This window comes from Natrialba sp. PRR66 (genome assembly GCF_034808065.1).
In the GTDB taxonomy this organism is placed as follows: Archaea; Halobacteriota; Halobacteria; order Halobacteriales; family Natrialbaceae; genus Natrialba; species Natrialba aegyptia.
In genome coordinates this window covers 115,343-173,013 of sequence record NZ_JAXHGN010000004.1, presented here as the reverse complement: position 1 = coordinate 173,013, position 57,671 = coordinate 115,343, and the positions used below count along the sequence as shown (strand labels likewise).

The window sequence follows — 57,671 nt, the reverse complement described above, 5'->3', positions numbered from 1 at the left end:
TCTCCCCGTGTGGCCCCTCGGATCGCGGGAAGGTGTCGACGAACTCGATATCCTCGGGAACCTTGTAGTCAGCCACGTGGTCCGCAAGGAACGTCCGAAGTTCGGCGATGTCGATATCGGGATCAGCGCGCTGGACGAACGCAACCGGTACTTGTCCGTGTCTGGGGTGGGGTGCGCCGACGACTTGGGACAGTTCGACGGCGGGGTGGTCGTCGATAACCGTCTCGATATCCCGTGGTGTGACGAGGAATCCGCGAACGCGGAGGGCATCGTCGATCCGGGATTGGTAATAGAAGTAGCCGTCTTCGTCTCGGGTCCCAAAATCGCCGGTGTGAAACCAGCCGTCCTCGTCGACGACCTCGGCGGTTTTCTCGGGCTTCTCGTGGTACTCGTTCATCACGTTGTATCCGCGGAGGCAAATCTCTCCTTCCACACCCGGTGGTAGCGTCTCCTTGGTTTCGGGGTCGGCGATACGGAGTTCGAGATCCGAATGAATGGGCGGCCCACCGACCTTTTTTCGCTGTTCGATCGGGTCCGACGGATCGCCGACGAAGATCTGACTGTTACCCTCCGAGAGTCCGTAGGGCTGGACCAGGGGGAAGCCGAACGCGTCTTCTAGGTCCTCGAAAACGGTTTCGTCGTATCCCATGGTGATGAACCCGGTCGCGCCACACTCCAGCGACGCGACCCGTTTCGGCTCGAAGTTATCGTGGCGCATCATCCGCAGAAGCATCGTCGCCAGCGCCGACATGTACGTCACCTCGTAGGCTTCGACGAGTTCGATGGTGCGTTCGGCGTCGAAGTGGGTCTGGACGACCAGCGGGATGCCGTGGACCAGCGCGCTCAGGAACATATTGTACCCCCAGATACCGCAGAACGGAAGGACACCCAGCGCAATATCGTCTGCAGAGAGTTCGAAGAACTCACCGACGTTATAGGAGTGATTCAGTAGCGACCGGTTGGACTGGAGACAGCCCTTCGGATCGCTGGTCGTCCCGCTAGTGTAGAATACGGTCGCGGGCGCGTTCGGCACCTCAGCAGGTGAAATATCGTCTCCATTCCGTCCACGGTCTATGACATCCCCGTAGCTCCGGGCTGCCGGGTAGTCCGAGTGATCCTCGAGGGCGATGACGTGGTTCAGCCCACCGGTACTCTCGGTGGCGAAGGACTCGGGAGGGGTCTCACAGATTTCTGGAACGATCTCCGAGAGCATCTTCAGATAGTTGTTGCCGAGGAATGATTCTTCGGTAAGCAATAGCTTGCAGTCGGCGTCGTCCAACATGTACTCCAGTTCGTGCGTGCGGTATCGAGTATTGACGGCGACAACTGCTGCGCCGAGGGACGACGCGGCCAGTTGTGCCGTTATCCACTCCGGTCGGTTACCCAACCAGACGGCGATCCGATCGCTAACCCCCACGCCGAGTTCCGACAGCGCATCTGCGAGCGCTTCACTCTCGGCGATCAATTCAGCGTAACTCGTTTGCTTGTCCTCGAAGATGAGTGCCGTTCGGTTGGGATACCGGTCGGCGACGGCCGAGACTCCCTGATATACAGTGTCATCATTCCGCTTGAGCATAGCACCCGTTTTCGGTTCATCGACCAAAAGTCCTCGCGTCGAGGGTGTTCGCGCATTCGATCGGCTGTTGGGTGTGAATCGATGAATACGTGGACATTGTGAGTTCGTTCTGAACGAGGACGCGGTCCCGAGGAGACCCAGTGTCGATTGCGATCCTCGATCTGCAACCAGTTACTGGCCCACACTTCTAGTCCCAAACGAATCGGATGTAGCGATGCTGTCCTGCGTGAGAACTCTACGCAAGATTGATGGCGTCGCGGTCGCTCCCCGGCTAGTTGTGTCCGAGACCTCGACGTCCCGGCTAGCCGATAATCTCCGCTTCGTGCAACACTTCGATTTCGGCGTCGTCGTAGCCGAGTTCGCGGAGGGCATGATACGTATCTGCACCGAGCGGCCGCGGGTCGGTGTGGACCGGCGCGTCGAACTCGTCGAAATCGACGGGATAGCGGATCACCGGAACCGAGTCGTCACCGTCCGCGGTGGTGAGTTCCTGTACTAATCCCTGCTGCTCGGTGTACTCGTCCTCAAGCGCCTCGAGGGTGCTCCGGACGGGGCCCGATGGGACGCCGTGCTCCTGCAGAATGTCGAACCACTTTTCGGTCGGTTTCCGCCGCATGATCTCATCCGTGATCTCGTACAATTCGTCCATGTTCGCCGTTCGATCGGCGCCCGTCTCGAATCGCGGATCGGTGATGAGATCCTCTCGACCGATCGCACGGCAAAACTTCGGCCAGAGGCCGTCGCTCGCGACGGCGACCACGATGTACGAGTCGGCTGTCTCGTACACTTTGTACGGTGCGACGGTCGAGTGTCTGTTCCCGACGCGGGGGTACGGTTCGTTTTCCACACCACTCGCAGTCGCACGGATCCCCAACCAGGACATGATGCAGTTGAGCATCGAAACCTCGATGTATTCCCCACCGGCGTCGTTAACGTCTCGATCGTACAGTGCGCCGGTGATCGCCTGGACGGCGTACATCGACGCCGCGATATCTGCTATCGGGATGGAGGTGTTCGTCGGCGGTCCGTCGGGCCACCCGTTGATACTCATCGAACCGCTCATCGCCTGTGCCACCATGTCGTACGCGGGGTTGTCCTCGTAGATCGAATCCGATGCGAATCCCTTGATCGAACAGTAGACGATCTCCGAATTCCTCGACGATACGGCGTCGTAGCCGAGTCCGAACCCCTCGGCGGTGCCGGCCTTGTAGTTCTCGACGAAGACATCCGCCTCCTCGAGGAGTTCCATCACGAGGCGTTGTCCTCGCTCCGACCGGAGGTTGACCTCGATCGAGCGCTTGTTTCGATTGAGCGCGACGAACTGGGAGCTCACGCCGTCGACGAACGGCGCTAGATTCCGGGAGATATCCCCTGACTCCGGTCGTTCGACCTTTACCACGTCTGCACCCATGTCGCCGAGGTGCATCGTCGCCACCGGTCCGGATACCATCTGGGATAGGTCGACCACTGTAATCCCGTTCAGAAAGGCCATATACAGAAGATTATCCCGGACCCAATTACGTGTTTGGGCGTCGGCTTTCATTCGATGTCCGCACCGATTCGATGCGAACACAGTTGATAACGTACAGAAAGAGGTCCGTACAGATGTCGAAAATCGCGAGGTGGATTGGTGACTGTGAACGCGAGTCAAATCAGTGCCAGCGTTCACTGCAGTTTCAGTCGATCATATCGAAGGCACTGGCGCGGTCCAGAATATCTTTTCCGCGTTTGATGTGTGCGATATCGATCATCTCTCCCTCGAAACGGACTGCACCACGTGACTCCTCAAGCCCCGCCGTCTCCATCTCTTTCATCACTCGCTGCCAGAATCTCACGTCGTCCTCGTCGGGGGTAAAAATCTCGTTAACCGGATCGATGTGGCTGGGATGGATGATCTGGTAGCCGGTGTACCCAAACGATCGAAGCCGCTCAGCTTCCCGTTTGAGTCCCTCGATATCCCCAACGTTCGTCCACGCACCGCCGAAAAATTGCTCGACGCCCGCCGCTTTGCCGTCGAGAACAACCTTCGACAGCATGTGGAGCTTCTCGGTTCCCGCTTCGGTCCACTCCCAGCCGAGTGCCCGTTCGACATCGGCACCGCGGCTAGTTCCGCCAACGATGGCGGCGACCCGGTCGCTCGCCTGACAGAGTTCGTGGGCGTTGTAGAACCCTCGTGGCGTCTCTGGGAGTGCGATGATCTCGGTCGGACTGTCGATTCCGCGTCGTGACTCGAGATATGAGAGGACGTGATCGGTACGCGTTATATACTCCGTTCGCGGGAGTTTTGGGACGATGACGGCGTCCAGTCGGTCGTGGATGACCGCGTCGAGATCCGCTTCGAACAGCCCGGTATCGGGAGCGTTGAGACGGACGGTAATGATCTTGTCAGTGGTCCACTGTTCGTACGCATCGGCAACGATCTGGCGTGCATCTGCCTTCTCGCTGGGAGGAACGGAATCCTCGAGGTCGAAGATAAACGCGTCGGCATCGTATTTTTCGGGTGCTTCGAGTACCCAGTCCTCGTTATTTCCAGGGATGTACAGAATCGACCGAATTGGACGCATCGTCACTCGTCCTCCGGTTGGAAGAGCATGAGTGCGATCCGCGTGCACTCACAGACCAGTTCTCCGTCTTGTGTGTGTCCTCGATGCTCGAAGGTGACAATGCCGCTGTCGTCTCGGGAATCGCTCGTTCGCTTCTCGAGTACCTCGGTCTCGGCGTAGAGCGTATCGCCGATGAAGACGGGATGTGGGAACGCGATCTCTTCGAATCCGAGGTTTGCGACGGTCGTTCCGAGCGTAAGATCGTGAACTTGCAAGCCGACGACCGTCGAGAGCGTGAACATGCTATTGACGAGACGCTCCTCGAATTCGGTTCCCGCCGAGTAATGGGCGTCGAGGTGCAAGGGCTGCAGATTAACGGACAGTAACGACCACAGCGTATTGTCGAATTCTGTAACGGTTCGACCGGGCCGGTGTTCGTACACGTCACCCACTTCTAGTTCTTCGTAGTACTTCCCGCGTGTTTGTGTCGCCATCGCACAGAGAGGACTGGTTCAACAGACAAAAGCATTTGGGACCGATACAGGCGGGGAATACGGCTCTCACTCCACGTACGCCGATTGAACACAATCGAAGACAGATCCATCCCATTCAACCTGGCCGGCGACGGAGACGAGTTCAAGAGCGCGTATCCGCTCTTCTAGCTCTGGTAGCTCACCACCCGTGAACGGATTTAGCCACGTTTTGAACTCTCGTAACACCGAGAGACTGGCATCTGGCATAATACTACTTCGTCTCTACTTCTCCGATATACAAATCCTTCCGCAGGGTATGGAGGCTATTGTGATCGTCTACTGTTGGGACCGCGGTTTCCATCTCTCGTCTCTTTTGTCGGTCTCCGGTTCCCGTTCAGGGCTCGTCTCGGTCAGTTTCCAGCTAGGATTCCATCGGAACGAAGACGGGGATCGAGACGGACTCGTCTTCGGTATCGACGAACCGGACCTCGACGCGCGTTCCGATGTCAATATCCTCGGAGTCAGCATCGATATTCGTCATGATCCGGGGCCCCTCGTCGAGTTCCACGTAGGCGACGACGAGTGGTAGGTCGTCTTCCGGCCAGCCGCTCATCGTCCGAGCAGTCGAATACGAGTACACTTCGCCGCGACCCGATGTCTCACGCCATTCGACGTTTTTGCTGAAACAGTCGGGACAGAGCGATCGCGGATAGTGGTACACGAGCCCACAATCGGCACATTCCTGAACTAGAAGCACACCGTTCGTGGCGGCCTGCCAGTAGCGGCTGGTTTCCGGGTTCACTTCGGGCACAGGACGTGGTTCCCAGGTCATCGGTCTTCCCTCCCGAGAACGACAGTTGCCGCACCGTGGCGAGTTGCGATACTGCCGCCCGTTCCGTGGGCGAGCGCGACATCAGCGTCGACTTGTACTTCGGGATTCGCCTCACCGCGGAGTTGGCGAACAGCTTCGATGACTTTGGTCATCCCACCGCGGTTCGCGGGGTGATTCGAACACAGGCCGCCTCCATCGGTGTTGAACGGAAGGTCACCGTTCGGTGCCTGCAGCGCGCCGCCTTCGACAAATTCCCCGCCGTCGCCCTTCTCGCAGAACCCGAGATCCTCGATCGCTTCAAGGACGGTGATTGTGAAGGAGTCGTAGATCGATGCGTAGTCGATATCTGCGGGGCCGAGACCGGATTCCGCAAAGGCTTGTTTACCCGAGTATTCGGCCCCAGTACGTGTGATGTCGATACGTCCAGCGTCGTGGTGTGAGGGCGCTTCACCGTGACCGAGTACTTCGACAACCTCGCCGTCGAGATCGTCACGGATGTCCTCCGAGACGAGTACCAGCGCACCGCCGCCATCGGAGATGACACAACAATCGAGCAGATGGAGCGGATCGGCGACGACACGAGACTCGACGACGTCTTCGACTGTCACCGGATCCTGAAACATCGCATCGTCGTTATACTGGGCGTGTTGGGACGCAGCGACGCGTATTTCTGCGAACTGTTCCGCTGTCGTGCCGTACTCGTGCATATGGCGCTGTGCGGCCATACCGTACATTGTGATGTTTGTCGCGCCATAGATACGCTCGAAGCTGTCCTGTACGGTCCGTATTTCTCGTGCCCCAGACCCCGTCGCCTGGCCGCGCGAACGCGGCCGGCCGGCGAGCGTGACGAGCGCAACGTCACACTTTCCATTACGAATCGCGCTGACCGCATGGCCGACGTGTGCGATGTACGACGAGCCGCCGTAGTCGGTCGTATCGACGTACGACGCGTCAACTCCAAGATAATCCGCGATAACGAGCGGAGAGAGTCCGAATTGATACTCGGGGACGCCAGCGGTGAAGAGCCCGTTGACATCGTCTTTTGCCAGACCTGCGTCAGCGAGCGCTCCTTTGGCAACTTCCGCGTGTAACTGCATTGTCGATTTATCTGGCGCTTCTCGTGTCGGATGTTCGAATGCTCCAGCTATGTACGCTGGTTCGCGTTCTGTCATCACGTCTATTGAGTAGGTCGGTTCTCCTAAACCTTTGCTTTGGCTTACTTCCCGTTGGCGTGCCGCTCTGGAGTATATCAGAGACTCTCAAGAACCGATATCGAAAGCGTATCCGGGAAATCGGCAGCGTCAAGCGCACACCGGTGGTATCTCAATCGTTGGTTCGTGCGAACGATCGAGGTCATGCACTTGAACCTGCTCGAATAGGGTCTGCTCGCGCTCCTCCTTGCATCCCGGATCGCGGAACGGTATTCCCTCTCGATTTTACCGCTATTTCCGTTCAAAAGCCGCTCCTTACTCCGTTACTGGGTATCCGACGGCACTACATGTGTTCTATGGTATGAAACACCACGGCCATATGTATCGAGTGTCTCTTTCCTGCTTGCGATCTGTTTGACAAGCGTATGGCTGTAAAGTAATGGCGGTATCCAACGGTGAGATCGGCATTGACACGCGTACCAAACCGTATTAACTGAGGATGCGGACAGTAGTTCTCGACCGCGAGAAAGGTTCCGTAACACGGAACAGAGCTCGGCTTCTTATCTACCTGAACGACGGATTCGTGCCCGCCATTTCCGGAAAGCGCCGTACACCTCCCCTCTCGCGGTCGTCAGTCGATAGGAAAGGGGAGAGCCGTTGTCGGAGCCGAAACCTCCCTCAAGGCCCGTCTGGGTGCCGATAGCAGCCGGGCGTTTAATTGCCTGAATTGCTAACGGTGTTTCAACGCGATCGCTTCAGCAAACACAGTGTCGTCGTCATCACACTCGTCTGCACCGTAACCGTGGTTGCTGAGCTCGCACGCTCAGCAGAGATGGGTGCAGGTCATTATAATCTCCGAACTCGAACCCAACAGGGCGATAGCGGAGGCCGATTAGAAGTGTGCCAACAATTCAGTCGCATCCTCGACGGTACGCAGTTCGGTGAGTATCCCGAGGGTCGCTTCGGTCGCTTCGAAGTCCGGTGCTCGATTTCCACACATGCGATACTTTTCCTGGAGTTCCTCGATAGTAAGCGGATCGGTGTGCGTCCCTGGGGGATGCTCTTGAGTGCGTTCGTACTCCACACCTGACGATGTGGAAAGGGTGATCTGCGCGGCGTTCGAATCGTAGTCGACGGTCGGGTCAGTGTCGAAAGAGATGCGTTCTCGAACCCGTTGTACGTCGTGATCGCCGATCCGTGCATCGTCGAACGCCGCTAATCCAATGTGGCCGTGAACGAGTGCGCGGGCGACGACATATTCCATTGAGAACTTGGCTTCGAGTCCCGTTGAGGGATCCGCATGGTGGAGTGCATCCGCTGCACCTTGAGACGCCGTTACGCGTACCACTTCGATCTCTGCCGGGTCGATGCCCTGCTCCGCCGCGAGTTCGGCTGCGCAGTAGATCGCTGCGTGCGTGTAGTAACAGCATGGGTATTTCTTGACGTCGATCCCGTCTTCTAACAGCGCCCAATCAGAGCCGAGATCGGGTAGTTGTTCGGCGTCCGGTTCGGTACTGCTGTAGAGATCGAGGAACCCTCGCTCACCAGTCATGGCGGCGGCGTCAGCGGTAATTCCCTCTGCGGCGAGCAGGGCTGCGGTCATCCCCGATCGTGCAGCCTGGCCGACGTGAACCGACTTCGTCATCGAACCGAAGTTGCGTTTAAGTCCTGCAGGCATCGATGCGGCAATGTTCAACGCGTGAGCAACCTCCTCGTTGGAGCATTCGAGCAATCGTGCAACGGCCGTGGCGGTGCCGAAGGTTCCGACTGTCGACGTTGCGTGCCATCCATCTTCGTAGTGGGTGGGACTGATCGGACGCGAAACGTACCGCTGCGTCTCAAATCCGGCTGTGTACGCGGTAATAAGATCCCTGCCGGTGACGCCGTGTCGTTCTCCGACGGCTAACAGCGGCGCGACCATGGGGACGCTCGGATGGCCGTCCATCGCCGCTAGCGCGACATCGTCGAAATCCAGACAGTGGCCGGCCGTCGCGTTCACGAATACCGCGTCGTGAAGGGGAAGTCTCCGCTCGCTTCCGAATACTGTCGTCTCACCGCTGTCGATATCGAGTGCTGCGATAACCCGTTCTGCGGTGTCAGTAGCCACCCCAGCAAGCGTAACACCGACCGTATCGAGAAACGCTCGTTCGACGAGACGGACGGCATCGTCGGGAACGTCCTCGAACGAAAGGGAAGTAACGAACGTTGCAATGTCCGAACACTGCTCGCTGCCGAATTCCGTCGCCATGTCTTCATACGTGTAAGACAACCACATATAGCTTCTCTTCTCTGTGAAGAAGTCGCCTGTACGACTCGCTTGGACGATGAGTGTGTTCCACTGATGATGGCGCTTTCGACGGTACTCGGTCTTCACACGTTCACCAATTCGTCCGGCACTTCCCATAAGGGCCTTCGTACACCCACATAGGATGTCGGTTGTCCTGGTATCACTATCGGTTTTCGTACTCCTCTCTACGTTTTATCTCCTTTCCGTTGTGGATCTCCATCGTTCGAATTACCGGAATAACCGTCGTTTTTCGGACTACACGCCCGCTCTGTGGAAGTCTACGGTAATGCTGACTATCTTCTCTTGATTCTATTTGTCCTCACAGTTATTCGGTTTCCAGCGTAACTAGCACCTCGCCCCCTCTACCGCTCCGTCTTGGGAGCGACCTATCCACTCTGAACTCTTGGATGAAAACGATAAACGCACGCCGTTCGAATAATTCGAACTGATTGACGAGCCCGATAGGAGAAAACCTACCGACATTTATACCTGTACTGTTGTAAATCGTCTTCCGAGTGGCTGATCAGAAAATAGGTATAAGAATCGACGGTAGTATGCAGATGAAAACGGCGGCAGGCGGATAGAGTCGGTATACCCTTTCGGAGAACACAGCGATGTGCGAATACGCCGCCTCCCGCTGGACGACCACCAGTACTATCCTACGAGTACTTGATGTTGAGCTCGAGTTCGTTCGCGGTGCCAAGGAGAAGGTTTGGGAGCGTCTCGTCGAACAGCGTCCCCTGAAAGCGATGTGTCGGGCCGGAGACGCTCAATGCGCCGAGTGGCTCGCCGTTCTCGTACTGCACAGGGACGCCGATCGCTCGCAGCCCGCTCGTGTTCTCCTGGTCGTTGATGCTGTACCCCCGGTCACGAATCTCTGCTAGCTCCGCCCAAAGCGTTTCCTCGTCAGTCATCGTCTGTTCGGTCAGTGCTGGTAACCCTCGTTGGTCGATGATTTCGTTGATCCGTTCGTCCGACAGGCTGGCGAGAATGGCTTTTCCCGCTGCAGTTGCGTGAATCGGAATCCGCTTTCCGATTTCCGAATCGGTGTGGACGGCCCGCTCTCCAGTTTCCCTGAAGATGTAGACTCCTTCACCATACTCTTCAACAATGAACTGGGAGCGTTCTTCGGTCTCGGCGGCGAGATCTGCGACTTTTTCCTCCGCAAGTTGGTATGCGTCGGACCGCGTTCGCGTCTGTTCGCCGATCTCGAGAAATCGTAGTCCCGTTCGATATACGTCATCCTCCCTCGTGACGTATTCGAGGTCTGTCAGGGTCGATAGGTGCCGATGCACGGTGCTCTTGGCAAGGTCGAGTTCTCGAGCGAGTTCGGATAGTCCCATTCCGTTTTCTTCCATGAGTAACTCGATCATCTGAAATGCAGTTTCGGTCGTTTTCACCCGTCCACTGTCGTTGTTCTCGGCCATGGAAACACAATTCTTGTCCACCTCATTAAGTGTTCTGAATAATCGAACGAATTATCGCCGCGCTCAACGCGGCTATTTAAACTGTCTGCTTCGGATTAAGCCGCTGTATCCCGGATATTTGCGTTTGGCTGCCCGTCCCATCTGTTCCGAATACTCGAATAGGCTCTTCCAGTTCTCCTGAGAGACCGAACCTCGTTCGAACGCTGCTGCGGCGTAGTTCCATCCTTGACGCTTCCACATGATTTATATGCCCGCTCACTTGAGATTCGATATGGTTCACTCGTGGAGGGATAGCGTACCGCTATCCGATGAACAGACGCTCGTCCGGGATAACATCCGGGACATATGCGAAGAATTCGATGCGGAATATTGGCGAGAGCGAGACAAAAACGAGGACTACCCTCACGACTTCGTCGACACGCTTAGCGACCACGGCTGGCTGGGGATTCTGATCCCGGAAGAGTACGGTGGTGCCGGAATGGCAACGTCGGAAGTCGCCGTTATGATGGAGGAGATCGCTGCGAACGGCGGCGGATTCAGTGCTGCCCAGGCGGTTCACGGCGGCATTTACAACAGCACTCCTCTCGTCAAGTACGCCGATGAAGAGCTCAAGTCGGAACTGCTGCCCAAGGTAGCCGAGGGGGAGGTCGCCATTCAGTCGTTCGGCCTCACGGAGCCGAACGCGGGCTCTGATTCGACATCGATCGAAACCAGTGCCGAGCGAGACGGCGACGAGTACGTTATCAACGGACAGAAAATCTGGATCTCGCGGGTCGACGCAACGGATTATCTCGTTCTGATGGCTCGAACGACGCCACGGAAGGAAGTCGATAAACGGACACAGGGCATCTCGATGTTCCTCGTCGATATCGAGGATGCGTACGATCAGGGGGCCCTCGAGATCCAGCAGATACCCAAGACGGCTAGCGGCTTCGTCCACTCCTACGAGCTGTGGTTTTCGGACCTCCGACTGCCGGCGAGCCGGCTCATCGGCGAAGAAGGGCGCGGGTTCTATCAGGTTCTGGACGGACTCAACGAGGAGCGCCTGGCTATCGCAGCAGAGTGTGTCGGGCTTGCAGAGGTCGCGCTCGAGCGTGGCATCGAATACGCAAACGAGCGGGAAGTCTTCGGTGGCCCGATCGGGGCGAACCAGAGCATTCAACACCCGCTCGCGGAGGCGTACACCGAGTCTCTGGCGGCGAAGCAACTCCTGTACGGCGCCGCTGAGACGATCGAGAGCGCCAGCCAGAAGGAAACCGGTGCGATGGCAAACGCCGCGAAGTATCGGGCGGCAGAGGCGGCGTTCGCCGCGGCAGACGCCGCAGTTCAAACCCACGGCGGATTCGGCGTCGCTCGCGAATACGACGTCGAACGGTACTTTAGGGAGGCCCGGCTGACGCGGATCGTTCCGATCACTCAGCAGCTCGTCCTCAACTACCTCGGCGAGAACGTTCTGGGACTGCCCCGTTCGTACTGACTCGAATAGCACCAAGCGCGACGATCACACCAAACGAGATTCACCCACATGACCGCAAACGATGATGCGACAGAATCGGAAACGGACGGACAGCTTACTACCGGCTGGCACGGCCGCTACTACGAGGATTTCACAGTCGGTGACGTCTACAAACACCCATTCGGTCGGACCATTACCGAGACGGACGACGTCTGGCTGACGAATTTGACGATGAACCTGAATCCGATGCACTTCAACGAGGCCTACGCAGCCGAGACGGAGTTCGGCGAACGACTCGTCAACGGCCTTGTCGTCATCGCGACAGCCGTCGGGATGAGCGTCATCGATGTCTCAATGAACGCGACGGCCAACCTCGGGTACGATAATGTGCGCCATCATGCCCCGGTCTTCCACGGCGATACGTTGTTTGCCGAGAGCGAAGTAACTGACAAGCGCGAGAGTTCGTCCCGCGACCACGTCGGTATCGTAACGACGGAACTGCGGGCGTACAACCAGAACGACGAACTCGTCCTCTCACTCGATCGGACCCCGATGGTACTCAAACGGGAGTACGCGCAGCCAAACGCCGCCCAGCCGCCAGGGTGGCCCGAGGGAATTGGCACGCAACCGGACGAGACGACTGGCGAAGGTACCGGTTCAGGCGAATAACCTCGCGGTCCGTGGTCGAGCGACCGATTCTCCTTCGTTGGCAGACGGACGTCATCGGACGGCCGCTTGGCGACAGAAAAACCTAAATTCTGTGACGGTCAGCTACGAGCATGGCTTCGCTTACCGACGAGCAGCAAATGCTACTCGAGACGGCGGCTGATCTCGCGGAAAACGAGTTCGCCGACACGGCATACGAATGGCAGGGAGAGACACCCTGGGAAAACCTCGAAACACTGGCGGACCACGGGTTCCTCGGAATCAACTTCGATGAAGAGTACGGCGGCGCGGGGATGTCCGAGTTCGAAGCGATGCTCCTCAACGAAGCGATTGGCCGGGTATGTCCGGACACGGCATCGTTCCTGAACTCGCTGCATATGGTTGCGCCCCGGGCGATCGATATGTTCGGGACGCCTGAAGCGAAGAAGAAGTATTTGCCCCACTGACGGAGGGCGAAGACTTCATTGCGATCTGCATCTCGGAACCGGAGGCCGGCTCCGACGTCCATTCGATGAATACCACGGTCGAGGAACGCGACGAGGGCCTCGTTCTCAACGGCGAGAAGACGTGGGTCTCGCGTTTCGAAGATGCATCCGCAGGTGTTACGTGGGTAAAGTTCCCCGAAGGGCTCGGCACCGTCATTGTCGACTTCGACGACCCCGGTGTCGAGGTGAGCAATCACTACACGAATATGGCCGGCCACGAACAAACCCATTACTACATGGAGGACATCGTGATTCCGTCCGAAAACGTCCTCACACGCGGCGAAGACGCTTTCAAAGAGCAGCTGAAAGCCCTCAACTGGGAGCGACTTGCCGTTGCGTCGATTTCGAACACGTGGGCACTCGCCGCCCTCGAGCAGGCGCTTGAGTACGCACAGGACCGCGAGCAGTTCGGACAGCCGATCGCCGAGTTCCAGGGCCTCGAGTGGAAGCTCTCCGAGATGGTGACGTATCTCGAGGCATCTCGCGCGCTCACGTACCGCGCAGCCGAGGACGCCGTCGCGCAGGGACGAGTGCCTGATCCGTTACAGACCGGTGCCGCGAATCTCTTTTCGGGGCAGACCGCAGAAAGCATCATCAGCGAAGCGCTTCAGATATTCGGGGCGAACGGCTACCAGCAGGGCCACCCGCTCGAGTACCTATACCGACTCCAGCGCGGGTGGCGGTTCGCCGGCGGGACTGACGAGATTCAAAAGAATACGGTCGCACGATGGCTCAAACGCGGTGGTGTACCGTCGCTGCTAAACTAACGGCGACTCGAGAGTCCCCGACCGTCGATCACCGCAGCTTTTTCGTCGGGAGCACAGGGATCCGACAGTGAAAGAGACTCGGAAAACGACTAGAGGCCGCTTCGTGGCGGTGGCGCCCGATCAGTAGAACGTCTCTCCGTTCGTCGCCTTCTCGACGAGTAGGTCGCACGGGAGCGTCTCGGCGAGCTTGTTCGTGTCTTCGTGGCGGCTCGCGACTTCGGTCAGCTTCTCGAGGATGACGTCAGCGCCGACCTCGTCTGCCTTCTCGAGCGGACCCATCGGCCAGTTACCGCCGAGGCGTGCGCCGGTATCGATATCTTCGACGCTGGCGACGTCGTTTTCGACCATCTTGGCTGCCTCGTTGACGATCGGCGCCCAGACGAGCAGCGTGTCGAAGCCCTGGCCCGCATCGACGGCGATCTGCGGTTCGTCGCGCTCGTCGTAGTCGTAGTAGCCCGCGTCGGCTTTTCGGCCGTACCGCCCTTTGTCGTAGAGCTGATGGAGGATCGGACAGACCGTCGTGTCGTAGGACATCGGACGACCGTCCTCGAGGTGGTCCTCCTCTCCTTCGACGCGGATCTGGATACCGCCCGTGAAGTCGGCAAGTTCGAACGGTCCCATCGGGAAGCGTTCCATGTACTTCATCGCGGAGTCAATCTCCTCGATCGAGTGTTCGCCTCGGTGGACCAGCCATGCCGGGCCCTCACCGTAGGGGCGCATTAAACGGTTGACAATAAACGAGGGAATATCTATTTTGCATCGAATCGGCGTTTTGTCGAACGATTCGATGAGCGCCTCGGCAGTGTCGGCTACGCCGTCTGGAGTGTGTTCGGTCATAATCACCTCGACCAGTTCCATCAGCATCGGTGGGTTGAACCAGTGCGTACCGACGACCTGCTCGGGGCGATCCGTCGTCTCCGCGAGCTGCGTAATATTGAGTCCGGATGTGTTCGTCGCGAGGAGGGCGTCCTCCGGGGCCGCCTCGTCGAGATCCTCGAAGATATCCTTCTTGACCGACTGCTGCTCGACCGCCGCCTCGGTGACAAACTCCGCGTCCCCGACCGCTTCCTCGAGGTCGGTGGTAAAGGAGAGACGCTCGAGCGCGTCGTCGACCTCTGACTCGGTTGCAGCCCCGTTCTCGACGGACTTTTCGTACGACCATTCGATCCGCTCGTTCGCCTCCTCGAGCTGTGACTCATCGATATCGTTGACGTATGTCTCATAGCCAGCTAACGCGGCGACGGCGGCGATTCCGCGCCCCATCTGTCCGCTACCAATTACTGCGACGGTCTCGATATCGCTAATCTCTACGACCATACTCGTGCCATCTCAAACGACGATCAAAAGTGTACCGTTCAAAGCAAGGCCGTACGGACATGCGCCGTCCCTGTGTTCGGTCCGTCCGTCGAAGGAGTAGTTATATGATGGTCGTCGATAGTGATGGTAATGCATGCCAACCGAATTCGAAACGGCCAGTGTGGAGTTCGATGCTGAAACCGGAGTCGGCTCTCTCACGTTAAACCGCCCCGACTCACTGAACGCGCTCAGCGATCAGCTTCGATCCGACATCATCGCCGGATTAGAAGAACTCGAGGCAGAAAACGACGACGTCGACGGGATCGCACTTCGCGCAGTAGTGATCGAAGGTGCCGGCGGAAACTTCTGCGCCGGTGCAGACATCAACGAGTTCAGTGATTCCTCCCCCGGCGACAAGTCAGACCGATCTCACTACGAGTTCATCCGGAACTTTCCAGTTCCGGTCATTGCCAAGGTCAGTGGATACTGTCTCGGCGGTGGCCTTGAGACGGCGATGTGCTGTGACTTTCGGATCGCCCACGAGGAGGCGCGACTTGGCCTTGCGGAAGTCAATCTCGGGCTCATCCCCGGTGCAGGTGGCGTGCAGTTGCTCAGCGAACTCGCCTCCCCTGCTGCTGCGAAGGAAATCGCGATGACGGGCGACCACATCAGCGCCGACCGTGCATGCGAACTGAATCTCGTCCGTGAGGTCTACGGGGCGGAGTTCGACGATGCCGTCGCCGAGTTCGCCGAAACGATTGCGTCGAAGCCGCCGCTTGCGATTCAAGCGATCAAACGGTCGGCTGCTATCGCCGCACAGACCGGCGTTGAAGAAGGGGTTGCCTACGATCGACAACAGTTCGAGTCGCTGTTGGAAACTGAAGACCACAAGGAGGGCGTCCGGGCGTTCGCAGAAGACGACTACGAACCGACGTTCACAGGCCGATAACGGAACCGGTTGACCAGCAACACAGCGGATTTGCACCGAACACAACTGATACATCATCGATGGGAGATAGACAGGACACGATGGACGAGTACACCAACCTCGACGTTCGACACGACGATGGAATCGCCTGGGTAGCGATCGAGAGCGACAGTTCGATGAACTCGCTCAACGATACGCTGGTAACCGAACTCATGCACGTTGCGACTGGGTGTGATGAAGACGACGACGTACGATGTCTCGTTCTTCAGGGGTCTAATGGCGTTTTTTCCGCTGGCGGGAACATCACGTCCTTCGACGAGGATCAGGAGGTTGCAGCAGCGGACATTCGACGCGGTGCATCTGCCCTACACGACGTCATTACCCAACTCAAGCGGAACGAGACGCCGCTCGTGACGGGTATCAACGGGCCCGCCGTCGGCGCCGGATTTAGTCTTGCACTGCTCGGAGATATTTCGGTCATGCATGAAGACGCCTACCTCCAGTACGGCTATCCCGGTGTGGGGCTGACCGGTGACGGGTCCTCGACGTTTTATTTACCGCGGATCGTCGGTTTGCAGGAAGCAAAACGTATCGCCCTCCTCAACGAGCAGATTTCGCCGACCGAGGCGGACGAACTCGGACTTGTGACGGAAGTACCGGACGCTAACGCTTTCGACGATCGGCTCGCCGAAATCGCTGACCGGATCGCGCAGGGACCGACGAAGGCGCTCGGTCGCATCGCGCGACTGTTCGACGAAACGTACGCCCGGCAGTTACCCGATCAACTGGCCACCGAGACCGAACAGATGGCGGCCACCGTGAAGACCGACGACTATCTCGAGGGCGTCTCCGCATTCAAGGACAAGCGAGAGCCGGAGTTCACGGGACAGTAGATCGTCAGCTTAGGCGCTCCGAAGGTCTTCGAGGATGTCTTTCCAGTAGTCTCCACCGTCGAAGTTGAGTTGTATTCGATCCGCGGTTCCGCCGTACTTCTCGAGGATTTCGTCGGCGAGCGCGTTCGGCGGCGCATCGATGGCGAACGCGTGGACCATCTCGTCGGTCACGAGTTCGGTCATCTCGTCCCACTTGTCTTCCTTCGACAGTTCGTGGAGTTCCATGCCCACGTCTGTCCACCCGTGCGTCTCGAGGACATCGTGATAGGTTCGGGTCGACCCGTAGAACGCGATTCGTCGCTTCACTTCCTGTCGGCGCTTCTCGCGCTCGTCCTCGGTGGCGCCAGTGATGAGGAACGGGCTCGCGGAGAGCGTCACTTCGTCGGGATCTCGGTCGCCGATTTTAGCCCCCTTTTCGACTAGCGGGGCGATGACCTCGTCGGTGTACTTCGGCGTGTTGAACGCGTGCATACAGAGCCCGTCGGCCACGTCCCCGGCCATTTTGATGTTGTACTCGTTGACGCCCGCGACCCAGATATCCGGCGGCCCGACCTCGAGCGGGCCGGGATTGAACTCATCGGTCATCAGGGAGAACTGATAGAACTCTCCGTTGAAATCGAGGTCCGGTTCGTTCCCCTGAAACACGTCGAAGATGTGCCGGAGCGACAGCACTTCCTCGCGAAGTCTCGATCCCGGATGTTCCCACTCGAAGTCGACCGAAAATCGACGCTCGTTGTGGCCTTTGACCTGCGTTCCCAATCCGAGTACCATTCGTCCGCCAGAGAATCGTTGCAGACTCCACGCCATATACGCGAATATCATCGGCGAGCGAGTAAACGCCGTCGCGATGCGCGTCCCGATTGTCACAGACTCCGTCCGGTCTGCGATCAGCGAAAGCGGGAGAAACGGATCCTCGTCGAGTTCCGACGTGAAGACACCGTCGAACCCGAACTCCTCTGCTTTTGTAGCTAACTCGACTACCTCGGACGAAAGGCCAGCGACATTCGTATCGATCTGAATCTCTGCCATCTTCGCTGTCATTGTGTCGTGGAGTGTTAACGCTTTTCACTATCGAACCGATCAACTGCGGACCGAGCCCAGGATACCCCCATCCGATAAGAATATATATGTCGGTGAGAACGTACCACTATGTTCGACCGTAGCAAACGGTCCCTCCGGTCCGTTCCATCGGGTGCCCCTATCCCCACCGCTCGTGTAGGACCATCGACGACAGACCGGACCGTGCGAGACCGCACAAATGATGGACCGTCTCGTGAGAACCGACTGCTGGAACGTGGTCACTGATGCTTGCGCTGGATGATATCACCGTTCTCAGTCTCGAGAGCGGCGTGAGCGCCCCACTGTGTACCCGGATGCTCGGCGATTTCGGTGCCGAAGTAATCAAGGTCGAACGACCCGGCGTCGGCGACGTCAACCGATACTGGGACTCGGCCGTCTACGGAGACTCGTCGGCACACGTCTGGGTCGACCGAAACAAGCTGAGCATCGAGCTTGATCTCAAGTCCGACGAGGGATCAGAGATTTTCTCCGAACTCGCCGCCGAGGCGGACGTTGTTGTCCAAAACTACGCCCCAGGCGTCGTCGAGCGGCTCGGAGTCGATTACGACTCCGTCTCGGAGATCAACGAAAACGTGATCTATCTGAATATTTCTGGATACGGACGAACCGGCCCGTACAGCGATCGGAAGGCGTACGACCTCGTCATGCAAGGTGAATCCGGAGCGATCCTTATGAATGGGTCGCCCGACGAGCCGGCGAAAATCCCGCTCAGTATCTGCGACATCAACGCTGCGACTTACGGGACGATCGCCACGCTACTGTCGCTCTTCCATCGCGAACGGACCGGCAACGGCGACGAAATCGACGTCACGATGTTCGGCGGGATGCTCTCTTGGATGGGCTACTTCCCGCACAAGTACTGGCACAACGACGAACTTCCCGAGCGGATCGGAATGCGTCATCACCTGATCACGCCGTACGGACCATACAAAACGGCCGACAACCAGTATGTTAACTTCGCTATTTTGAGCGAGGCTCACTGGAAGGAGTTCTGCGTCGAGATCATCGATCGGCCTGCCCTCCTCACGGACGACCGCTTCGAGACGAACGAGGACAGGATCGACAACCGAGATGCGCTCGAGTCCACCATCGAATCGCTCATCGAGAGCGAACCGCGCGACCAGTGGGCCAAACACCTCTCCGAAAGCAGTATTCCCTGGGGCGACGTCAACCAGCTCGATGACGTGCTTGCTCACCCGCAGACAGAACACCTCGACCTCGTGAAGGAACTCAAGACCGATGACGGGCCCGTCCCGTACGTCGATAACCCGATCTCATTCGCCGACCTCGAGACAACCGCCGATCGAATGCCGGATCTCGGCGAGCACACCGACGATATTCTCGAGACGATCGGTTACAGCAGCGAGCAGATCGACGAACTACACGCGAAGGACGTCGTGTAAGGGCAAGGTCGATCGAACCCGGGGAGCGGGAGTTCTGCCGGCTTGAAGCCCGGTTCTGGTCCCGGTCCCGAATACGTGGCTTCAATAAGCGGATACTATAGTAGCTACTGCAAATCAAGATGGAATCCGCGTCCTTGACCTGATGCATCTGTTGCTCGGTCGTACGCGGCCCAACTCTCGCCGATTTGGGTGGGGAAGTCGCGGAGACCAGAGACGGAAAGTGGATGACGCTCGTAGCGCTCGAGCCGCAACTATCGGATGCGTTCTGTGAGGCAGTCGACCGAAAGAGGATTTATGTGCGAGGGAAATGAGGTATGCACACATGACTCAGCAGCCGGGTGACGGCGGCGGGGTATCCTTCGATACCGACGAAGAAACGTACCTTATTCTTCAGAGCCTTGATGACTTCGTTGAACAGGAGATCAAACCGATCGTCAACGATGTCGACGAGGAACTCACGAATCCACGTCTGGGACACGACGTGGATGGACGTATCGTCGACGACGTCCTCGACGCAATTGATGAAATCAGGAAGAAAAGCGCCGAAGCCGGCTTCTACGCGATGAACTTGCCTGAGGACGCTGGCGGAGACGATGTCTCGACTGTGACGTGGTATCGAGCGAACAAACGGCTCGCGGCGACGGGTGTTCCTCTCGCCGAACACGCGCTCGCCGGCCCCTCCGGACCGAAGCCGCTGCTCGCCCAGGCTGAAGGTGAGCAACGGGAGAAGTATCTCAAACCGTCGATGCGTGCGGAGAAGACGACTGCCTTCGGCCAAACAGAGCCAGGCGTCGGTTCGGACTCACCAAATATGGCCACTCGAGCCGAGAAAGACGGCGACGAGTGGGTCATCAACGGCACCAAACAGTGGATTACGAATGCCCCGTACGCGGACTTCATTCAGGTATTCGCACGGACGACGCCACAGGAAGAAGTCGGCCGCTACGGTGGCATCACCTGCTTCATCGTCGAAGAAGACGAGTATGAGATCGGCTCCTACAACAATGCCGTCGGTCGCGAGGGGATACAGGCAGAAGTCCATCTCAACGACGTCCAAGTCTCGGCGGATCGCGTCCTCGGCGAGGTCGATACTGCGTTCTACGATGCGATGTCGTTCCTCGGACTCGGCCGCGTCGAAATCGGCGCACGAGCGGTTGGAAACGCCGAGTGGCTCCTCGATAAAGCAACCGACTACGCGAACGAGCGTGAAGCGTTCGGCAACTCCATCGGTCAATTCCAGTCGGTTTCCCACAAGATCGCACGCGGTCGGGCGAACGCCTTCGCCGCGGATACCGTTGGACTCCGATGTGCATGGCAACTTGACCAAGGCGATGATGCCATCGCCGAATCGTCGATCCTGAAGTGGTTCGCGACGAATACGTTCTGGGAAATCGCCGACGATGTCGTCCAGATTCACGGTGCAAACGGACTCTCCGAAGAGAACCCATTCATGGACCGTTTGCACTACGCACGGACCCAGCGTATCGTCGAAGGCACCGACGAAATCCAGCTTAACACGATCGCGAAACAGTACGGCATTGAAATGTAACGTCGGTCCGATTCGACGTCTCTCGCACGACATCTTGCTCCTGAGCGCCTGACCACCGTTCCGTCGATTTCGTTTCTTTTTGTGGGTTAGTGGTTATAGTACACAAATCCGCTGTACAACCCCGCGATAGCGGTTAGGAAGTTGTTTCGGACTGCATCACGTTCGACTTGGATACCGCCCAGTCTATCGCAGCGATCGACGGACGAGATTACAAGCGCTCGATGATGGTCGCGACAGCCTGGCCGAAGCCGATACACATCGTCGACAGCGCGGTGTCCTGGCCGGTGCGCTCGAGTTCGTGCGCGAGTTTCGTCAGTAGCGCGCTGCCGGTTGCTCCAAGCGGGTGGCCGTGGGCGATTGCACCGCCGTTGACGTTCGTCTGCTCCAAGGAGATTCCCGTCTCCTCGAGCCAGGCGGTGACGACCGACGCGAACGCCTCGTTGACCTCGAACAGGTCGATATCGGACGGTTCCATGTCCGCCTTCTTGAGGACCCGTTCGGTCGCCGGGATGGGGCCGGTGAGCATCATGACGGGGTCGACACCGACAACCTCGGTCTGGACGATTCGGGCCATTGGATCCCAGCCGTGTTCCTCGGCAGCCTTTTCGCTCGCGATCAACAGAGCACTGGCCCCGTCGACGATGCCCGAAGAGTTGCCTGCGTGAATGACTCCCTCCCCTTCGCCGCGGAACACCAACGGCAGGTCGGTGAGCGTCTCGAGGTCCGTACCGGGTCGGGGATGTTCGTCCTGTTCGACGGTAACCGGCTCGCCGTCGAGTTCGGTCTCGACGGACACGAGTTGACTATCAAAGCGGCCTTCGTCGTGGGCCTGCTTCCAGCATCGGTGAGAATCGACGGCTATTTCGTCGAGTTCGCGCCGGGAGAAGCCCCATTCGGCGGCGACTCGCTCGGCGCTTTCGCCCTGGTGGACGAGTTCGTCGTAATGCTCGAAGTACGTCTCCGTCATATCGGGTTCGGCCGTCTTCCCGCTCCGATTGCTGGACATCGGGACACGGGTCATGTGTTCGACCCCGCCGGCGACGACGACATCGTGGAAGTCAGCACGGACGTTCGCCGCGGCCAAGTTCACCGACTGCTGTCCAGAGCCACACATCCGATCCAGTTGTACTCCTGGCACGGAGTCACCCCAGCCAGCGACCATGGGGGCGATCCGACCGATGTTCGAGCCTTGTTCGAAGACAGGCTTGACACAGCCGTAGATGACATCCTCGATAATCTCGGGCTCGAAGCCGTTGCGCTCCTCGAGTGCCATGAGTGGAGCGGCGGCGAGATCTTGGGGGTGAGTATCGCGAAACGAGCCGTTATGTTTTCCGAACGGTGTCCTGACGGCGTCGACAATTACAGCCTCAGTCATCATCAATTGGGATGACAAGACATACCGTATTAGGGATTATGGTAGGACAGATACATAACAGCGTCACTGAAGTACTTCGAGCTAGTCACGAACGATTTCGTAGTATTCGACGTATTTCACGTAGTCACAGCCGTCGAAATCGACTTCAATTGGAGGCATTGTAGCGCCACCGTTGGATTTCAACAGAGCAGGGAGCCGTTCCTTCGTCGCCTCGGCGAGCTCGTCGTAGTGACATACTCGTGAATCGCCTTGGATGTCAGTAGCATTGCAGTGAACGAGTTCATCATCCATGGAATTCGTTATCACGCCGAAGCTATTCAATGTTATCACCAGGCGTGTCGCATTCGTAATCAGCTAGTTGCGTACATCTTTGAAACATCACTATATACTCCTCTAAAACGGTGATTTTATGCGCTTTGACGGGCAGGAATATGCTGATGAAGATCCTAGTTACGGTTAAAGAAGTGGCGACCGTCGAAGATGAGTTCGAAATCGAGGGAACGGAGATTGCGGACCAGTATCTCGGTGCTGATCTCAACGAGTGGGACGACTACGCGATCGAAGAAGCTGTCCAGCTCCAGGAAGATGGCATTGCCGACGAGGTTGTGACCGTCACCATCGGGCCGGAGAACTGCGAACAGACCATCCGACAGGCCCTCGCGAAGGGCGCTGACCGCGCCGTCCGCGTCTGGGATAATGCACTCGACGGCGTCGATCTGCTGGATGTCGGTGCGAAAACCGAGATCCTCAGCGCTGTCGTCGAGGCCGAGGATCCTGATCTCGTCCTGAGCGGCGTCCAGGCCGGCGACGACAGCTTCGGCGCGACCGGCGTCTCGGTCGCCAACAATCTCGGCTACCAGTGGGGTGCCGTCGTCAACCACCTCGAGCACGACCTCACCGATGGAGTCGCTACACTGCGGCGCGAACTCGAAGGTGGCGTCGAGGAACTCACTGAGATCGAACTGCCTGCCGTCATGACGATCCAGACGGGTATCAACGAGCCCCGCTACGCCAGCCTCCGGGGCATCCGCCAGGCCCAGCGCAAGGAGCTCGATGTCCAGAACCTCGGCGACCTCGGCGTCGACGAGAGCGCCATCGAAAGCGACCTCGAGCTGATCGACATGTACGAGCCCGAAAGCGAGAGTGACGTCACGGTCTGGGAGGGCAGCGCCGACGAGACAGCCGCCGAACTCGGTGACCTCCTTCGCGACGAGGGGGTGGCACAATGACGGACGTCCTCGCAGTCGCGGACCACCGCCGCGGCAACCTTCGCGACGTGAGCTACGAGCTCATCACCGCCGGGAGCGAACTCGCCGACGAGACCGGTGGCGACCTCCACCTCGCGGTCATCAGCGGCACCGTCGACGAGTTCGCTGAGACGGTAAACCGAGAGGGCGTCGACGCCATCCACACCGTTTCCCACGGCGAGGAGTTCAACCATGACGTCTACACCCAGGCAATCGCCCAGCTCTACGATGAACTCGCACCGCAGTATGTGCTGACGCCCAACAGCGTCAATGGGCTCGACTACGCGCCCGCAGTCGCCACCGAACTCGAACTGCCGATCGTCACCGACGCGGTCGATCTCGAGACAGACGGCGAGACGCTCGTCGCGACCCGCGAGATGTACGGTGGAAAGGTCGAGACGACGACCGAACTCGACGGCGAGACCATCGTCACGATCCGCGGTGCCGAGTGGCCCGCCGCCGAGGGAACCGGCGATGCCGCCATCGGGGACTTCAATGCGGACATCGACGAGGACGCCATCGGCTCTACGGTGACCGGCTTCGAGGAAGTCGGTGGCGGCGACATCGACATCAGCGAGGCCGACCTACTCGTCTCGATCGGTCGCGGTATCGAAGAGGAGGAGAACCTCGATCTGATCCGCGAACTGGCCGACACGCTCGACGCGACGCTCTCGTCTTCGCGTCCGATTGTCGACAACGGCTGGCTGCCCAAAAATCGGCAGGTCGGCCAGTCCGGGAAGGTCGTCACGCCCGACGTCTACATCGCGATCGGTATCTCCGGCGCAGTGCAACACGTCGCTGGGATGAAGGGCTCGGACACGATTATCGCGATCAACACGGACCCGAACGCGCCGATCATGGACATCGCCGACTACGCGATCCACGACGATCTCTTCGACGTCGTCCCTGAACTCATCGACGAGTTCCAGTAATCGAAGCGGTGACGAAGCCCGCGGCTTCAACTGAAGCAGTAGCGGAGTCCCTTTCCTCAAGGAACGAGCAAAGCGAGTGAGTAGGGAGGGGAGGAGCGCGTTCGTATAGTTTACAAACACCGGTCTATAAGTAGCTACACGACCACATTGAAGTTGTGGCAGACGACTACGTGCGACGGACGGCAATCACTCATCTTGAGGTTACTGACGAGCAACGCGACCTTCTCGAAGAGACCATCTCCGAGTGGAAGCGTGGTTGCCAGATCGCCACTGATATGGCGTGGGAAAAATGCAACGCCAAAAGCGACGTGCAACCCCTCGCCTACGACGATGTACGCGCTCAAACGGACCTTGGTAGTCAGCACGCGATTCTCGCCACCCATCAAGCTGCACAAGCCATCACCGGCTGTATCGAACGCCTATCTAAAGACAAGAAGGCGAGCAAGCCTACCTTTACCGCACCCACGGTGAAGTACGACAGCCGGACGATGACGTTGTTTGAGGACGACACCGTTTCTCTCTCCACAACGGAGAGCAGAGTCCGGTGTCCGCTTGATCTTCCCGAATCCGACGATGGCTACCAGCGACAGTACCTCGAATCGGACACGTGGAGCGTCACAGAAAGCACACTCACTGCCCGTGACGGCGACTACTTCTTGCATATCGGCTTCCGCCGACCGAAGAATGATGCTGAGAGGAACACCGCCGAGGACGGAACAGTCCTCGGGGTTGACCTCGGCATCGAAAACATTGCTGTCACCAGTACCGCCTACTTTTTCAGCGGCGGGAGTTAACCCACAACCTCCGCGAGTTCGAAAAAATACGCGCCAGACTCCAACAGACCGGGACGCGAAGCGCCCACCGAACGCTCGAACAGTCGAGTGGGCGCGAACTCCGTTACGTTCGCGACGTGCTACATAGAGCCTCGAACGCGATTGTAGATGAAGCACTCCGATATGAGTGCGACGTAATCGCGTTCGAGAACCTGACCGATATCCGCGATCGCACAGGCGCGTCGTGGGGTCACAAATGGGCGTTCCGAACGCTGTACGAACAGGTGGAGTACAAGGCCGAAGCGGTGGGGGTTTCGGTGAAGCAAGTCGGTTCAGCGTACACGTCGAAACGGTGCGCCGAATGTGGATTCACGGCAGACGAGAATCGCCCGGCACGCAACGACTTCCACTGTGTGAAGTGCGAGTCGGAGGCGAACGCGGATTACAACGCGGTCGCCGGACTACGTCCGGCGCGCAGCAAAGTCGCTACGCGACTTTGCGACGGCGAAGAACATCGGAATGCGGTATGTCCGTCGGGGCCAACAGTCGTCTCGGCGGACGGGCAACAGTCAGCTTGCCCTAAAGTCTGGAACAGTGACGCCAAGTGGCGGATTTACCGCCCACCCGGAAGGGTTTGAGGCCGAGTTCATGGACAAGCCCCACCCTCCACGAGCGAACCCGTCAGGGTGAGCGAAGTAGGGTGGGTAGTTGACTTGAGCCGCGTGTACTGAATTCGTCTCACTCACAGAAACGGTCGGCACGATTCTGATCGGCGGGCCCGTTCGAGACCGCAGCCAGGAGGTCAGACCGTCTGAGATACGTCCACAGTACTCGAAAGTGTATGTTCTGCATTACGGAACAAACACGGGAAGGAATTCACTCCGAGGAAGACACACAAGATATGATATCCGACGCGAAACGGACGCGATAGCGGGTGTCGAGTGGCCGATCGACGGTAGCGAAGCAGTATGCTTTCCAAGCGTATGGTTGGTAAGATACGGCATCACCCAGAACGCTTGGTGACGGCAACAGTTATCGATACGTTCGCTAGGAAGGAACGACATCGCGGGCAGTAGTTTGGCGATTATCGGATCACCGTGTCGATTTATCGGGTTTTAGATAGCGACTGATGGCTCTATTCCGTTCGAGAATACGGAACTACGAACGGTCCTGACCGTGAGTCGGTAGTATTCTACCCTCGTTTGCGGTCGGATCCGGTTTCCGTATGAGCCGAGAACGCCAACCTTCGATTCCGACTGGTACCGACGCTCCAAAGGGCGTCAGTCGTCCTCATTCGTCCGTTACCGTGCTGTTCACTGTCCAACGCCCGATTCAGCTATCGACTGCCTGGAGATCGGTGAATCGATCGAAGACTGGGCCTTCGGTACGCCCACGCTCGATCACAACGGTCACTCCTTCTCTTCGTCATCGACAACACGAAATATCGTTCGCCGCCGCCGATAGCTACGACAAGTCGGCCGATCACTATGATCTCGGATGGACTGTTAGTTCGGTAGCTGCTGTCAGATTCGACTGGAATCGGTGTCTATTGATCCGATAGCTACATGCCAGGTCGTGTTAATCGTAGGCATGTGCCATTATCAGACGTTTCCGTAATCGATTGCGGACAGGTGATCGCTGGTCCGCTGTGTGCGACCTTTCTCGCCGATCTGGGCGCGGACGTTCTCAAGATCGAGCCCCCGAACGGCGAAATGTATCGCAGCTACCGGCGGACGCTTAACGGGGAGCCGTACAACCCGGGCTTCGAGTTGTTCAACCGGAACAAGCGGGCGCTCTCGATCGATCTAAAGTCCGATGAAGGGGAAGAGATAATCCACGATCTCATCGAGGAGACCGATGTCTTCGTGCAAAATTGGCCACCCGGCGTTGCAGAGCGCCTCGGGGTCGATTACGAAACCCTTCGCGATATCAACGAGGACCTCATTTACGTCCACGTCACGGGATATGGTCAGTCCGGACCGATGGCGGATTTACCCGGAATGGACGCGATGACACAGCACGTCTCGGGCTTTACGAGTCTGCTCGGCTACGACGACGACCGTCCGCCGATCCGCTCCCAGTCGTCGCTCGCCGACTACTTCGCAGCCTACAGCGCAACGATCAGTGTGCTCGGGGCGCTTATCGACCTGGACTCCACCGGCGGCCAGAAAGTGGAGATTTCGCTACTCGAGGCGCTCGCACACAACCTCGATGCGGCCTACGAGTTCTACAACAACCTCGGTGAGGAGCTAGAGCGGGGCGGACGGAACCTCTACTATCAGCCGGACATGCTCTACGGCGCGGCCGAGGCGACCGACGGCTACGTGTCCGTCGCGTTACTGTTGTACTCCGATCGGATCTGGCGAGCGTACTGTGAACTCCTCGATCGGCCGGAGCTGCTGGAGAAGGAGCGCTATCAAACCGTCGAGGGGCGGGTCGACGACGCCGAGTGGCTCCGCTCGCAGTTCGAGGACTGGCTCGTGGATCAGTCGGTCGAAGATGCGGTCGAAACGCTCAATGACCGTGGGATCCCCGCCGCCCCGTACCAGACGATCGCCGAAGCGGCGGAAATGGAGCACATGGACGAACTCGGCGTCTTCGAGGAGATCGAACACCCGCGGTACGAGGAACTGACATTGACGTCGACGCCGCTTTCGTTGTCCGAATCCGACGTCTCCCTTCGAAGCCGTGCGCCGTTTCTCGGGGAGCACAACCGCGATGTGCTCCGCGAACGCGGCTATGACGAGGACGAAATAGCGGCACTCGTCGAACGCGGCGTACTCACCGAGACCGAGTGACGAGGCGATCGATCGACGAGCGGCGACGTAGCTGACTGCTTGTGCAATTCGTTCGTGTCGATTTCGGCGACAGGGCATCGACGTGCGTCTCGCAGTCGATTTCGTTCCCTTCTCCCCGAATCGAAACGCCATCGCAGTGATTCCCACGAGCGCGTCTCCTTTCGTACTCGAGGACGTCATGCACGGCTGGGTCGGCCCGCAGCCGAGAGCACACCTTGGACTGACGCCTACTAGCCTCTGTCACTCGGTCCCGCGGCACCGGCCTCAATCATTCGCTCGATCTGTTCATCGGAGTAACCGAGTTCTTCGAGGACCGCACGCGTGTGTTCGCCTTGGGCGGGCGGGCGATCGCCGAGATCTGGCCGCCCGTCGGTCGTCGAGAACGGTGGGTTTGCGGTTTTGACCGGCGTGTCCGTGTAGAGGTTGTGCGAGTCGGTGAGCATATTTCGCGCCTCGAGATGGGGATCTTCGGTGACTTCGTCGATGTGCTGGAGCGGGCCGGCCGGAACGCCGGCAGAGGCCAGTCGCTCGCAGAGGTCCTGCCGATCGTAGATCCTGAACTCGTCGTTTAGTATCTCGCGGAGCTCAGTCCGGTTTTCCCACCGCTGCTCGTTCGTATGGAACCGTTCGTCGGTGATCAGGTCCTCCCGATCGATGGTTTCGCACAACCGCTCGAAGAAGTGATCGTTGACTACGCTGAGGTAGAACGGTTCGTCGTCCGCCGCGTGGAACACTTCGTTCGGTGCCAGTCCGGCGAATCCGGTTCCGGACCGCTCCGGGGGCTCGCCGGTGCCGGTGTAGTGGGCGATCCAGTAGCCCATCCAGGCGGTCGCGACTTCGAACAGGTTCACGTCGATGTACTCGCCGGCACCCGTCTGCTCGCGCTCGAGCAGCGCCGACGCAAGGAGGAATGCCGCGGTTGTGCCGGTACCCCAGTCGATCACGCTTGCGCCGATCCGAACCGGCGGTCGGTCTTTGTAGCCGATGGTGGACATCAATCCGCTCATCGACTGGATAATCGGATCATACGCCGGCCACTCGGTGTACGGACCCTCCTGTCCGAATCCGGTGAGTGAGAGATAGACGACATCCTCATTGGTTTCCGAGACCGACTCGTAGTCGAGCCCGAACTTCTCGACGACGCCCGGTCGAAAGCTCTCGACGACGACGTCCGTCTGGTCGGCGAGCTCCCTCGCCGCCGTTTGCCCCTCGTCGGTTTTCATGTCGAGACAGACGCTCCGCTTCCCGGCGAGGTTGACGGAAGAGAACATTGCCCCGTCGAGCAGGCCACGGAACGTATCTCCTTCCGGTGGTTCTACTTTAACGACGTTGGCTCCGAGCATCGACAGAAACTGCGTCGAGACGGGGCCAGCGATCGATTGAGTCAGGTCCAGCACGTCAATCTCTTCGAACGGCTGCATGTTCCTTCCAATCGAGTGGTGGGCCCAAAACAGTACCGGACGGTTTTCGCGCATTCCCTCGCTCCTCCGTTTCGACCGAGTTGGGGAATCGCGTCGTAACGTTGCCACCGTCAGTACTCGTAAGATCTCGAACTGACGTTCCTCCCGGTTCGCCCTCCGAAACGAGTTCACGGAAATACGACGCAGGTTCGTACCTCGTAGCGCCGTACTGTTCGCGTAAGGACTCGAACGACCACTCGATGCGCTGGTAGTTCCTCGCCGATTTCCTCTTGGACGATCCGCATCGTACTATCGTGGCCGGCCAGCACGGTGACTTCAGTGATTCCCTGACCCTGCACTGCTTTGGGCGTCCCCCGGCCGATAGACCGGACCAAAAGAGGTAATTGACCTCTTGACAAACTCCTGGCTAATGGTATCTGTTGACACAGAACTCGTAGAACTGAACCGTTCGGCGGATCTCCTCCAGATACGGCTGAATCGACCGGATAGTCTCAATGCACTGGTACCCGAGATGATCAATGGACTTCACGACGTATTCACCCAGGTCTCTGACGAAGCAGGTCTCGGGGTCCTGATAACGGGGAAGGGCCGGGTGACGTCTGCGGGAATGGACACCGAAATTGTGGCGGGCGACTACTACGAAGAGTATCCGGAACTCGACGACACCTTACAGGAGGCGTACCGATTGATCGAGACCCATCCCGGTCCCGTCGCGATCGCCGGCAAGGGCGCGCTGGTCGGCGCGGCCGCGATTATCTCGCTTTCCTGCGAGTTTGTCGTCCTCGGCGACGACGCGACGTTCGTCATTCCGGAGGTGAAATACGGGATTGCTCCGCAGCGTGCCGCCGATCAGTTACTCAACCTCGTCGGGCGGAAACCGGCGGCGGAGTTGCTGTTGACCGGCAAGGAGATCGACGCGCAACGCGCTCGGTCGCTCGAACTCGCGACCGACGTCGTCCCCGCCGACACGGCCGAAGACCGCGCTCGGGAGTTGCTCACGACCGTCGGCGAAAACGACGCCGAGACCGTCGCGGAACTGATTGGTCTGTTGAATCGGCGAGGGGACGACGCGTGAGTGACGTTCCACCGGCGGACGAATCGTTCGAAGTGAGCCGGGATAGCTGGTCCGACGACCTCCCCCGAACGCTGTCGTTTCCCGCCGGACGGCGGCCAGTCCACGAGTACGTTCGCATCCACGCTCGGAACCGCCCCGAAGAGTCGGCCGTGACGTTCTACGGCCGGACGCTTTCGTGGCGCGAACTGAACTTGCTCACCGACGCGTTCGCCGAATCGATGCGGGCACGCGGTTATGGTCAAGGGGACGTCTGCGGCGTCTACCTCCAGAACTCGCCGCAGTTTCTCATCACCTACTACGGCGCCCACAGGGCCGGAATGACCGTCACACCGATCAATCCGCAATTCAAAGCGCCCGCCGTCGCCAGACAGCTCGACGACAGCGGTACCGACGTGCTGGTGACCCACACGGATTCGATCGATGTCGCGCGCGAGTCGATCGCCGACGTGCACGTCTCCGACATCGTCGTGACGGCATACGGCGAATTCATCGGGAGCGTCGACGAGTCGGTCTTGCCGTCGGTCGTTGCTGACGAGTCGTCGGTCAACACAGCGGTTGGTGACGAGATGATCTTCGAGAAACTGCTTGCAGAAGATCACTCGGTTGACCTCCCTGACGTCGCCCTCGACGAGACGGCTCTCCTCCAATACACGGGCGGCACAACCGGGTTGCCGAAAGGATGTATTCATACCCACTGGAACCTGCTGTTCAAAGCGACGACGACCGCGCAAGTGCGGGGATACGAATCGCCGGACGTGCTCCTCGGGACGATGCCGCTGTTCCACGTTGCGGGGAAACAGCGGTACTGCGACGCCTTGGCGGTTACCGGCTGTCACGCGGTTCTCCTCGCCCGGTACGATCCCGAAGCGGTGATGGCAGCGATCGATGAACACGAGGTCACATCGACGTGGCTCGCAGTGCCGTCCATACAAGAAATCATCGGCCGTTCCGATGTCGGGCAGTACGACCTCACTTCGCTGTCGGACCGACGCGAGTTCACCAACTGTTCGAGCTTTGGGACGACGCTGACGCGGGAACTGAGCGACGCGTGGCGAGAGCTGACCGGGGCCTACGTTCAGGAATCCGGCTACGGGCTCACGGAAACCCACACGACGGACACGCACACGTACGGCAACTCTCGAACCGAACCCGGATTCGTCGGCCAGCCGTGTTACGGGGTCGAGATCGAAATCCGCGACTTCGAGACGAACGAACCGCTCCCGGCCGGGGACTCAGGAGAAATCGTCCTCCGGTCGCCTTCGGTGATGGAAGGCTACCTGAACCGACCGGACGCGACGGACGACGTCCTCCAATCGGATGGCTTCCTCCACACCGGTGATGTGGGCCGGCTGACCGACGACGGCTACCTGTACTTTCTGGGGCGACGAAAAGACACGCTCAAGGTGTCCGGTCATACCGTCTCTCCCCGCGAGGTCGAGGTCGTGCTCTCGGAACACGATGCCATCGACGACGTGATCGTCGTCGGTGCGCCCCACGAGCGACGCGGGTCGGTGCTCGAGGCTCACGTTATCCCGACCGACGCGGCGGCAGTGGGGGAGCGACTCCAGAACGTGATCTTCGAGTTCGCCGAGCGGAATCTCGCGGAGTACAAGGTTCCAAAGGAAGTCGTTCGCTGCGACTCGTTTCCCCGGACCGATGTCGGGAAAGTCGACCGCGTCGCCTATCGGGAGGAGCTTCCGGACGGCTATCAGTAACTCGGCCTCACCGCATCGGCTCGTCGCCGTTGACGTGCAACGGCTCGCCGGTAACGAACCACGCGTCGCAGAGGTATACCACTGCGCTTGCGACGTCTGCTGGCCGTTCGAGTGCCTCGAGCGCGTTTCGAAGCGCGCTCATACTCAGAGCACGCCCTGGTCGTTGAAGAACGACTGTGCACCCGGGTGCATCTCGACATCGGGGATCTCTGACGGTGGTCCGGCGAGCGCTTCAACGTCCTCCCAGTCCTCGGCGAGAGCGTGATATTCAGACACTTCCTCGAGATTCTCGACGATCATCTCGAGGAGGTCGTAGACGACATCTTCGCCTATGTCGGCTTTGACGAACGTGTTGTAGACCGTGGAGGTCCAGTACTCCTCGTCGCGGTCGCCGTAGTCTGGTCCCGGGGCATCCTCCGCACTGATGTACTCGCCCGTCAGCGGTCGGTCATCTCCTTCGATGGATTCGACGACCTCGTCCGGCCAAGTCAGCAGCCACGCGTTGTTGTTGATCGAGTACTGTTCCTCGACGTAGCTCGGCGTCAACGACGCGTTGATTCGGATGTCGCTCACGATGTCGGCCGTCCCCTCGCTGAGTGCGGAGCCCTCTTCACCATATCCAAGCGCGAGTTCGTCGTAGTCGCCGAGGTCGATCGCGTGTTCGAGCTGTGCCTCCATCTGGGTCCGCATCGCCGTTCCCACCGGATTCGGGTTCACTGACAGTCCTCCGAGGTCGGTCACCGATTCGGCGGTATCTCGATCGCGTGCGGTGAGACCGCCCTGGATATTGTAATACCAGAACACCGATTGGATCTCGTTCTCGAGTGGATTATCCTCGTATTCGCCGATCTCATTGGCGATTTGCCACGCATTGAGGGAGTCGGTGTATGCGATGTCGGCGGTGCCGTTGTCCAGTTGCCGCATACTCTGTAACGCGCCGTCCGATGGCCGCGCGTCGACAGTGAACTCGTCTTGTTGGTCGGCGACGGCAGCGATTCCCTGTGAGAGCTGATAGGCGGCCGTATCCTCCGTCGAAGTCCGCATCTGGATCGTGTCGCCGCTGCCACCGCCCAGTTCGTCGAGCGAATCGAGACAGCCCGCCAGTCCGAACGCACCGGTGGCTCCAATCGCTGTTAGTGTCTTTCGGCGGGTTGAATTTCGGTAACCCATACCACACTAAAGAGAACTATCATGCATATATGTATCGGAGAACGGCATTATTACTCCCCGGTCGGACACCGATGCTCGGAGCTATGATGATTTATTGCCATACCAATCAAGCGAGACGGCATCGCGCTATTTGCACGTTCGCGGCGCGGTGGCGTCGTCGCCGCGTCGCTTGAGGTGGTTCTACCACTATGTACGGCGACGTTTGATACGAAACGGGCAACAGAATCGCGATACCATACTCATCGACAGACTCGGCGTCTGCAACGCGTTTTATCGGCAGACGGTCGCGGAACTCAACGTCGTTCTCTGCAAGAAGGTCGCCGTGTTCAACGAGAAGCGCAACCTGGAATACGATCGGAACTATCGCTGACTCCGCCGAACGTGCTAGCGAACGGCCGTCGGTCGGGATGGCTGGCCAGCAGGCTCATCGTTAGTCCTGCCGAGCGCCCGAATCGATATTAATGTCCTGTGCGGTGATGTTCCGTGCGTTCTCACTCGCCAGAAACGCCACTAGAGCTCCGATATCACTGGGATCGACGATGCTATCGAGCGGCAGCCGATCCGTGATTCGCTGTCTCTTTGCCTCTTCGAACGAGATGCCGCGTTTCTCCGACTGCTTCTCGATCATTCGCGTAATACGTTCGCCTTCAACGGCACCAGGACAGATTGTGTTCACGGTGATATCGTGGTCACCCCACTCGTAGGCGAGGTCCCGTGCGAATCCGATCATCCCCGCTTTCGACGCCGAGTACGGCGTTCGAGTTGGATACGGATCCTTTGCAGCGATTGACGAGATATTGACGAGACTCGCCTGCTCGCTCTTTTTGAGATATGGTAACGCGTGCTTGCAGACGAGAAACGCGCCGGTGAGATTGACGCGTAATGTCCGCTCCCATTCCTCGAGCGGTAGCTCTTCGACGGTCTTGTGCGGGCCACCGATGCCGGCGTTGTTGACCACGCAGTCGATTCCGCCGAACTCCTCTGCGGTTCGTTCGAGCGAGTTTTCGATCGAATCGGCCTCCGTGACATCGGTCTTCACGGCGAGCGCTCGGTCGTCGCCGATCGCCTCTGCTGTGTCGTAGATACCGTCACTTCGTGCCGCGACGCCGACCGATGCGCCACGCTCCGCGAGTTCGATCGCGATTTGTCGTCCGATTCCCTGACTAGCACCGGTAACGTACGCGGTCTTTTCGTCCATCATATGCTATTAATTCACAATGAACGCTAAATGCGTTCCGATCTCCCGTCAGTGACTGTGACAGGGCTCGAGAACGTGTTCCTCGAAAGCGGCCGGTTCGATACCGGCCACGGAAGAGGCCGCGGCCGTATCAACGAGAGGTTCGTACAGTCTTGAGGGCTGGGACGCTCCCGTTCACGACGGCGAGCAGCCACACCACCAGCACGGCGCTGAGGACGATTTTGAGTGTCATATTCGGAACGAAACAGATAGCCAGTCCGGCGGCTATGTACACCGTTCGCGCGGGGTAGCCGAGGTTCGCGCGGAAGTCGTAGCCGACCAGCGCGATAACCACCGAGACGATTCCAACCGATGCGGCCACGAACATGAGAGCGGTCGTCGCGCCGTCCCAATAGATGAGCGACTCGTTGAACACGAAGACCCACGGAATCAGGAACGCGAACAGACCGAGTCGCATCGTCTCTTTACAGACATCCCAGAAGGTCGCACCCGCGATCCCGCAGGCCACGGCGCAGGACAACGCGACGGGCGGGGTGATCGTCGAGAGCAACGCGTAGTAGAACACGAACATGTGGGCGGTGATGTCCCCGAGGCCGAGACGCACGAGACCGGGAGCGGTCAGCACGGCGACGACGACGTACGCGGCTGGCGTCGGCATTCCCAGTCCGAACAGGATGCTCGCGAACATCGCGAGCGCAAGCACTGCGAAGAACACGCCGCCCGCGAGAGCGATCATCCGAAGCGAGAAACTCAACGCGAAGCCGGTCTGTGTGATGATCCGAATGACGATGCCGAGGGAGGCGAGGACGGCCGCCAACGGTGCCATATTGACGACGCCGATCTTGCAGCCTTCGATAGTTCGTCGGCCCCAGACTCGGACCGTCTTCGTCGAGGATCCGTCGATGATGAGATCGCGAACCAACGCGGCCGGAACGACGGTGAGAATCGCGTACATGCCCGCGCTCATCGGGTCCCACCGGAGGACGATGAGCGTGTAGATCAACACGACGAGCGGTAATGTGTACGGGGCGGTGCTGATTAGCGTCTCGACGACGCCAGCCTTCTCCTCGTCCGAAACGTTGCGGAGGTCGTCTCCGCGTAGCAGCCATCCGTGTCGGTTTGCCGAGAGGTGGACGGTAAAGGCCATGCCAATGTAGAAAAGCAGCGCCGGAACGATCGCGGCCTGAATGATGTCGACGAAGGAAACGCCGATGATGTCCGCCATCAGAAACGCGGCCGATCCCATGACCGGCGGCAAGATCTGTCCGCCGGTGCTTGCGATCGACTCGATCGAGGCCGCGTACTTATCGGAAATCTTGTTGTTCTGCATTAGCGGGATGGTGAACGAACCGGTCGTCGCGACATTAGCGGCCGAGCTCCCGGTGATCGACCCCATGAGCATGCTCGCGATGACTGCGGTTTGGGGAATGCCGGAACTGACTCGGCTGCCGACGGATTTCCCGACCTTGATTACGTACTCCATTCCTCCGTAAGACTCGACGATACCGGCGAAGAAGATGAAAATCACGACCCAGGTGGCACCGACCCCGATCAGGAACCCGTAGACGCCGTTCAGCGCCACCGAGTTGCTGTAGATGATCGTCTCCAAGGAGAAGCCGCCGTGGTTGAGAATTCCGGGGAAGAGCGGGCCGGCGTAGCCGTAGACAATCGCGAAAACAGTGACGAGACCGAGCAGTTTTCCGTACGCCTTCCACGTCGCGTGGATGGTGACCAGGATAATTATCGCACCGACGATCAGATCCGTGTTCGTGTAGAGCAACTGCTCTCGCGCCTCCCTGAGCCATCGCCAATAGTTAACATGTACGTACGCCGTTGTAGTGGCGATAGTGATAACCAACGCAGCGGAAGCGGCGTTGTTCAACCGTCCGCGCACGCTCTCGCGGGAGAAATCCAGATCAGAGAGGTAGAACGCGACCAGCAGCAGCCCCAAGTGGATGTTCGAGTGCTGTGACCTCGGCATTCGACCACTGTAAGCGTAGTACAGGTGCCAGAGGACGGTCACGATACCTAGCGTGTAAAGCAGGATGCGAACGCCGCGTTCGAGGGATAGATCGGACCGTGAGCGAGGGATAATTTCGGGAAGGTCGTCGATGTCGTCTGGAGTGTCTCCATCTCCGTCTGTTGGCGTCGCTCCTGTTTCGGCCATACTCTTTCCGATTGGCTACGACCTAATAATACTTATGCGAACAAATACCGTGAGAGCCACAGTCTCCCGCATCAAATTGAACTCCGATTGCCTTGAGGAACCGGCGTCTCTGATCACGGAAGGAACAACCCGTGCACAACGTATTTCTCGTCCGACGGTAATCTACCGAGTATGCCGGACGATGCCGTGACAGCAAGTTTCGACGAGGGAATCGCAACGATCACACTCGACCAGCCCGAACGACTCAACGCACTGTCGGACGACATCAAGCAAGGAATCGAGAGCGCACTGGACGCCGTCGACGAGCGGGACGACGTTCGATGCGTCGTGTTCGAAGGAACCGGAGACGCATTCTGTGCCGGCGGCGACATCGGCGGAATGGAAGACCGGGACGAGTCCGAACGGGGATCTCGAGACCGCGTCCGCGACCTCATCGAGTCCTGCGAGCGGATCCCGATTCGGATCTACAACTGCGACGTTCCAACGGTCGCCAAGATCGACGGCTACTGTCTGGGTGCCGGCGTCGGCTTCGCTCTCGCCTGCGATATCCAACTGGCGAGCGACGAGGCAGCGTTCGGACTCGTGTTCAGAAACATCGGCCTGTCGATGGACTTCGCGACATCGTTTTTCGTCCCCCGAGAAGTCGGCTGGAACGTGGCGAAGGAATTGGCCCTCACGGGCGAGATCATCTCCGCCGAACGAGCACACAAGCTAGGTTTAATCAACCACGTATACGGAACGGACGAGTTCGAGTCGGCTGCGGGCGAACTGATCGAAGGGATCGCGACCGGCCCGACGATCGCGCTCGGATACTCCGCACGGAACATCGATCGATCGTACGGTGGGACGATACGAGAGGCGGTCGAACGCGAAGCGGAAGCACAGAACATCGCCTACGGGACTGCTGATCACGACGAAGGCGTCGCCGCGTTTCGGGAGGATCGCGAACCTGACTTCAGCGGGCACTGATCCGGTCGATCGATCCGTTCGCTTCGGATGATTTCGATCGACAATCGGAGACCGGAAGTCCGCGAATCGGATGTTTTAATCTATTCCTCACCGATCCGATTGCTATGACGGATCACTACGAGGATCTGGAGATCGGTGAGACCTATGAGACGGGGAGCTATACGGTCACGGAGGAGGAAATCATCACGTTCGCCGAGCAGTTCGACCCGCAACCGTTCCACACCGACGAGGAAGCTGCGAAGGAGTCGATGTTCGGCGAATTGGTCGCAAGCGGTCTCCACACGCTCTGCCTGTCGGTTCGGCTGTTCATTACGGATATCATCGACGGCGACGACGGGATCGCGAACATGGGTGGCCTCGGTATGGACGATCTGCGCTGGCACGAACCGGTCCGACCCAGCGATACGCTTCGCGTCCGAATTTCGGTCCTCGAGAAGACGCCATCGTCGTCCCGGTCGGATCGCGGCTACGTCGATTTCCGCCGGATCGTTATCAATGAGGCCGACGAAGAGGTGATGTCGATCGTTTCGCATAACATCGTCCGCCGAGCCGACGCTGCGGACTGACGCCGCCAATGGCGACTACTGATCACGTGGGCAACTGACTACCGCCGGTTTGCAGGCGGATCCGCCGAATCGGAACGCGACTCAAGGATGCGGATTTGATATGTGAATCGTCAGGACGCTCGTACATCGGACGCGAGAGTCAGTGACGGGAGACTGTCCTCGACGGATATGGTTGGTGTTCGTCGTCCTGCACAATCGGTCTACGAGACAGAGATAGAGACGGCGTTCGGGTGTTGCCTCACGCGAGTTCTTCGCCGTTGACGATACGGCGAGCCCAGTCGACGAGCGTTACCGTTCGCTCCTCCATCCGCGGATACGTTTCGTTGTCCGCGTTCCCCTCGAGGTATCGCCGGTAGAACATCTCGCTGAGCGCGCCGATCTTATAGATCGCCAGCGCGCGGTAGAACCGCTCGTTCCGGAACGTGTAACCGGTCCAGGACTCGTAGTAATCGACGAGTTCGTCGCGCGAGTGATAGCCCTCCGCGAGCTGGAACTCCCTGCCTCCCGGAGAGCCGAAGATATCGGTCTCGGCCGTCGTTTCTGGCCAGAAGGTGAGGAGCCAGCCGAGGTCTGTAAATGGATCGCCAACCGTCGATAACTCCCAGTCGAGGACGGCGGCAATCTCCGGTGGCGTTCCAGTGGCGAACATGACGTTGTCGAGTTTGTAATCTCCGTGCACGAGCGTATGTGGGTATGTTTCGGGAACGTTCGACTGGAGCCACGACGTCACCTCATCGATGTGGGGCACCGGTCGATCGGTTTCGGTCACCTCGAACGCCCACTCGTACTGCGATTCCCACCGATCGACCTGCCGCTGCGTGAAGCCGCCAGGCGAACCGAATTCGCCGAGTCCCGCTGCTTCGTAGTCGGTGTTGTGGATCTCGGTGAGCGTGTCAATCAACTCGCGCCCGATCGTCTCGCGGTGTCGCGGTTCGGCGAACTGCGTCGGCTCTTCGGCCCTGCTAACGACGCCATCCTCGCGTTCCATCAGGTAGAACTCGGAACCGATGATGTCCTCGTCCTCCACGGGTAGCACCGTCGTCGGTACTCGAACCGACGTCTCCTGTAGCGCCTCCATCACGGTGTATTCTCTGAGGACGTCGTGTGCCGTGTCCGCGGTCTCTCCTGGCGGCGGCCGGCGGAGCACGAGGTCCCGGTTGCCCCACGTCACGAACAGCGTTTCGTTGGACTGCCCGTCGAGGTGGCGCTCCACCTCGAACTCGTCAGCCGGGCCGAGCGCGGACTCGAGATGAGATCTCAGTCGGTCCTCGTCTACGAGTCGGTCGAAGAACGCCTCGTCGCCGTCACTCATCGTTTTCCACCACCTCTCTCGAGGGAATCGGAAACGCGGTTACCCATGCTACTATCTGCGTTCCGGAACGTCAAATAGATCCCGGACCGCTTATGCGTCAACTGTTCGGATCGGTGATCGACGGAGGATTTACAGTGGTATATGATATCGTCCAACTCATGGAGTACCACGACTCCGAGACGGCCACGGAGGTCGCACAACGGATCGAATCGTTCATGGACGAAATCGTCATTCCACGGGAGCGGGAAGCGCTCGCCGACGACGACGTAATTCAGATGTCCGAAATCAAGAGGCTGTGGGAACTGGCGAAAGAACGCGATCTCTTCGCTCCGCAGATGCCCGAGGAGTACGGCGGGCAGGGGCTCGACTTCCAGGACATGCTTCCTTCGTTCGAGCAGGTCGGTCGATCGCTCATCGGTGCGCTCTCGATCCGCGCCAACGCGCCCCAGGAGGGGAACATGCACGCCTTAGAGAAGGTCGGAACGGAGGACCAGAAGGAGCGGTGGCTCCGTCCGCTTGTGCAGGGAGAGATCTCCTCCGCGTTTTCGATGACCGAACCCATGCAAGGGGGCGGCTCGGATCCGAAGATGTTGCGGACGTCGGCCCTCAAAGACGGCGACGAGTGGGTTATCAACGGCCACAAGTGGTGGACATCGTATGGAATGGATGCGGACTTCCTCCTCGTGATGGCGCGAACGGACTTCGACGCCCATCCCTACGAAGGGAGTTCGATCGTCCTCGTGCCGACCGACGCGGAGGGAGTGAACGTCGTCCGAAACATCCCGCACATGGGCGCCGATATCACCGATCGGGTCGGCGGCCACGCCGAGATCAAGTACGAGAACGTTCGCGTTCCCGTCGAGAATACGATCGGTGAGGAAGGCGAAGGCTTCAGGGTGGCGCAGCTTCGTCTCGGCGGCGGGCGGCTCACACACTGCATGCGGTACTCGGGAATGGCCCAACGGGCCCTCGACATCGCGAAGGCGTACCTGAGCGAACGAGAGGGCTTTGGCGAACCGTTATCGGACAAACAGGCCCTCAGACATCGCGTCGCCGATGCGGAGACGCGCTTGCACGCGGCACGAACGATGATCCGTCACGCGGCCCGCGAACTCGACCGCAGCGACGCCCGTATCGAGGTCGCGATGGCCAAGACGTTCACGGCGAACGTCACGAGCGACGTGATCGATCTGGCACTACAGTGTTGCGGGGCCAACGGTATTGGGAAGGATCTTCCGATCGCACACTTCTACGAGGAGGTCCGTAAGTTCCGTATCGTCGACGGTGCAGATGAGGTTCACCGCCGGTCCATCGCCCGCTGGGCATTCGAGGACGTTCCATCTGACGAGATGGAACGCGTCCTCCGGTTCGATCCTGATCGACTAGTCGAGCCCGACGATAGCCACTGAGTACGGCTTCGACATCAGCTCTCATCGCTACTGGACTCGATTCAGCGATTCTTTCGTTTATTGTGACATGAACGCTGGTCGTCTCCCTATCGCCGCCTCGAAAGAACGTCGGATCGTGCCCTCGTCGATAAGTCGATCGAGGGTCTCTGAGTCCGTTAGACGGGAATCATCAGTGTGGTGGGTCTCCGCCGGCTACGCCTCTAACTCCGAACGCTTGATTTTCCCGCTCGAGGTCTTCGGGAGCTCGTCGACGAAGTCGATCTCGCGGGGGTACTCATGTTTCGAAAGCCGCGATCGAGCGAACGACTGGAGATCCGACGCCAGCGCGTCCGAGGGAGTCGAACTCGATGTCGGCACGACGACCGCCTTGACGATACTCCCGCGAGTCTCGTGCGGTGCGCCGACGACCGCAACCTCCTCGACAGCGGCGTGTTTCATCAGCGTCTCCTCGACCTCCTCCGGTCCGATCCGATAGCCGGCGGAGATGATTACCTGATCCGCCCGCGAAACGTACCAGAAGTAACCGTCCTCGTCGCGTTTCGCAAGGTCGCCGGTCCGCCACCAGAGACCGCTGTATGCCGTGAGCGACGCCTCGGGGCCTCGCCAGTAGCCGCTCGTTCGTGTATTCTCGCCGCGCTTAACTGCGATTTCACCGACCTCACCAATACCAACGTCAGTCCCGTCTTCGTCGAGTAGCATCACCTTGTAGCCGGGGACCGGCTTGCCCATGCTCCCCGGTTTGATCTCCCAGTCGGGGAACGGGTAGTTCGCCACAACCATCCCTGACTCAGTTTGTCCGTAGGCATCGAGCGGCCGCGTTCCGAACGCGTCGTCGCACCACTCGACCGTTGACTCGTCTAACGATTCGCCGGCAGAGACGAGCACCCGGAGGTCGATGTCGTAATCGTCAGGAGAGACGGACGACGCTCGAAGCTTGCGGAGTCCCGTCGGCGGGACCATCGCGTTCGTGACGTCGAACTCTTCGAAGGTCTCGAGGAGCTGTTCAGGGTCGAACGGTCCGCGGTAACAGCCGGCAGCAGTTCCACGCAACCCCGCCGCGAGCATGCCGGCGGTGAAGCCGTATGACCACGCCGGCGACGCCGCGACGAAGTAGCTGTCCGTCGGTTGCACGTCCACCACGTGTTCAAGGTACGAGTGGAGTCGGATCGCTCCCTCGTGGGTCGACGGACAGCCCTTCGGCTGACCCGTGGTTCCGCTCGTGTATTTGATGGCATACGTGTCGCTCGGATGGGTCTCGACGGACCGGAACGCGGCCCCGGACCGCCTGACGACGTCGTAGGACTCGATATCGATCCCGTCCGGCCGGTCGTCGAGATCGAGTCCGTCGGTCCCGTCGACGACGAGTACGGTCTCGAGGGCCGGTACCGCCTCACCGTCGAGCTTCGAGACGTGCTTGGACGTGGTTACAAGCACCGACGAACCCGAATCTGCGAGCCGATATTGCAGCGCTTCGGGACCGAACAGCGGCGCTAGCGGCACGTAGACCCGTCCCGCTTTGATAGTGCCGTATGCGGCGGCGTAGAGTTCTAATTGGGCGGGAAGCATGGCGGCGATCCGATCGCGGGGTCCCGCGTTTTCGGCGAGGTAGTTGGCTACTCTATTCGACGCGGCGTTCAGCTCAGCGAACGAGTACGTCTTGTTCGAACCGGTTTCGAAGTCGCGCAGCCGAAGCCCGGTCTCCTCGGAGTCGCCGTGCCGGCCGAGCGCCTCCTCGGCCACGTTCAATGACTCTCTGTCGCCAACCGTAACCAGCTTGTCCCAGGCTCGTTTGCGGTCGTACAGTTCGGTGACGGATTCGTAGATGCTATCGTAGGTCATGCGTTGCGTGGCGTTCGTGGTCGAGGTCGGCTTCGGATACTCCCGGAGTGCGTACTCATCCGTCTGCTCGAGCGGTCGTCGTCGATCATAATGGTAGCTGTTCATACACATGTATATAACGCTAGGGGTTAGACGATGTCCGCAATGGCACCCGAGCCCGGCGTGAGGGACCAATAACGGCATCTATGTGTCCGCGAACACTCGCCAGTAAGCTACCGGTCGAGATTGCCCATCGCGGCCACGTAGATCGTCGGGCTGGCGTGCTCGCCGGCGTCGATCGCGAAGCCCGAGAGATCGAAAAATGGCCTGTCGTACTCGACGCGCTCGCTCTGACAGAACGACCCGGCGATTTCGATGAACTCGCGGACCCGTTGGAGCACCCGAAATCTTCGCCGTAGATGTCCTCGATCGATTCCGTTCGCTCGAGGAGTCGGGTCCCGGGCGGAGCAGCGCTATGACCCCAGCTTGTCACTCAGATCGTTTCGAGCCCACGGTCTCGGGGTCTGAGGTCCTAGAGACACGTCTCTCGCCCGAGTTCATCGACGCCGGAAACGGAGGTAGCGTGCATGTGCTGTTCGTTCACCTACCGGATACCGATAGGTATCGTCGCCTACCGATGCGATCTATTCCGATTCCGCGGCGAGTCGGGCCTCGAGGAGGCGCTCGCGGTACGCTTCCGGTGACCCGAGGAAGTTCCGCCAGCCCTTGGCCTGTTTCAGGTGGATGTGTGCGTCGTGATCCCAGGTGAAGCCCATGCCACCGTGGTTCCAGATGTCGTCGCCGAACACGCGGTGCAGTCGATCGGCTGCGAAGACTTTCGTCGCGGCGGCGGCGCGTCCCGCGTCCGGTTTCTCGTTGTCGAGAGCCCACGCGGCGTAGTAGACCAGCGAGCGGGCGCTCTGCATGTCGAGCCACATATCGGCGATCCGGTGTTTAACGGCTTGAAATCTGCCGATCGGGTAGCCGTACTGCTCACGTTCGTTTCCGTGTTCGACGGAGCGGTCAACCGCGCGGTCGGCCGCTCCAGTCAGCATCGCCATCGCCGCAACGGTAAACCGTTCCATCGCGTTCGAGAGCGCGGTTCCGCCGCCGTGAAGCGGTCCCAACAGCGCCTCCTCACCGACCGTGAGGTCGTCGAAGACGAGTTCGTATACCGGTCGCGTCCAGTCGAGACTGTCCATCCGCCGTGCCTCCACGGCCTCTCGATCTGTCTCGATAGCGAACAGGGAAACCCCCTCGTAGCCGCGGGCGTCCCGAGTCCGTGCGACGACGACAACCGCGTCGACATCACCGCCGTACGGGACGAGCGTCTTCGTCCCATCCATCCGAAACTCCGCCCCATCATCGCTCTCACGTCGTTCGGCGCGCATTCGAATCCCCTCCGGGAGCGGTTCGGTCGCGTCGTCATACGCGGCGACGCTCATCCGAACCTCACCGTCGGCGATCGCTGGGAGGTACCTCGATTTCTGCTCTTCGGTGCCGAGTTCCGTGAGCAACGGCACCGCGACCGCTGCCGTCTCGGGAAGCGGACCGGGTAACGCGTACCGACCCGCAGTCTCGAGAAGCGCCGCCAAATACACCATCCCCTCACCGAACCCGTCGTACTCGAGCGGGACGGTTATCGCGGTGTAATCGAGGTCTGCCAACTTTCCCCACAGCTCGTTGATAACCTCGTCGTCGCCTTCCAGTTGCCGCCTGGCGAGTTCGATACCGCCTTCGGAGTCGATGAACTCGCGTGCTGTCTCCTGTACTCGTCGTTGCTCTTCAGTCAGTCTCGCATCCATGATTACTCACTCCTGTGACTCGTTTCACTCTTGATGTCCTTCGGTAGGCCGAGCACCCGTTCGCCGATGATGTTTCGCTGGATATCGCCAGTTCCGGCGGCGATCCACGACCCGTACGATCGAATGTACCCGCTCGTCTCGTCGAAACCCTCGTGGCCGTTTTCCCACAGCGCCGCGGCCGGCCCCCGCACGTTTACCGCGAAATTGAGGAGGTCCTTTCGTAGTTCGTCGCTGACCACGAGGTCCATCGATCCCTCGGGGCCCGGTGACCCCATCTCTCGTTGCTTACTCACGTTCCGATAGTGACTCACCTTCGCCGCCTGAATGCGCGCGTCGAAGTCGGCCAGTTGTTGACGGATGTGCGGCTTCTCGATCAGCCGCGTCCCGCCGCGAGTTTCCGTCCGACAGTACTCGAGGAGCTTCTCATACCGCTGCTCGATGGAGTAGATCGATGTCATGCCGTGTTCGTACGCTGAGAGAGCCATAACGACATCCCAGCCCTCGTCGACCTCACCAACGACCATGTTACTGGTCGTGACCGCGTCGTCGAAGTAGACCTGATTGAAACTGCGGTCGTCGTTGGCTTGACGAATCGGTTCGGTGCTGATCCCCTCCTGGTCCATGTCGACGAGGAATGCGGTCAACCCCTCGTGTTTGGTCCCGGAAGAATCTGTTCGAGCGACCAGAAAGCACCAGTCGGCGACGTGTGCGTAACTGGTCCAAATTTTCTGTCCGTTGAGTTGCCACTCGTCGCCGTCCCGTTCGGCACGAGTCGTCAGACTCGCGACGTCGGAACCAGCTTCCGGTTCCGAGTACCCCTGACACCAGATCTCCTCGGCGCTGAGGATGTTCGGAACGAACCGTCGCTTCTGTTCTTCCGTGCCCAGCTCAATCAGCGTCGGACCGATGAGGTTGATGCCGATGACGTTGATCTGGGGCGGCGCGTTGATCCGAGCCATCTCCTCTCGGTAGATCGTTTGCTCGATTAACGACGCGCCGCGGCCGCCGTACTCCTCGGGCCAGTGGATGCCGGCCCAGTCGTCTTCCGCAAGTATTCGTTGCCAGTTGGTCAGGAATCGAATCCGTTCGTCTTCGTCGTCCGGCAGTTTTCGGTCGCCATCGAGCCATCCGCCCGGTACGTTCTCCTCGAGCCATGCCCGTAACTCGCGCCGAAACGCTTCTTGGGCGTCCGTGTAGCTGAAATCCATTGGTCTCTTGTCGCAATCCTCCGCTTCTCCCAAACACGTCAATTCCAATAAATCATGGCTTAAACTCCTCGACATTATTCAACGTAATGTTCCTCCGAAGACGACGTGCAGTAATCCGTAGCGAGCGAGCGAACGACCGCCGCCAGCTGTCAACGAAGACGCTCTTGAGGGACGGCCAGCGATCAATCGTCTGCCACCGGCTGTAAGTTCGGTATCGGGCGAAGGTATGTGTTCGCAAACAAGACGGCAATGATCGTAACGGCGGCCGTTTGAGCGGGGAATGGACCCATCATCCCGATCACAGATAACACCAGATAGCCCATCTGGTACGGCCGACTGATGACGGTTTTTCCGTTGAAGCCGGTCAGCGCGACGACGAGCGCACTGATGCTCGTGAACACGAGCACGCAGGCGATCAGCGTCTCGGGAAACGACCAGTAGATAAGGCTCTCATTGGTGATGAACGCGAACGGAATGACGAATCCCGGGGCCCCGATCCGGAGCGCCTGCTTACACGACCGCAAGAACCCGCTTCCAGCGATTTTCGATCCGATTGCGACCGAAATCGCCACCGGAGGCGTGATCGCCGACAGCATCGCGAAGTAGAAGACGAACATGTGGGTGGCTATTTCGGCAACCCCGTACTGGATCATCGCCGGAGCGACGAGAACGACCACGAGGATGTACGCGGCCGGAGTCGGCATTCCAAGGCCGAAGAGGATGCTCGTGATCATAGCGAGCAACAGCAGAATAACGAAGATGCCGCCGGAGAGGGAAATCATCTGGGCGCTTATCTTCTGCGTGAGACCCGTCTGCGTGAGCATATTGATCACGATGCCGAGCGACGCCAGAATCCCCACCAAGGGAGCCATCTCCACCGCGCCCTGTTTAAGCCCGAGGATGGTCTGTTTCGTCGTATGGACCACCGTCGAAAGGGAAACACCGTCGACGACGATATTCCGAACGTACATCGTCGCAACGAGCGTCAAAATCGTGTAAAACCCCGCACCGAGCGGCGTCAGTCGCATGCCGACAAGCGTGTAGATCAACACGATGAGCGGTGCCAGAAAGTGGATGCCTTTCAGAAGGACGCTTCGGTCAAACTGTCCGGTCTCCGTCGCCGTCCAGCCGTACCGGAGGACCAGCAGGTGCGTGGCCAACATCGCGCTGAAGTAGAATATCAAGGCAGGGATGATGCCCGCCCGGATGATCACGAAGTAGGACACGCCGAGGATATCGGCCATGAGGAACGCAGCAACACCCATCACGGGCGGAAGCATCTGGCCGCCGCTCGAGGCCACCGCTTCGATGGCAGCAGCGAAGTCGCCGCGGACACCCTGGTCTTTCATCATCGGGATCGTGAAGCTTCCGGTCGTCGCCGTGTTCGCAGCAGCGCTGCCGGTTATTGACCCCATCGCCATGCTGCCGATGACGGCGATGTGAACGACGCCGCTCTCGAGTACCTTCCGGACCTCCTGAGACGCTTCGATAATGAAGTCCATGAGGCCGTACACCTTCGCCATCCCGGCGAACATGATGAAGATCGCAACCCAGGTAGACCCGACGTTGAGGATAAAGCCATACGTCCCGCTGAAGGCAATTGCGCCCTCGCGACTGACCTGCTCCCAACCCATCCCTGTGTGTCGGAACAGACCAGGTAGGTTCGGCCCGATAAACGACGTCGCGTAGAGTATGGATGCGACGACGACCGAGCCGACTGTCTTGCCGTAAGCGCGGGCGGTGGCTTCGGTGACGAGCGCGATGATAACGATCCCGACGTACAGGTCAGTCTGCGTCCAGCCGATCATTCGGGCTTCGTTGAGGAGCCGATCGAAGTTGAGTTCGACGTACCCGGTCACGATCACTGCGACGACCGCGAGCGCGAGACAGATCGCCGGATTCGCACGCCGGTACGCGGACCGCACACGCCGGTAATAGGAGCCGTCAAAGGCGGGCAGTCTGTCACCGAGTAGCGAAGTCAGTTTATTAGATCCGTCACGCTCGGTGGACCGAGCGTCGACGGGTTCGGTCGTGTCCGGTTCGTCCGCCGCTGCATCGACCGATTCGGCTATCTGGGCGGATTCCGTTGTCGTGTCGACGGACTCGGAAACCGGTGGGGAGTCGGCCGTATCATCGGGATTCAACTGTTTGTGTGCCTCGACAAGATAGAACAACGACAGTCCGAGACCCAGGAACAGGTTGCTGTATCGGAGTTCGCTCATGGGAATCCGCCAAGCGTAGTAGAGCGTCATCAGCGTCATCGTCACTCCGATGACGAAAATAACGCCGCGTAAAATCATCGTCGGTTCGACCGATCGTCTGGAAATATCCCGGGAAAATTTCATTGGTGGTCTTGCTTGTGGGTGACATGTTCAGTTTCGCTACTCGTCGGCTCGACCGCCTTCAGCTTGGTCCCAGACTCCGATCTCCTCGAGGAAATCAGCGGCCGCTGGATGGAACGGGACCTCCGAATAGGAGTAGGCGACCCACTGTTCCGCGTCTTGATGATAGGTCATCAGATCGTGGATGTCTCCAAACTGGTCGCGGTGTTCCCACATGGCGGTCAGCGTATCGTACAGTACATTGTAGCTCACGTCGTTTCGGGTGACAAAATTGTACGCGTTCCCCGGCGTTTTCATCGGCTGATCGTCGGGGACCGAAGCGTACCCGTCCAGTTCGCTTGTGTCGATCTCCATCACCTCGATGAGCGGGTCGTTTTCCATCTCCTCAATCGCGTCGTCGGGCCACTCCAGCACGTGCAGGTCGACGACACTCTTCTGCTCTTCCGCATACGCCCCCTCGATCTCGAAGTTCATGATAGGGACGACGCCGACATCCAGTGACCCCTCCTGAAACGGGCCTGTCTGTGACGTGAAGTCGACGCTGACGGCCTTGTAATCGTCCAGAACGTAGTCGAGTGCAAGCAACAGGTTATCTCTGGTACCAGCACCGGTCTGAGTCGGGGAGACGCGCGTGTTCGGTCCGATGTCCTCGATCGAGTTCATGCTATCGTCGGGGGTGATGAAGAGCCACGGCGTGGTCAGCCAGTGCATGACCTCGTTGAGTTCGAAGCTCAGACCATCGAACGGTTCGACACCGTTCAATACACGACCCGCGTCGTAGTTTTGCGTGTACGCTACCTGTGCTTCGTCGCGCTCCAGCCGTCCCATGTTCGCACCAGTTCCTTCGCTCGGCCGCCCTTCCATGTATATCCCGTCGGTGTTCTCGTTGACGATCGGTGCGATACCTTGAACCGAAATCGTCGTTGAACTCGAAGACGACGTACACGTCCAGATCAATTCTTCTTCGCCCTCGGCAGGTCCGTCCGGACTTTCGCCGCCTGCGCAACCGGCTAAGCTCACCGCACCCGCACCCACCGCGGTGATGTACGATCGACGACCCAGCATTCGCTGATTGTCAGACATGGTCTCCCACACCTACATAGAGGAGATACTTCAAAATTTGCGGTTAAATGCACGCAAAATTCCCACGAGCATTTATGTCAGTTCGTCTTATCCTCTCGGAGAAATGGCGTGCAGGTAGTCCATCGACCGCTGAAATCGGGCCGACGGCCGAGGTTACGATGGCGAATAGCTTCGCCAGCGATAGCGCCGAACAAGTCACCAGGGAGGGGATCCAGATCTACGGTGGCTACGGCTACACAACGGAGTTCGACATCGAGTGATACTGGCGGCCCCCCGAGTGACGCGGATCTTCGAAGATACCCACGAGATTCAGAAATAAATCATCGTCGACACCTTACTGTCGCCGGGAGCTTCCGTAGTGATCGGAACACGTAGAGTTTAGAGCCACTGTGCCAAAAAGACGCACGATGGACACCAACCCGCTGGCGGACAACGGAGCAATTGTTACCGGAGCGAGCGCAGGAATCGGGCGGGAAACGGCGCGCGTTCTCGCGGCCGACGGCGCGGACGTGACGCTCGTCGCCCGTCGCGAGGACCGACTGGAGGAACTCGCTAACGAAATCGAATCCGAGACGGACACCACAGCGCTCGTCTGTCCGGCGGATGTCAGCGACGAGGCTGAGGTACAGGCGGTAGTCGAGGAGACGGTCTCGACCGTCGGCAGACTAGACATCCTCGTGAACAACGCAGGGATCGCGACCGACTCCGAAACGCCCGTCGAGGAGTTCCCGACGGACCAGTATCGAACCGAGATGCGGAGTCACGAATACTTCATGTCCAGTTCGAGTTCGTTCGCCGTGCCGAGAAGGATGTTCGGAATCAACTCCTCGAGACGCTCCCCCCGAACCCGGTGGGTGGGACCAGAGACGCTGAACGCGCCAAAAACACCGCCGTCAGGGCACTCGATCGGAACGCCGATCGCTCGAAGGCCAGGAATCGTCTCCTGATTGTTGATGCTGTATCCCCGCTTTCGGATCTCCTCGAGTTCCGCGTAGAGTTCGTCCTCGTCGGTAATCGTGTTCTCGGTCAACGCTGGCAGTCCGTGTCGATCGATAATCTCCTCGACGCGCGCTTCGGGGAGGAAGGCGAGAATTGCCTTTCCCGCGGCCATCGACTGGAGCGGTCGGTACTTGCCGATTTCGGAGTTGGTATGGACGGCATGCTCGCCCGTCGCTCCGAACACGTACACGGCCTTTCCGTGTTCCTCGATGACGAACTGCGCTCGTTCATCGGTCTGGTCGGCTATCTTGTCGACCTTGTCTCTCGCCATCTGGTACGTCTCGGTTCGTTTTCTCGTCCGTTCTCCCAACTTCAGGAACCGGAAACTGATCCGGTACTCTCCGTCCTCCTTGACGACGTACTCGAGTTCCTCGAGAGTCGCTAGGTGCCGATGGACAGTGCTCTTTGCGAATCCGAGCTCGGACGCGATTTCGGTAACCCGACCGCCGTCCTCTCGAGCCAGCGTTTCGATGATGTCGAATGCCGTCCCTGTCGCCTTCACCGTCCCCGGATCGGTGTGCGTTGCCATGGCAAGCTCTACCTTGTTCCCCGTGATAAATATTCCGTATAATCGAACGCCAGCCCATCTCGAGAGCATCCCGATAGCTCATACTGATTTCCCGGCTACCGACCGTCGACCCGACTATCCAACTCCGGATTGAACATCACGGATTCGGGGACAGGCTTGGTTGAGTACCAGCCCTTTCGGGTGGCTGGGTCCCACTTTTTGCCGGCGTATCGCGATACGGAACGACCCGTTAAGGCCCGTTTTCTGGGGGATTTATTGAGTATAACCGATATTGTTTGGGTGATGTTATCTGACAGAGTAATCATCGTGGCCGGTGGCGGCCACGGTCTCGGAGAGCAGTCAGCGATCGAACTCGGTGCTTCGGGTGCGACCGTCGTCGTCAACGATCTGGGATCCACCGTTCACGGGGAAGGTGAGAGCGTCGAGCCGGCCGAGGAAACCGTGGAAGCGGTCAAAGCAGCCGGCGGCGATGGGATGGCCCACTTCGGCGATATCAGCTCGACAGAGTACACCGAGCAACTGGTCGCCGACACCGTCGAGGAGTACGGCCGGGTCGACGGCGCCGTCAACTTCGCAGGCATTCTCAACGATTCGATTCTGTATCAGATGACCGACGAGGAGTGGGATAACGTGATCAAGGTCCACCTCCGCGGCCATTTCGCCTTACTCCGGAATCTGGCGGCACACTGGCGGGAGGTTGCGCGCGAGTCGGACGACTACCTTGAGGACGGGCGGTCGTTCCTCTCCGTCTCGAGTCGCTCGGCGCTCGGAAACATTGGCCAGTCCAACTACTCGGCGGCAAAGGCGGGCGTGCTCGGTCTCACGAGGGCCGCGGCGAAGGAACTCGGCCGCTACAACGTTCGCGTGAACGCTCTCCTTCCGACCGCATACACGCGGATGATCGAGGACATTCCGGACGATCAACAACCGTTCACCGAGGAGGAGCTCCCGCCTGAGAAAGTCGCCCCACTCGTCGCCTACATGCTCAGCAGCGAGGCGTCGGAGATCAACGGCTGGTCCGTCCGGGCGGCCGGCGACGCGGTCGGCTTCGTTTCAGACCCGGAAGTCATCCGTCTCGGCTATCAGAACGGCGGCTGGACGCCGGAGGATATCGCCGAGCGGTTCACCGACGAGGTCGGGGACGGACTTGCGCTCGACAAATCGGGGAACGCGTTCTGAACGATGCCGTCAAAATCACTCACCGAACTCGAGGAGCAAGTCGGGCGAACGGTGACGACGGTCGAGGATTTCGTCGTCGAACCCGGAAAGGTCGAAGAGTTCGCACGAGCGATCAAGGACAACAACCCAGTGTTCCGAGATGAGTCGGCCGCTCGCGACCAAGGCTACGAGGCGATTCCCGCGCCGCTAACTTTCACCCGAACGGCCTACTTCCCGCGAAACCGTCCCGACGGTGTCGACCTCGATCACGGGTTCGACCTCGGGTTCGACCAGTCTCGAGTCGTCCACGGCGAACAGGAATACGTCTACGAACGGCCGCTTTACGCCGGCGATGTCCTTTCCGGAGAAACGACGCTCGTTGACGTCTACGAGCGGACCGGTTCCCGAGGCGGAACGATGACCTTCGCCGTGCTCGAGACGGTCTACCGAGACGACGACGGCGAACACGTCCTCACGGAACGGTTGACGCGGATTGAACTCGCTGAGAAAGGTGGTGACGATGACTGACGCGTACGAACGACGGCCCACTGCGGCGGACATCTCGGTCGGCGATACGGGGCCAGAACTCGTGGTCGAAGAGTTGGAACGAGAGGACTTCGTCAGGTACGCCGGTGCGAGCGGGGACTTCAATCCGATCCACTACGACGAACCGTACGCCCGCAACGCCGGCAACGAGAGCGTCTTTGCACAGGGAATGCTCACGGCGGGGTTCGTCTCACACATGATCTCCGATTGGTTCGGGCTGGATCGGATCGAGCGGTTCACGGTCCGGTTTCAGGAGCGCGTGTTTCCGGACGATACGATCGCGGTGACTGGAGAAATTACCGACGTGACCGCCGGTGACGAGGACGTAACCGTCACTGCTGACCTCGAAGCGAAGACGGACGGCGGCGATGTCGTCTTGAGCGGCGAAGCAGTCGCGAGACTGCCATCAGAGTGATCGGATGACTCTAGAAGAGCGAGTCGCTCTCGCCGTCGCCGTCGGAACCGCGGCACTGTTTTGTCTGACTCGTTCACTCGGAGCAGAGGAACACGATCGCGTCGCTGAACGTACCGGAGGTCGATTCGATGACCGAAACCAACTCGATTCTGGCCGCCTTCGTCTCCTCGTCCGAATCGTATTCGCCTCGATCAACCGTTCCTTCGAAGTGCCACGCGCTGAACTCGCTGTCTAATTGTCACCTTTCGCCACGCCATTCCTACTCCATACGCTAGATCTGAGCACACTTTCATCCGAACAGTGCCATCACATCGCACGCATCGTTTCAGTGGTAAGACTATCGCTCCCGTCAGAGATAACGCAGATATTCGGCACGATTACACTCCTTCTCTTTCTCCGTTCGTGATCGAATTATACCGTAATCTTATGTGAATTGGTCTGAAAGTGGTGCGTGTATGTCCGATACACCATTCTCCGAGCAGTTCGACTTCACGGACGACGGAGTTGTCGTTACTGGCGGTGCAAGCGGTATTGGGAAAGCGGTCTGTGAAACCTTCGCGGTGCAGGGCGCAAATGTCACCATCGCCGATGTTGACGTGGAGGGTGCTAAAGACACCGCTTCGACCCTGAAAGACGAGTACGATACGCAAGCCATTGCCGTCGAAACGAATGTCTCCTCGTACGAGGACGCCACGGAGATGATTGAAACCACTGTCGACGAGTTCGGTTCGGTCGACGTCCTCGTCAACAACGCGGGTCTCAGCACGCGTACGTCGTCGTTCCTCGATTCGACACCTGAGGACTGGGATCGATCAGTCGGCGTCACCTACTTCGGGACGATGAACTGCACTCACGCTGCGCTTCCGCACATGATCGAACAGGAGGGTGGCTGCGTGATCAATTACGCGAGCGATTCCTACAAGGGGAACGACCCCTCGCTCGCCGTATACGGCGGCGCGAAGGCGGCGAACGTCGCATTCACGATGAATGTCGCCAAAGAAGTCGGCGAACACGGTATCCGTATGAACATTGTCTCGCCGGGGACGACCGAGACGCCTGCGACTGAGGACTGGATCGCCGAGTATCGCGACAAGATTCTCGACTCGTACGCGCTTGACCGTCTGGGAACGCCCGAGGATATCGCTAACACGGTCGTCTTCCTTGCGAGCGACGCTGCCGACTGGATCACCGCGGAAGTGGTGAGCGTCAACGGCGGCTATATCCGTGGTTGATTCGGACGATCGACGCCGCGAGACGCCTCGGTAGCGAGTGCAGTACTGTTCGGTCCCACACCGGTGCAAGTGATCGATCTCGGGACGGGTTCCCGAGCGGGGTGGACGTATCGAACGCTACGACATTCGTCACACTGTCGTCAGAGAACTATCTTCCGACGCCGTACGCTTCGCGATCGTATTACGTTGGAGCGCGTCGGTGCCTTCCGTGATTCGTTGGATGCCAGTGTCGTGTAGTTGGCCCGTAAACGGATTGTTTCCGATGAGATTGTTCGCCCCACGGATCTAAATGATCCGATCGGCCGAAGCTGTATCGCAGCGCTATTTTGAAGTCAGCGGACGTATACGAGCACATATGCGACTTGATGGCATTCGAGTGCTGGATTTGACCCGATTGCTACCTGGACCGTACGCGACGCAGCTGTTGGCCGACTCAGGAGCAGAAGTGGTGAAAATAGAAGACACGGACGCAGGCGATTACGCTCGTGAGGGAAAGCCCCGATCGGACCGCGGCGTTGGCGCCGTGTTCGAAATGGTAAACAGGGGGAAACGGAGCGTCTCGATCGATCTCAAGACCAGTGACGGAAGAACGGCTTTCTATCAACTCGTCGAAGACGCGGACGTCGTGTTCGAGGGGTTTCGTCCCGATGTCGTCGATCGGCTAGAAATCGATTACGAGACACTCACATCCTACAACGAAGAGCTCGTCTACTGTTCGCTCACCGGCTACGGACAGGACGGACCGTGGTCTGATCGGGTCGGTCACGATCTCAACTACGTCGGCCTCGCGGGACTGCTGGATATGACTCGTGAGTCCGCGTCAGACAAACCGCAGATGCCGGGGTATCCGATCGGCGATATGGCCGGTGGGCTGTTCGCCGCGTTCGCCATCACCGAAGCACTCCTCTCTAGAGAGTTGGGGAACACCGGCGGCGAATATATCGACGTCGCTATGACTGACGTAGTCGCCTCGTTCTCGCAATCGATCGCGTACCAGGCACTCACCCAAGATTCGGCCGCTCCTCGCCCGGGTGAGACCCATCTCACCGGGAGCGTGCCGTGGTACGATAGCTACAAAACTGCCGACGAGCAGTGGGTGACACTCGCAGCTCTCGAGCCGAAGTTCTGGCGCTCGTTCTGCGAGGCCGTCGGCAAAGAACACCTCATCAAGGCACACACCAATCCTGATTCTGATACGCTCGCGGATGTCACCCGAGAACTCGAGGAGCTGTTCGCCCGGCGAACGCGCGAGGAGTGGGAAGAGATGCTCGGTACCGTTGAGGCAGCATTTGGCAGCGTCTACAGTCCGGCGGAGATGGTCGACCACCCGCAGATAACGAATCGCGGTCTGATCGAGCGACCGGACGACGCCCCGCCTTGCGTGGGCTTTCCGGCTCGCTCGAGCGAGATGGCCGAGAGGTCGGACAAACGGCTCCCGGAACAGGGAGAACACACCGACAAATATCTCGCGGAAGCGGGATACACCGACGACGAGATCAATGAACTCCGAGACGCTGGAGTAGTGAAATAAGTCGCGAGTCGGCATTTGATTGATAGCGATTTGGATCGCGTCACCGTCGAAAAACGGTGTCGGTGTCGATCGGTTGTTCGCGAGGACGGTTCTGGCTCGCAGTAGCCACGGCAACGCGGTCGAACGCCCTCCACGAACGCAAGCCGTTTGCGGAACTCTTCTGATAACATACGTGAATAGCCACATCCCATGTTCCCTATAACGGAACAGGAGAACATCTATACATTCGCTTATAATGGGCTGAAATATTCAGATGCAAAGGTGATCATCGTTCGGGGATACGCTCGCGAGTAATCCTTCACGATGTTTTCCAGCAATACTATTGGAAAATCTGGTACTGAAGGTATCTTGGGGATCATTACCAATCATCCGGACATTCCATATCGAGGAACGTCGCTCCTGAGTACTACTCTCCCGGCGAATGAGCTGTGCAGAGTGATCAATTAGGATCGAGCTCGGGACTAGTGGCAAGGATCGTTCGGAAATACAGAACCTCCACATATCAGGATCACACTTGATGAGACTCGAGAATCGAGGCGATGTCACGGAATCCGGCTCGAATTGTACCAGCTGTATCTGATCTGAGCAACCTACCGTGGACACAATAGACTCATCAGCTTGGGTAAACATGATAGGTATAACTAGTACAATAGGTAGACTGTGTAGAATAGGTACAATAGATAAAGTATATAGAGCAGATACAATAGTTGGAGTATGTAGAATAGGTACAATAGGTGAATTAGGTAGAATAGGTGGGATAGCTACACTACCTTAGGAACCTATTGTACCTATTTTTCCTTGTTGAGCCCTCAATCGGTGATCGATTCCACAAGCCGTGATGAATACATATGCGTATCTTGCAATCGGTTCTGGACCGATTCCCCTGGGAGTCACAACACCGGGTTAGGATGGCATCGCCCTGTGTCTGAGAGGTGGAATTACCCATCAGCGTTAGCTATGAAGCAATTGAACAGTCGCCTATGCGTACGTCTCCCCTCTCAGCAATCGCCGTCGTCGCCCTCCTGGTCTTTGCGGGCTGTACTGGATTTTCAGGCACGGGCGGGAACGGGTCGTCTCCCAACGCGTTCCCCGACGAGTTCCCGAACGCGTCGGCCATCGACCAGTCGGTTCGACATTCTCGTTGAGAACGGCCTAGTCATCGAATCTTCAAACAACAACAAGCGACTCGTCCAGATTAACCGGGAACGGTTGTCAATCCCCGACGATCCGATTCTTCGCATCCCTCAGCCGGAGTTCCACGAACCCGTGAAGACCGCCGTCGACGAGCTGACTGTCAAGTTAGACAGCGTACTTGGGGTCATCCTCTATGGGAGTGTGGTCCGTGGTGAAGCTGACCGACGTAGCGACATCGACCTCTGGGTACTCACTCAGGGTGAACGGGCTGCAAACCAGCGGGAAGCGAACGCCATCGCGCGTGACCTGGAAGAGACTGAGTTTGACGGGAGTCGGTATGCCTTCGATATCGACGTTGAGGCGGTGCAAGCAGTGCCCACGTACACGGAGGACATCCGGGAAATCGTTGTCTCCGGCATCCCTATCTACCAGATAGACGCCTTCGAGACAGTCGAAAACCTGCTCCTTGAGGAAGGTGGCGGCGATGAGTAGTGGATCTAACCCGGCTGACGTCCGCGATACGTTAGACCGTGCTCAGGACGCCTTCGAGATGGTCGGTCGTGGCCGGGTTAAGTTCGAGGTCGGGATTAGCGACGGCAACGATTGGGTGACCCAATTGACGAAGGCGTGCCGCCTCATCGAAGTCACTGGGACGCTTCAAACGGTGGGTAGGTACCATACGGCGCTGATCGAGGTCAGTTTCGGGCTGTTGAACGGTCTATCGAGGCGTACGCGCTCGTGATGACAAACGATGAGCTTCAAGACTTTCAGGACCACCAGTTCGCCTACGAGCGCGCACAAGAGATTGGCCTGTTCACCAAGGAGACTGCAGCGGATATGAAGAATCTGTACAGCGAGAACCGGACAGAGAGCTACTACGGGGGTGGACGACCGACGGAAGAGCAAGCGGACGCGATGGCTGACCTCACAGC

General features: G+C 58.9%; 50 protein-coding genes and 2 pseudogenes (2 of these 52 running past the window's edge). 27 read left to right on the top strand and 25 right to left on the bottom strand.

Annotated elements, in window-relative coordinates; genetic code table 11:
- The 8 genes from SM755_RS14935 to SM755_RS14900 all read right to left on the bottom strand — a co-directional run.
- On the bottom strand, positions 1 to 1,576 hold the 5' portion of the coding sequence (locus SM755_RS14935) for a class I adenylate-forming enzyme family protein (RefSeq protein ID WP_323173363.1). The gene continues 65 nt to the left of window position 1, outside the view; only the first 1,576 of its 1,641 coding nucleotides appear in the window; it begins with the start codon at positions 1,574 to 1,576; its stop codon lies beyond the left edge, outside the window.
- Positions 1,577 to 1,877: 301 nt separating this feature from the next.
- The gene (locus SM755_RS14930) at positions 1,878 to 3,068 is read right to left on the bottom strand and encodes a CoA transferase (protein WP_323173362.1); all 1,191 of its coding nucleotides are present in this window, start codon (positions 3,066 to 3,068) and stop codon (positions 1,878 to 1,880) included.
- 184 nt (positions 3,069 to 3,252) lie between these two features.
- Positions 3,253 to 4,140, bottom strand: a complete 888-nt coding sequence (locus tag SM755_RS14925; RefSeq protein WP_323173361.1) for a CoA ester lyase — start codon at positions 4,138 to 4,140, stop codon at positions 3,253 to 3,255.
- Positions 4,141 to 4,142: 2 nt separating this feature from the next.
- A complete protein-coding gene (locus SM755_RS14920; RefSeq protein ID WP_323173360.1) occupies positions 4,143 to 4,613 on the bottom strand; it encodes a MaoC family dehydratase in 471 nt (156 codons plus the stop codon).
- Between the two features lie 400 nt (positions 4,614 to 5,013).
- Positions 5,014 to 5,424 (bottom strand): Zn-ribbon domain-containing OB-fold protein, encoded by a 411-nt coding sequence (locus SM755_RS14915; RefSeq protein ID WP_323173359.1) that lies wholly within the window; start codon positions 5,422 to 5,424, stop codon positions 5,014 to 5,016.
- Positions 5,421 to 6,596 (bottom strand): thiolase domain-containing protein, encoded by a 1,176-nt coding sequence (locus SM755_RS14910; RefSeq protein WP_323173358.1) that lies wholly within the window; start codon positions 6,594 to 6,596, stop codon positions 5,421 to 5,423. The genes SM755_RS14915 and SM755_RS14910 overlap by 4 nt, the downstream gene beginning before the upstream one ends.
- Before the next feature lie 871 nt (positions 6,597 to 7,467).
- Positions 7,468 to 8,823 (bottom strand): MmgE/PrpD family protein, encoded by a 1,356-nt coding sequence (locus SM755_RS14905; protein WP_323173357.1) that lies wholly within the window; start codon positions 8,821 to 8,823, stop codon positions 7,468 to 7,470.
- A 698-nt stretch (positions 8,824 to 9,521) separates the two neighbouring features.
- Positions 9,522 to 10,289: an IclR family transcriptional regulator gene (locus SM755_RS14900; protein WP_323173356.1), complete on the bottom strand. Its 768-nt coding sequence runs from the start codon at positions 10,287 to 10,289 to the stop codon at positions 9,522 to 9,524.
- A gap of 271 nt (positions 10,290 to 10,560) precedes the next feature.
- Between SM755_RS14900 and SM755_RS14895 the strand changes: the two genes are divergently transcribed.
- The 4 genes from SM755_RS14895 to SM755_RS14880 all read left to right on the top strand — a co-directional run bounded on the left by SM755_RS14895 (position 10,561) and on the right by SM755_RS14880 (position 13,663).
- Complete coding sequence (locus SM755_RS14895) at positions 10,561 to 11,766, top strand: acyl-CoA dehydrogenase family protein (protein ID WP_323173355.1); 1,206 nt, start codon at positions 10,561 to 10,563, stop codon at positions 11,764 to 11,766.
- Between the two features lie 48 nt (positions 11,767 to 11,814).
- Positions 11,815 to 12,414 carry a MaoC family dehydratase gene (locus SM755_RS14890; protein ID WP_323173354.1) on the top strand — a complete coding sequence of 200 codons (600 nt, stop codon included), beginning with the start codon at positions 11,815 to 11,817 and terminating at the stop codon, positions 12,412 to 12,414.
- Between the two features lie 110 nt (positions 12,415 to 12,524).
- Complete coding sequence (locus tag SM755_RS14885) at positions 12,525 to 12,857, top strand: acyl-CoA dehydrogenase family protein (protein WP_323173353.1); 333 nt, start codon at positions 12,525 to 12,527, stop codon at positions 12,855 to 12,857.
- 65 nt (positions 12,858 to 12,922) lie between these two features.
- Entirely contained in the window at positions 12,923 to 13,663 is a 741-nt protein-coding gene (locus tag SM755_RS14880; RefSeq protein WP_323173352.1) for an acyl-CoA dehydrogenase, read from the top strand.
- A gap of 120 nt (positions 13,664 to 13,783) precedes the next feature.
- On the opposite strand, the gene SM755_RS14875 is transcribed toward SM755_RS14880, so the two are convergent.
- Positions 13,784 to 14,980 (bottom strand): 3-hydroxyacyl-CoA dehydrogenase NAD-binding domain-containing protein, encoded by a 1,197-nt coding sequence (locus SM755_RS14875; protein WP_323173351.1) that lies wholly within the window; start codon positions 14,978 to 14,980, stop codon positions 13,784 to 13,786.
- A 133-nt stretch (positions 14,981 to 15,113) separates the two neighbouring features.
- Here SM755_RS14875 and SM755_RS14870 point away from each other — a divergent pair, with 133 nt between their 5' ends.
- The gene (locus tag SM755_RS14870; RefSeq protein ID WP_323173350.1) at positions 15,114 to 15,908 is read left to right on the top strand and encodes an enoyl-CoA hydratase/isomerase family protein; all 795 of its coding nucleotides are present in this window, start codon (positions 15,114 to 15,116) and stop codon (positions 15,906 to 15,908) included.
- 59 nt (positions 15,909 to 15,967) lie between these two features.
- Positions 15,968 to 16,780 carry an enoyl-CoA hydratase-related protein gene (locus tag SM755_RS14865; protein ID WP_323173349.1) on the top strand — a complete coding sequence of 271 codons (813 nt, stop codon included), beginning with the start codon at positions 15,968 to 15,970 and terminating at the stop codon, positions 16,778 to 16,780.
- A 9-nt stretch (positions 16,781 to 16,789) separates the two neighbouring features.
- Here the strand turns inward: SM755_RS14865 and SM755_RS14860 are convergent, their stop codons facing one another.
- Positions 16,790 to 17,809 carry a TIGR03617 family F420-dependent LLM class oxidoreductase gene (locus tag SM755_RS14860; RefSeq protein ID WP_323173348.1) on the bottom strand — a complete coding sequence of 340 codons (1,020 nt, stop codon included), beginning with the start codon at positions 17,807 to 17,809 and terminating at the stop codon, positions 16,790 to 16,792.
- Between the two features lie 275 nt (positions 17,810 to 18,084).
- Between SM755_RS14860 and SM755_RS14855 the strand changes: the two genes are divergently transcribed.
- Together SM755_RS14855 and SM755_RS14850 are read left to right on the top strand one after the other, a co-directional pair.
- Positions 18,085 to 19,263, top strand: coding sequence for a CaiB/BaiF CoA-transferase family protein (locus tag SM755_RS14855; protein ID WP_323173347.1), 1,179 nt, complete (start codon positions 18,085 to 18,087; stop codon positions 19,261 to 19,263).
- Between the two features lie 322 nt (positions 19,264 to 19,585).
- Positions 19,586 to 20,812 carry an acyl-CoA dehydrogenase family protein gene (locus SM755_RS14850; RefSeq protein ID WP_323173346.1) on the top strand — a complete coding sequence of 409 codons (1,227 nt, stop codon included), beginning with the start codon at positions 19,586 to 19,588 and terminating at the stop codon, positions 20,810 to 20,812.
- A gap of 208 nt (positions 20,813 to 21,020) precedes the next feature.
- On the opposite strand, the gene SM755_RS14845 is transcribed toward SM755_RS14850, so the two are convergent.
- Positions 21,021 to 22,187 (bottom strand): thiolase family protein, encoded by a 1,167-nt coding sequence (locus tag SM755_RS14845; protein ID WP_323173687.1) that lies wholly within the window; start codon positions 22,185 to 22,187, stop codon positions 21,021 to 21,023.
- Positions 22,188 to 22,268: 81 nt separating this feature from the next.
- Entirely contained in the window at positions 22,269 to 22,478 is a 210-nt protein-coding gene (locus SM755_RS14840) for a hypothetical protein (RefSeq protein ID WP_323173345.1), read from the bottom strand.
- 146 nt (positions 22,479 to 22,624) lie between these two features.
- Here SM755_RS14840 and SM755_RS14835 point away from each other — a divergent pair, with 146 nt between their 5' ends.
- From SM755_RS14835 to SM755_RS14820, 4 genes and pseudogenes are all read left to right on the top strand, one after another.
- Complete coding sequence (locus SM755_RS14835) at positions 22,625 to 23,416, top strand: electron transfer flavoprotein subunit beta/FixA family protein (protein WP_323173344.1); 792 nt, start codon at positions 22,625 to 22,627, stop codon at positions 23,414 to 23,416.
- On the top strand, positions 23,413 to 24,366 hold the full coding sequence (locus tag SM755_RS14830) for an electron transfer flavoprotein subunit alpha/FixB family protein (protein WP_323173343.1): 954 nt from the start codon (positions 23,413 to 23,415) through the stop codon (positions 24,364 to 24,366). The genes SM755_RS14835 and SM755_RS14830 overlap by 4 nt, the downstream gene beginning before the upstream one ends.
- A 155-nt stretch (positions 24,367 to 24,521) precedes the next feature.
- Positions 24,522 to 25,829, top strand: a pseudogene (locus SM755_RS14825) (RNA-guided endonuclease InsQ/TnpB family protein).
- Between the two features lie 902 nt (positions 25,830 to 26,731).
- On the top strand, positions 26,732 to 27,937 hold the full coding sequence (locus SM755_RS14820) for a CoA transferase (protein WP_323173342.1): 1,206 nt from the start codon (positions 26,732 to 26,734) through the stop codon (positions 27,935 to 27,937).
- A 230-nt stretch (positions 27,938 to 28,167) separates the two neighbouring features.
- Here the strand turns inward: SM755_RS14820 and SM755_RS14815 are convergent, their stop codons facing one another.
- On the bottom strand, positions 28,168 to 29,358 hold the full coding sequence (locus SM755_RS14815) for a CaiB/BaiF CoA-transferase family protein (RefSeq protein ID WP_323173341.1): 1,191 nt from the start codon (positions 29,356 to 29,358) through the stop codon (positions 28,168 to 28,170).
- Between the two features lie 409 nt (positions 29,359 to 29,767).
- Here SM755_RS14815 and SM755_RS14810 point away from each other — a divergent pair, with 409 nt between their 5' ends.
- Both SM755_RS14810 and SM755_RS14805 read left to right on the top strand, forming a co-directional pair.
- Complete coding sequence (locus SM755_RS14810; RefSeq protein ID WP_323173340.1) at positions 29,768 to 30,433, top strand: enoyl-CoA hydratase/isomerase family protein; 666 nt, start codon at positions 29,768 to 29,770, stop codon at positions 30,431 to 30,433.
- Positions 30,430 to 32,148: an AMP-binding protein gene (locus SM755_RS14805; RefSeq protein ID WP_323173339.1), complete on the top strand. Its 1,719-nt coding sequence runs from the start codon at positions 30,430 to 30,432 to the stop codon at positions 32,146 to 32,148. Before SM755_RS14810 ends, SM755_RS14805 begins: the two co-directional genes overlap by 4 nt.
- 7 nt (positions 32,149 to 32,155) lie before the next feature.
- Here the strand turns inward: SM755_RS14805 and SM755_RS14800 are convergent, their stop codons facing one another.
- The 4 genes from SM755_RS14800 to SM755_RS14785 all read right to left on the bottom strand — a co-directional run bounded on the left by SM755_RS14800 (position 32,156) and on the right by SM755_RS14785 (position 36,683).
- Positions 32,156 to 32,290, bottom strand: coding sequence for a hypothetical protein (locus tag SM755_RS14800; protein ID WP_323173338.1), 135 nt, complete (start codon positions 32,288 to 32,290; stop codon positions 32,156 to 32,158).
- A gap of 2 nt (positions 32,291 to 32,292) precedes the next feature.
- Positions 32,293 to 33,318 carry a TAXI family TRAP transporter solute-binding subunit gene (locus tag SM755_RS14795; protein WP_323173337.1) on the bottom strand — a complete coding sequence of 342 codons (1,026 nt, stop codon included), beginning with the start codon at positions 33,316 to 33,318 and terminating at the stop codon, positions 32,293 to 32,295.
- A gap of 430 nt (positions 33,319 to 33,748) precedes the next feature.
- Entirely contained in the window at positions 33,749 to 34,519 is a 771-nt protein-coding gene (locus tag SM755_RS14790) for an SDR family NAD(P)-dependent oxidoreductase (protein ID WP_323173336.1), read from the bottom strand.
- 127 nt (positions 34,520 to 34,646) lie between these two features.
- The gene (locus tag SM755_RS14785; protein WP_323173335.1) at positions 34,647 to 36,683 is read right to left on the bottom strand and encodes a TRAP transporter fused permease subunit; all 2,037 of its coding nucleotides are present in this window, start codon (positions 36,681 to 36,683) and stop codon (positions 34,647 to 34,649) included.
- Positions 36,684 to 36,854: 171 nt separating this feature from the next.
- Between SM755_RS14785 and SM755_RS14780 the strand changes: the two genes are divergently transcribed.
- The gene (locus tag SM755_RS14780; protein ID WP_323173334.1) at positions 36,855 to 37,652 is read left to right on the top strand and encodes an enoyl-CoA hydratase-related protein; all 798 of its coding nucleotides are present in this window, start codon (positions 36,855 to 36,857) and stop codon (positions 37,650 to 37,652) included.
- 104 nt (positions 37,653 to 37,756) lie between these two features.
- Positions 37,757 to 38,218 (top strand): MaoC family dehydratase, encoded by a 462-nt coding sequence (locus tag SM755_RS14775; RefSeq protein ID WP_323173333.1) that lies wholly within the window; start codon positions 37,757 to 37,759, stop codon positions 38,216 to 38,218.
- Between the two features lie 238 nt (positions 38,219 to 38,456).
- Here the strand turns inward: SM755_RS14775 and SM755_RS14770 are convergent, their stop codons facing one another.
- Positions 38,457 to 39,530, bottom strand: a complete 1,074-nt coding sequence (locus SM755_RS14770) for a phosphotransferase family protein (protein ID WP_323173332.1) — start codon at positions 39,528 to 39,530, stop codon at positions 38,457 to 38,459.
- Between the two features lie 158 nt (positions 39,531 to 39,688).
- Between SM755_RS14770 and SM755_RS14765 the strand changes: the two genes are divergently transcribed.
- Positions 39,689 to 40,939 (top strand): acyl-CoA dehydrogenase family protein, encoded by a 1,251-nt coding sequence (locus tag SM755_RS14765; protein ID WP_323173331.1) that lies wholly within the window; start codon positions 39,689 to 39,691, stop codon positions 40,937 to 40,939.
- Positions 40,940 to 41,131: 192 nt separating this feature from the next.
- Here the strand turns inward: SM755_RS14765 and SM755_RS14760 are convergent, their stop codons facing one another.
- From SM755_RS14760 to SM755_RS14735, 6 genes are all read right to left on the bottom strand, one after another.
- Positions 41,132 to 42,883, bottom strand: a complete 1,752-nt coding sequence (locus tag SM755_RS14760) for an AMP-binding protein (protein WP_323173330.1) — start codon at positions 42,881 to 42,883, stop codon at positions 41,132 to 41,134.
- 107 nt (positions 42,884 to 42,990) lie between these two features.
- The gene (locus SM755_RS14755; protein WP_323173329.1) at positions 42,991 to 43,158 is read right to left on the bottom strand and encodes a hypothetical protein; all 168 of its coding nucleotides are present in this window, start codon (positions 43,156 to 43,158) and stop codon (positions 42,991 to 42,993) included.
- Between the two features lie 243 nt (positions 43,159 to 43,401).
- Positions 43,402 to 44,562 (bottom strand): acyl-CoA dehydrogenase family protein, encoded by a 1,161-nt coding sequence (locus SM755_RS14750; RefSeq protein ID WP_323173328.1) that lies wholly within the window; start codon positions 44,560 to 44,562, stop codon positions 43,402 to 43,404.
- 2 nt (positions 44,563 to 44,564) lie between these two features.
- Positions 44,565 to 45,770 carry an acyl-CoA dehydrogenase family protein gene (locus SM755_RS14745; protein ID WP_323173327.1) on the bottom strand — a complete coding sequence of 402 codons (1,206 nt, stop codon included), beginning with the start codon at positions 45,768 to 45,770 and terminating at the stop codon, positions 44,565 to 44,567.
- 182 nt (positions 45,771 to 45,952) lie between these two features.
- On the bottom strand, positions 45,953 to 48,070 hold the full coding sequence (locus SM755_RS14740; protein ID WP_323173326.1) for a TRAP transporter fused permease subunit: 2,118 nt from the start codon (positions 48,068 to 48,070) through the stop codon (positions 45,953 to 45,955).
- A gap of 81 nt (positions 48,071 to 48,151) precedes the next feature.
- Entirely contained in the window at positions 48,152 to 49,195 is a 1,044-nt protein-coding gene (locus SM755_RS14735) for a TAXI family TRAP transporter solute-binding subunit (RefSeq protein WP_323173325.1), read from the bottom strand.
- A 74-nt stretch (positions 49,196 to 49,269) separates the two neighbouring features.
- Here SM755_RS14735 and SM755_RS14730 point away from each other — a divergent pair, with 74 nt between their 5' ends.
- Both SM755_RS14730 and SM755_RS24465 read left to right on the top strand, forming a co-directional pair.
- On the top strand, positions 49,270 to 49,455 hold the full coding sequence (locus tag SM755_RS14730) for an acyl-CoA dehydrogenase family protein (protein ID WP_323173324.1): 186 nt from the start codon (positions 49,270 to 49,272) through the stop codon (positions 49,453 to 49,455).
- Between the two features lie 147 nt (positions 49,456 to 49,602).
- A pseudogene (locus SM755_RS24465) lies at positions 49,603 to 49,938 on the top strand (SDR family NAD(P)-dependent oxidoreductase); the annotation flags it as partial.
- A 17-nt stretch (positions 49,939 to 49,955) separates the two neighbouring features.
- On the opposite strand, the gene SM755_RS14725 reads toward SM755_RS24465, so the two are convergent.
- Positions 49,956 to 50,723, bottom strand: a complete 768-nt coding sequence (locus SM755_RS14725; RefSeq protein ID WP_323173323.1) for an IclR family transcriptional regulator — start codon at positions 50,721 to 50,723, stop codon at positions 49,956 to 49,958.
- A 282-nt stretch (positions 50,724 to 51,005) separates the two neighbouring features.
- Between SM755_RS14725 and SM755_RS14720 the strand changes: the two genes are divergently transcribed.
- From SM755_RS14720 to SM755_RS14685, 8 genes are all read left to right on the top strand, one after another.
- Entirely contained in the window at positions 51,006 to 51,902 is an 897-nt protein-coding gene (locus SM755_RS14720) for an SDR family NAD(P)-dependent oxidoreductase (RefSeq protein ID WP_323173322.1), read from the top strand.
- Between the two features lie 3 nt (positions 51,903 to 51,905).
- Positions 51,906 to 52,409: a MaoC family dehydratase N-terminal domain-containing protein gene (locus SM755_RS14715; RefSeq protein ID WP_323173321.1), complete on the top strand. Its 504-nt coding sequence runs from the start codon at positions 51,906 to 51,908 to the stop codon at positions 52,407 to 52,409.
- Positions 52,402 to 52,842 carry a MaoC/PaaZ C-terminal domain-containing protein gene (locus SM755_RS14710; RefSeq protein WP_323173320.1) on the top strand — a complete coding sequence of 147 codons (441 nt, stop codon included), beginning with the start codon at positions 52,402 to 52,404 and terminating at the stop codon, positions 52,840 to 52,842. The genes SM755_RS14715 and SM755_RS14710 overlap by 8 nt, the downstream gene beginning before the upstream one ends.
- Before the next feature lie 455 nt (positions 52,843 to 53,297).
- Positions 53,298 to 54,074: an SDR family oxidoreductase gene (locus SM755_RS14705; RefSeq protein ID WP_323173319.1), complete on the top strand. Its 777-nt coding sequence runs from the start codon at positions 53,298 to 53,300 to the stop codon at positions 54,072 to 54,074.
- Between the two features lie 355 nt (positions 54,075 to 54,429).
- Positions 54,430 to 55,605: a CaiB/BaiF CoA-transferase family protein gene (locus SM755_RS14700; RefSeq protein ID WP_323173318.1), complete on the top strand. Its 1,176-nt coding sequence runs from the start codon at positions 54,430 to 54,432 to the stop codon at positions 55,603 to 55,605.
- A 980-nt stretch (positions 55,606 to 56,585) separates the two neighbouring features.
- Positions 56,586 to 56,750 (top strand): hypothetical protein, encoded by a 165-nt coding sequence (locus tag SM755_RS14695; RefSeq protein WP_323173317.1) that lies wholly within the window; start codon positions 56,586 to 56,588, stop codon positions 56,748 to 56,750.
- A gap of 121 nt (positions 56,751 to 56,871) precedes the next feature.
- Positions 56,872 to 57,231: a nucleotidyltransferase domain-containing protein gene (locus SM755_RS14690; RefSeq protein ID WP_323173316.1), complete on the top strand. Its 360-nt coding sequence runs from the start codon at positions 56,872 to 56,874 to the stop codon at positions 57,229 to 57,231.
- 249 nt (positions 57,232 to 57,480) lie between these two features.
- Positions 57,481 to 57,671 carry the 5' portion of a hypothetical protein gene (locus SM755_RS14685; protein WP_323173315.1) on the top strand. It continues 61 nt past the right edge of the window, so the window shows 191 of its 252 coding nt (coding positions 1-191); the start codon lies at positions 57,481 to 57,483; its stop codon lies off the right edge, out of view.

What these genes read in the sequence shown, in the direction of transcription:
- SM755_RS14920 (WP_323173360.1), bottom strand. Translation starts at nt 4,613, where the DNA reads ATGGCGACACAAACACGCGGGAAGTACTACGAAGAACTAGAAGTGGGT.
- SM755_RS14790 (WP_323173336.1), bottom strand. Translation starts at nt 34,519, where the DNA reads ATGATGGACGAAAAGACCGCGTACGTTACCGGTGCTAGTCAGGGAATC.
- SM755_RS14795 (WP_323173337.1), bottom strand. Translation starts at nt 33,318, where the DNA reads ATGGGTTACCGAAATTCAACCCGCCGAAAGACACTAACAGCGATTGGA.
- SM755_RS14875 (WP_323173351.1), bottom strand. Translation starts at nt 14,980, where the DNA reads ATGGTCGTAGAGATTAGCGATATCGAGACCGTCGCAGTAATTGGTAGC.
- SM755_RS14765 (WP_323173331.1), top strand. Translation starts at nt 39,689, where the DNA reads ATGGAGTACCACGACTCCGAGACGGCCACGGAGGTCGCACAACGGATC.
- SM755_RS14925 (WP_323173361.1), bottom strand. Translation starts at nt 4,140, where the DNA reads ATGCGTCCAATTCGGTCGATTCTGTACATCCCTGGAAATAACGAGGAC.
- SM755_RS14705 (WP_323173319.1), top strand. Translation starts at nt 53,298, where the DNA reads ATGTCCGATACACCATTCTCCGAGCAGTTCGACTTCACGGACGACGGA.
- SM755_RS14860 (WP_323173348.1), bottom strand. Translation starts at nt 17,809, where the DNA reads ATGGCAGAGATTCAGATCGATACGAATGTCGCTGGCCTTTCGTCCGAG.
- SM755_RS14865 (WP_323173349.1), top strand. Translation starts at nt 15,968, where the DNA reads ATGGGAGATAGACAGGACACGATGGACGAGTACACCAACCTCGACGTT.
- SM755_RS14870 (WP_323173350.1), top strand. Translation starts at nt 15,114, where the DNA reads ATGCCAACCGAATTCGAAACGGCCAGTGTGGAGTTCGATGCTGAAACC.
- SM755_RS14830 (WP_323173343.1), top strand. Translation starts at nt 23,413, where the DNA reads ATGACGGACGTCCTCGCAGTCGCGGACCACCGCCGCGGCAACCTTCGC.
- SM755_RS14855 (WP_323173347.1), top strand. Translation starts at nt 18,085, where the DNA reads ATGCTTGCGCTGGATGATATCACCGTTCTCAGTCTCGAGAGCGGCGTG.
- SM755_RS14725 (WP_323173323.1), bottom strand. Translation starts at nt 50,723, where the DNA reads ATGGCAACGCACACCGATCCGGGGACGGTGAAGGCGACAGGGACGGCA.
- SM755_RS14745 (WP_323173327.1), bottom strand. Translation starts at nt 45,770, where the DNA reads ATGGATTTCAGCTACACGGACGCCCAAGAAGCGTTTCGGCGCGAGTTA.
- SM755_RS14895 (WP_323173355.1), top strand. Translation starts at nt 10,561, where the DNA reads ATGGTTCACTCGTGGAGGGATAGCGTACCGCTATCCGATGAACAGACG.
- SM755_RS14800 (WP_323173338.1), bottom strand. Translation starts at nt 32,290, where the DNA reads ATGAGCGCGCTTCGAAACGCGCTCGAGGCACTCGAACGGCCAGCAGAC.
- SM755_RS14700 (WP_323173318.1), top strand. Translation starts at nt 54,430, where the DNA reads ATGCGACTTGATGGCATTCGAGTGCTGGATTTGACCCGATTGCTACCT.
- SM755_RS14735 (WP_323173325.1), bottom strand. Translation starts at nt 49,195, where the DNA reads ATGTCTGACAATCAGCGAATGCTGGGTCGTCGATCGTACATCACCGCG.
- SM755_RS14760 (WP_323173330.1), bottom strand. Translation starts at nt 42,883, where the DNA reads ATGAACAGCTACCATTATGATCGACGACGACCGCTCGAGCAGACGGAT.
- SM755_RS14715 (WP_323173321.1), top strand. Translation starts at nt 51,906, where the DNA reads ATGCCGTCAAAATCACTCACCGAACTCGAGGAGCAAGTCGGGCGAACG.
- SM755_RS14885 (WP_323173353.1), top strand. Translation starts at nt 12,525, where the DNA reads ATGGCTTCGCTTACCGACGAGCAGCAAATGCTACTCGAGACGGCGGCT.
- SM755_RS14890 (WP_323173354.1), top strand. Translation starts at nt 11,815, where the DNA reads ATGACCGCAAACGATGATGCGACAGAATCGGAAACGGACGGACAGCTT.
- SM755_RS14775 (WP_323173333.1), top strand. Translation starts at nt 37,757, where the DNA reads ATGACGGATCACTACGAGGATCTGGAGATCGGTGAGACCTATGAGACG.
- SM755_RS14900 (WP_323173356.1), bottom strand. Translation starts at nt 10,289, where the DNA reads ATGGCCGAGAACAACGACAGTGGACGGGTGAAAACGACCGAAACTGCA.
- SM755_RS14850 (WP_323173346.1), top strand. Translation starts at nt 19,586, where the DNA reads ATGACTCAGCAGCCGGGTGACGGCGGCGGGGTATCCTTCGATACCGAC.
- SM755_RS14810 (WP_323173340.1), top strand. Translation starts at nt 29,768, where the DNA reads ATGGTATCTGTTGACACAGAACTCGTAGAACTGAACCGTTCGGCGGAT.
- SM755_RS14815 (WP_323173341.1), bottom strand. Translation starts at nt 29,358, where the DNA reads ATGCAGCCGTTCGAAGAGATTGACGTGCTGGACCTGACTCAATCGATC.
- SM755_RS14840 (WP_323173345.1), bottom strand. Translation starts at nt 22,478, where the DNA reads ATGGATGATGAACTCGTTCACTGCAATGCTACTGACATCCAAGGCGAT.
- SM755_RS14880 (WP_323173352.1), top strand. Translation starts at nt 12,923, where the DNA reads ATGAATACCACGGTCGAGGAACGCGACGAGGGCCTCGTTCTCAACGGC.
- SM755_RS14770 (WP_323173332.1), bottom strand. Translation starts at nt 39,530, where the DNA reads ATGAGTGACGGCGACGAGGCGTTCTTCGACCGACTCGTAGACGAGGAC.
- SM755_RS14710 (WP_323173320.1), top strand. Translation starts at nt 52,402, where the DNA reads ATGACTGACGCGTACGAACGACGGCCCACTGCGGCGGACATCTCGGTC.
- SM755_RS14720 (WP_323173322.1), top strand. Translation starts at nt 51,006, where the DNA reads ATGTTATCTGACAGAGTAATCATCGTGGCCGGTGGCGGCCACGGTCTC.
- SM755_RS14695 (WP_323173317.1), top strand. Translation starts at nt 56,586, where the DNA reads ATGCGTACGTCTCCCCTCTCAGCAATCGCCGTCGTCGCCCTCCTGGTC.
- SM755_RS14910 (WP_323173358.1), bottom strand. Translation starts at nt 6,596, where the DNA reads ATGACAGAACGCGAACCAGCGTACATAGCTGGAGCATTCGAACATCCG.
- SM755_RS14905 (WP_323173357.1), bottom strand. Translation starts at nt 8,823, where the DNA reads ATGGCGACGGAATTCGGCAGCGAGCAGTGTTCGGACATTGCAACGTTC.
- SM755_RS14930 (WP_323173362.1), bottom strand. Translation starts at nt 3,068, where the DNA reads ATGGCCTTTCTGAACGGGATTACAGTGGTCGACCTATCCCAGATGGTA.
- SM755_RS14740 (WP_323173326.1), bottom strand. Translation starts at nt 48,070, where the DNA reads ATGATTTTACGCGGCGTTATTTTCGTCATCGGAGTGACGATGACGCTG.
- SM755_RS14730 (WP_323173324.1), top strand. Translation starts at nt 49,270, where the DNA reads ATGTCAGTTCGTCTTATCCTCTCGGAGAAATGGCGTGCAGGTAGTCCA.
- SM755_RS14780 (WP_323173334.1), top strand. Translation starts at nt 36,855, where the DNA reads ATGCCGGACGATGCCGTGACAGCAAGTTTCGACGAGGGAATCGCAACG.
- SM755_RS14785 (WP_323173335.1), bottom strand. Translation starts at nt 36,683, where the DNA reads ATGGCCGAAACAGGAGCGACGCCAACAGACGGAGATGGAGACACTCCA.
- SM755_RS14835 (WP_323173344.1), top strand. Translation starts at nt 22,625, where the DNA reads ATGAAGATCCTAGTTACGGTTAAAGAAGTGGCGACCGTCGAAGATGAG.
- SM755_RS14750 (WP_323173328.1), bottom strand. Translation starts at nt 44,562, where the DNA reads ATGGATGCGAGACTGACTGAAGAGCAACGACGAGTACAGGAGACAGCA.
- SM755_RS14915 (WP_323173359.1), bottom strand. Translation starts at nt 5,424, where the DNA reads ATGACCTGGGAACCACGTCCTGTGCCCGAAGTGAACCCGGAAACCAGC.
- SM755_RS14845 (WP_323173687.1), bottom strand. Translation starts at nt 22,187, where the DNA reads ATGACTGAGGCTGTAATTGTCGACGCCGTCAGGACACCGTTCGGAAAA.